Raw genomic sequence first — 55138 nt, 5'->3', positions numbered from 1 at the left:
CCTCGTGAGCCTGCTGGGCTACCGGCCCGTGCTCGACCGGTGTGCGGTGTGCGGACAGCGGGTGCAGGGAGCGGGGGGGTGGCACGTGGTGGACGGCGGGCTTCTGTGCGTGGCCTGTGCCCTCCGGGATCCCCGGGCGCACGGGATCCGCGGGGAAACCGTGGGAGCTCTGCGGTTTCTGAGCCGCGCCCGGCCCCCCCATCTCGCCCGGCTTCGGCTGAGTCCCTCTGCCCGGGCGGAGGCCTTGGATGCCTTGGTGACGTATGCGGAGGCCCGCATGGAGGGGCGCCTGCGCAGTCTGGGGGTCCTCCGGGACCTGCAGGCCTCCGCGCGGCCGCCCGGAGGGGATATACTCGAGGCGAGGAATCCCTGAGGTGCGACGGATGGAGATCGATCTGGATCGGGCGAAGCAGGTCCTGGTGAAGCTCTCCGAGGCCCTCCAGGAGGTGCGGGAGGTGGTGCGGGTGGATCAGAGCGGGATGGTCCGGCTGCGCACCGACGGCCGGACCATCGAGCTCCCTCTGGCCTGGGCAGCCGCGGGGCTCCTGGGGTTGCTCGTGGCCTCCGTGGTCTCGGGGATCCAGGGCCGGGAGCGGATCCGGGAGGAGGAACCCCTCGGCATCGGGTAAGGGCGCCGCAGGAGCGGCGTCGGGGAGACCTCCGTCCCGACGCGGGACGGAGGTCCTCCGCGTTTTGGAGGGAAGCGATGCGGTTTCAGGAGCTCATCCTCGCCCTAGATCGGTACTGGGCGGACTACGGGTGCGTGATCGCTCAGCCCTACGACGTGGAGGTCGGGGCCGGAACCATGCACCCCGCCACCTTCCTCCGGGCCCTGGGGCCGGAGCCGTGGAAGGTGGCGTACGTGCAGTTCTCCCGCCGGCCCGCGGATGCCCGCTACGGCGAGAATCCCAACCGCCTGGGCGCTTACTACCAGTACCAGGTCATCCTCAAACCCTCTCCCGAGGACGTGCAGGATGTGTACCTGCGCAGCCTGGAAGCCCTGGGCATCGACCTCCGTACCCACGACGTGCGGTTCGTGGAGGACGACTGGGAGTCCCCGACCCTGGGCGCTTGGGGCCTTGGGTGGGAGGTGTGGCTGGACGGCATGGAGATCACCCAGTTCACGTACTTCCAGCAGTGCGGGGGCATTGACTGCCGTCCCGTGTGCGCGGAGATCACGTATGGGCTGGAGCGGCTGTGCATGTACCTCCAGCGGAAGGGCAGCGTCTTCGAGCTGGAGTGGGCGTCTGGCATCACCTACGGGGAGCTGCGGCACCGGGAGGAGGTGGAGTGGAGCCGGTACGGGTTCGAGCAGGCGGACGTCCGGCGGCTGCGGGCATGGTTCGACGCTTACGAACAGGAGGCGAGTGCGGCCCTGGAGGCAGGCCTCGTCCTCCCGGCCTACGACTACGTGCTGAAGTGCTCTCATGTCTTCAACCTCCTGGATGCCCGAGGGGCCGTGGGCGCCCAAGAGCGGGCGTCCCTCATGGCCCGCTGCCGCCGCCTGGCCCGGCAGGTGGCGGAGCGCTACCTGGCCCAGCGGGAGGCCATGGGATGGCCCCTTCTGCGGGAGCCCGCGGAGGTGCGGGGTGCCTAGGCTTCTGCTGGAGATCGGCGTGGAGGAGATGTCCTGCCGGTTCGTCCTCCCGGCCCTCGAGCAGCTGGAGGTGGGACTTCGCACCCTGCTGGCAGAGGAGCGGGTATCCGCCCAGGAGGTCCGAGCCTTCGGAACCCCCCGGAGGCTCGTGGTCACCGCCTGGGGGGTGCCGGAACGGCAGGAGGACGTGGTGCGGGAGGTGCGGGGCCCCGCGGTGAAGGTGGCCTACGATGCCGAGGGGAGACCCACACAGGCGGCCCTGGGCTTCGCGCGATCTCAGGGCGTGACCGTGGACAGCTTGGAGCGGAGGCGCACGGAGGCGGGGGAGTACGTGTTCGCCCGGGTTCAGGTGCCGGGCCGCTCCACCCTGGAGGTCCTGCGGGAACGCCTGCCCCGCCTGATCACGGACCTCTCGTTCCCCAAGACCATGCGGTGGGGGGATCACGACCTCCGGTACGGCCGCCCCATCCGGTGGATGGTGGCCATGCTGGACGACCGGGTGATCGGGTTCGAGCTGGCAGGCGTCCGCAGCGGCCGCACCACCCGAGGGCACCGGATCCTCTGCCCCGGCCCACACCCCGTTCCACACGCCGCGGAGTACGAGCGGGTGCTGGAGGAGGCCCGGGTGGTGGTGGACCACCGGCAGCGGGCGGCGCAGATCCTGGAGGGCGTGCGTCGCCTCGCCGCGGAGGTGGACGGCGAGGCCCTCGTGCCCGCTTCCCTCCTCGAAGAGGTCACCTTTCTCGTGGAGTATCCCACGCCCTTCCGGGGGACCTTCGACCCGGAGTTCCTCGGTCTTCCCCGGGAGATCCTCATCACGGTGATGCAGCACCACCAGCGCTACTTCCCCGTGGAGCAAAGGGGGCGGTTGCTTCCTTATTTCATTGCGGTGCGGGACGGGGACGAGGTGGGGTTGGAGCAAGTTCGGGAGGGGAACGAGTGGGTCCTGCGGGCCCGATTGGAGGACGCCCGGTTCTTCTACGAGGAGGATCGGAAGGCTTCCCTCGCCACCCGCCTGGAGCGGCTTCGGGAGATGGTGTTCGTGGAGCGGCTGGGCACCATGTGGGACAAGGTGGAGCGGCTGCGGTCCCTCGCCGCGTGGCTCTCCGAACAGCTCCAGCTCCCGGAGGAGGATCGGGCTCACCTGGTGCGGGCCGCGGAACTGTGCAAGGCGGATCTCGCCACCCACGTGGTGGGAGAGTTCCCGGAACTCGCGGGCACCGTGGGCGGGCTGTATGCGCGGCTGGATGGCGAACCGGAGGCCGTCGCGGAGGCCATCGCAGAGCACCTCAAACCGCGGACCGCGGAGGATGCGCCTCCCGCAGGCCGCCTCGGGGCCCTCCTGGGGATCGCGGACCGGGCGGACACCCTGGCCGGGTGCCTTGGGATCGGGCTTGCGCCCACGGGCTCCGCGGATCCCTACGGCCTGCGCCGGGCTGCGGGAGCCCTGTTCGAGATCCTCCACGCCCACCGCATCCGAATCCCGCTGGATGCCCTGCTCCGCCGGGCCCTGGAGGGGTACCGGGAGCTGGAAGACCACGGGGAGGTCTTCGCCTTTCTCCTCGCGCGGCTGCGGGCCTGGCTGCTGGAGCGGGGGTATGCGCACGACACCGTGGAGGCCGTCTTGAGTGCCTCGTGGGCGGACGTGCCGGACGTGGTGGACCGGGCGGAGGCCCTCACCCGGTTCCGGACCACCCCGGCCTTCGGAGCCCTCTACGAGGCCTTCGATCGGGCACACCGCATCCTCGACCCTGCCCTCCTGCCCGAGGGGGAGCCGGTGGCGGAGAACGAGGCGGAACGAAGCCTCCTGGAGGCCATCGGGACGGTGCGTCCCAAGGTGGAAGCCCACCTCTGCTCCTCGCGTTACGAGGCAGCCCTCGCGGAGCTGTCCGGGCTTCGAGACCCCGTGGCGCGGTTCTTCGAAGCCGTCTTCGTCAACGATCCGGATCCGGAGGTCCGGCGCCGCCGCCATGCTCTGCTGGGGGAGGTGGTGCGGTTGGTGCGGAGGATCGCGGACCTCTCGCGGCTCGCGGTGACTCCGCAGGAGCGGAAGGCGGAGGGATGGAGTCCGTAGGCCGCATCCGGGAGCGGGTGGAAGCGGAGGAGGCGGAGCGGCTCTCGCCCTACGCCACCTTGAGCCGCAACTCCCGGGGAAGACGCGTCCCGGAGCCCGAGGATGACCTCCGCACCTGCTTTCAGCGGGACCGGGACCGGGTGATCCACAGCAAGGCGTTCCGCCGGCTCAAGCACAAGACCCAGGTGTTCCTCGCGCCTGAAGGGGATCACTACCGGACCCGGCTCACCCACACCCTGGAGGTGGCCCAGATCGCCCGCACCATCGCCCGGGCCTTGCGCCTCAACGAGGACCTCACGGAGGCCATCGTGCTCGCCCACGACCTGGGACACCCGCCCTTCGGACACGCGGGCGAAGCCGCCCTGGACGAGGTGATGCGGCCCTGGGGCGGGTTCCGTCACCCGGAGCAGAGCCTGCGGGTCGTGGATCTGCTGGAGCAGCGCCGCCGGTCCGACGGGACCGTGGAGTGGGGGCTCAACCTCACCTGGGAAGTGCGGGACGGGATCCTGGGGCACAGCAAGGGGACCGCGGACATGCAGTTCGAGCACGGGCTCCCCGCTACCCTGGAGGGGCAGGTGGCCCGGGTGGCGGATCGCATCGCCTACGTGCACCACGACATGGACGACGCGGTCCGGGCGGGCCTCCTGCGGGAAGAGGAGATCCCCAGGGAGGTGCGGGAAGTCCTGGGACCCACCCGGGGCCGGTGGGTGGACGTCCTGGTGCGGGACGTGGTCGCGAGCAGCGAGGACCGGCCCCGGATCGCCATGAGCGAGCCCGTGCGCCAAGCCCTGGATCTCCTCAAGGACTTCCTGTTCGAGCGGGTGTATCTGAACCCCGCGGCGAAGGCGGAGGAACCGCGGGCCCAGCGGCTGCTCCGGATGCTCTTCGAGCACTTCCTGGACCACCCGGAGCGGATCTCCCCGGAGTACCAGCGGCTCATCGCCCTCGGCGAGCCCGTCCCCAGGGTGGTGTGTGACTTCCTCGCGGGGATGACGGACCGGTACGCGATCCGGATCGCGGAGTCCCTCTTCCTGCCCCGGAGCTGGGTCGGCTAGGGAAATCTTCCGGCCCCGCAAGGAGGAGTTTTGGGATCGTTCGCGAAAAAACGGACATTAGAAGGGCAGGGGGGGACGCGAGCGGGACCCGGGGCGGGTGCTGCGGGTCCCGCCGTTTTTGTCCGCATGGGGTCGGATCCGAATCCCCGGGGCGCGAGGAGAGGGATGGGGGATCCTGAACGTTCCGGAGTGGCGAAGGAGGGGATGGAAAGCCGAGGATGGCGGCGGAGGAGATCCGGGAGCAGATCCGCTCTCGCATCGATCTCGTGGAGCTCGCCTCCGCGTACGTCTCCCTCAAGCGGAGCGGCCGGCGCTACGTAGGCCTGTGCCCGTTTCACGCGGAGAGGACCCCCTCCTTTACCGTGGATCGGGATCGGGGCCTGTTTTACTGCTTCGGGTGTGGGGCCGGGGGAGACGTCTTCGACTTCTTCATGCGGGTGGAAGGCCTCTCCTTCGGGGAGGCCCTGCGGGAGCTGGCCCGCAGGGCAGGGGTTCCCCTCCGGGAGCGTCCGGCTCCGCGGGAGGAGGTGGAGCCCCTGTACCGGGCCCTGGACGCCGCGGCGCGGTTCTACCAGGAAAACCTGCTCCACCCCGAGACAGGACGGACGGCTCGGGCATACCTGGCGCACCGGGAGGTGGATCCCCGGACCGCAGAACGCTTCCGGCTGGGCTATGCACCGGAGGACCGGGATGCTCTCCTGCGCCACCTCGTGGGCCGCGGGCACGGGGTGGAGGTGCTGGCGAAGGTGGGGCTCGTGCGCTCCACCCCGCAGGGCGGGCACTACGACGTCTTCCGGCACCGGCTGGTCTTCCCCATCCTGGACCTCCAGGACCGGCCCGTGGCCTTCGGCGGCCGGGCCCTCCGGGAGGAGGATCAGCCGAAGTATCTCAATTCTCCGGAGAGTCCGGTTTTTCACAAGGGACGGACCCTCTACGCCCTGAGCGTTGCGCGGGAGGCCATCCGCAGGACCGGCTACGCCATCCTGGTGGAGGGGTATCTGGACGCCATCCTCTGTCACCAGCACGGCATCCACCACGCGGTGGCATCCCTGGGCACGGCCCTCACCCCGGACCAGGTCCGGCTTCTGCGCCGGTTCACCACCGCCGCGGTGCTCGTCTACGACTCCGACGAGGCAGGACAGCGGGCCGCGGAGCGGGCCCTGCCCCTCTTCGAGGAAGCGGGCCTGAGCGTTCGGGCCGTCACCCTTCCGGAAGGGATGGATCCGGATCTGTTTTTGCGCCGTCACGGCCGGGACGCCTTCCTGCGGGCGGTGGAGGGAGCCCAGTCCATCTTCCACTTCCGGTTGGACTACCTCCTGCGCACGCATTCCCCTCAGACGGTGGAAGGAAAAATCCGGATCGTTGACGAATTGGCTCCCCTGATCGCCAGCTACCGGCACGAACTGGCCCGCGACGAGTACCTGACGCAGCTCGTCAAGCGACTCGGAGTTCCGGAGGAAGTGATCCGCCGCCGCGCCGGTGCGCTGCGGCCCGGGAGGGGAGGGCGCAGGGGGGGCGGTGCGTTCGATCCGGCCCGGGTGGCGGTAGAGCGGGCCAGCGAGCGGCCGGTGGTGGAGCGGTACCTGCTCATGTTGATGCTGGACGATGAGGCGGCTCGGGAGCGTCTCCTCCGGGAGCTCCGGGAGGAGGATTTCGCGGGTGAGACGCACCGGGAGATCTTCCGGGCCCTGGCCCATGCTCTCGGGGACGTCCACGCGGCCCGGCGGGCCCTGGGTGAGGAAGCCCGGGCGGTCCTCGACCGTCTGATCTTCAGCGAGCGGCCGCCCACCCCGGACCTGGAGGGGGGGCTTACGCGCCTCCGGGAGGCCCAACGGAAGGAACGGATCGCCGCGCTCGTTCGTGAGCTAGAGGAGGCGCAGCGGTCCGGGGACCGAGCAGGGGTACGCCGAATCCAGGAGGAACTCCAGCGTCTTCGACAAGACCAGCCTGGGAAGGGGACCTGAGGGACGATGCCTGCGAAGGCGAACAAGAAAAAGGGAAGCGTGCCGGACATCCGGCCGCTTTCGGACGAGCTCTTCCCCGAGCTCCGGGACCTCATCGAGCTCGGCCGGAAGAAGGGGCACCTCCTGTACGAGGAGATCGTACGGGCCATCCCCGCGGTGGAGACGGACGCGGAGGAGAGCGAGCGGGTCTTCAACCTCCTCCAGGAGATGGACATCGTCGTGAAGGACAGGGAGGACGAGGAGGAGGATCAGGAGAAGGCGGTGGACGTGGAGACCCTGGAAGGGGTCTCCGTGGACGACCCCGTCCGCATGTACCTGAAGGAGATCGGCCGGGTTCCGCTCCTGACGGCGCAGGAGGAGGTGGAGCTCGCCAAGCGCATGGAGAAGGGGGATGAGGAGGCGAAGCGCAAGCTCATCGAGGCAAACCTGCGCCTGGTGGTGGCCATCGCGAAGAAGTACGTGGGCCGGGGCATGCTGTTCTTGGACCTCATCCAGGAGGGGAATCTCGGCCTCATCCGGGCCGTAGAGAAGTTCGATTGGCGCAAGGGGTACAAGTTCAGCACCTACGCCACTTGGTGGATCCGGCAGGCCATCACCCGGGCCCTGGCAGACCAGGCCCGCACCATCCGCATCCCCGTGCACATGGTGGAGACCATCAATAAGCTGGTGCGCGTGAGCCGGCAGCTGCTGCAGCAGAAGGGGCGCGAGCCCACCCCGGAGGAGATCGCGGAGGAGATGGGCCTCACGCCGGAGCGGGTACGGGAGATCATGAAGATCGCCCAGGAACCCATCTCCCTGGAGACCCCCATCGGGGAGGAGGAGGACTCGCATCTCGGGGACTTCATCGAGGACCAGGAGGCCCTGGCCCCCGCGGAGGCCGCCAGCTATACCCTGCTCAAGGAGCAGCTCGAAAGCGTGCTGGAAACCCTGACGCCCCGGGAGCGGAAGGTCCTGAAGCTGCGGTTCGGATTGGACGACGGCCGACCCCGCACCCTGGAGGAGGTGGGCCGGGAGTTCGGGGTTACCCGGGAGCGCATCCGCCAGATCGAGGCCAAGGCGTTGCGCAAGTTGCGGCATCCCTCCCGCAGCAAGCGGCTGCGGGACTTCATCGAGTAGTGCGGTTCGAGATCCGGGACCCCACCCTCGCGTCCGTGGGACGCGACCGCATCGCGTGGGCGGAGCGGGAGATGCCCGTATTGCGGCAGATCCGCGAGCGGTTCGCCCGGGAAAGGCCCCTTTCGGGCTTCCGCATCGCCGCCTGCCTGCACGTCACCAGCGAGACCGCGGCCCTGGTGCGGACCCTGATGGCGGGAGGAGGGGAGGTGGCCCTCTGTGCCAGCAATCCCCTCTCCACCCAGGATGAGGTGGCCGCGGCCCTGGCGGAGGAGGGGGTGCAGGTCTTCGCGGTCCGCGGAGAGGACCGAAAGACCTACTACCGGCACATCCAGCAGGTCCTGGAGATCGAGCCGCACCTCACCCTGGACGACGGCGCGGACCTCGTCACCACCCTCCACCGCGAGCGCACGGACCTGCTGGAAGGAGTGGTGGGCGGGACGGAGGAGACCACCACGGGAGTCCTCCGGTTGCGCGCCATGGCCCGGGAGGGGGTGCTGCGCTACCCCATCGTGGCGGTGAACGACGCCAAGACCAAGCACTGGTTCGACAATCGCTACGGCACCGGGCAATCGGCTCTGGACGGCATCCTGCGAGCCACAAACCTCCTGCTGGCAGGCCGGAAGGTGGTGGTGTGCGGATACGGGGCCTGCGGCCGGGGCGTGGCGGCCCGGGCACGGGGACTCGGCGCCCACGTGATCGTCACGGAGGTGGACCCCCTCCCGGCCCTGGAGGCGGTGATGGACGGGTTTGCGGTGATGCCCTCCCTGGAAGCCGCCCGGGTGGGGGAGGTGTTCGTGACGGTGACCGGAAACCGCGGGGTCCTGCGGCGGGAGCACTTCGAGGAGATGCGGGACGGGGCGGTCCTCGCGAACGCGGGCCACTTCAACGTAGAGATCGATCTGGAGGCCCTACAGACCATGAGCGTGAGCGTGCGGCGGGTGCGGGAGCACGTGGACGAGTACACCCTTCCGGACGGGCGACGGCTGTACGTGCTGGCAGAGGGGCGTCTCGTGAACCTCGCGGCCGCGGAAGGGCATCCCGCCGCGGTCATGGACATGTCGTTTGCGAACCAGGCCCTGTGCGTGGAGTGGCTGGTGCGGGCCGGACGGGGCCTTTCCCCCCAGGTATACCCGGTGCCGGAGGCGATCGACCGGCAGGTGGCGGCCCTCAAGCTCCGCGCCATGGGCGTGCGGATTGACGAGCTTACCCCGGAGCAGCGGGCGTACCTGGAATCCTGGCGAGAGGGGACGTAACCCGGCATTCGCGGGAGGTGGAGCGTGCGCGTGGGCGTGGTGTTTCCCCAGACGGAGATCGGGAACGATCCGGGCGTCATCCGGGAATTCGCCCAGACGGTGGAGGCGCTGGGCTACCATTACCTCCTGGCCTACGAGCACGTGGTGGGGGCTCCTCCGGATCGGCTCCGGGCACTCGGGGTGCCCCAGCCTCCCTACACCCACGAATCCCCCTTCCACGAGCCGTTTGTGCTCTTCGGCTACCTGAGCGCGGTGACCTCGAAGCTGGAGCTCGCCACCGGGATCGTCATCCTGCCCCAGCGGCAGACGGTGCTGGTCGCGAAGCAGGCCGCGGAGGTGGATGTGCTGAGCCGGGGCCGCCTGCGCCTGGGCGTGGGATTGGGCTGGAATCCCGTGGAGTACGAGGCCCTGGGGGCGAACTTCCGCGACCGCGGGCGGCGGGTGGAAGAACAGATCACGTTGTTGCGCCTGCTGTGGACCCAGGAGCTCGTGGAGTTCGAGGGCCGCCACCACAGGATCCGTCGGGCGGGCCTCAACCCGCTTCCCGTGCAGCGGCCCATCCCCATCTGGATGGGCGGGAGCGCGGACCGGGCCTTACGGCGCATTGCCCGGATCGCGGACGGGTGGATCTCGCAGCTGGCGCCCACTTCCCAGGCCGCGGAGGTCCTGGATCGGGTGCGCGGGTATGTGCGGGAGGCGGGCCGCGACCCGGACCGATTCGGGATCGAGGGGCGCGTGCACCTGGGCACGACCCCGGAGGACCGGTGGCCCGAAGCGGTCCGCCTGTGGAGGGCGCTCGGCGGCACTCACCTCAGCGTGAACACCATGCGCAGCGGGTTCCGAACGCCGGAAGAGCACCTGGAGGCCCTCCGGCGGTTCCGGGAGGCCTTCTCCGAACTCCCCTAGATCCCTTCGCCGAAACGTCCCCTGGGCCCGTTGATCTCCGTGGGTGGGATCTGGGGGGAACCGCCGCTTCTCGGAGGTCCTCCGGCCCTGGCTTGGGGCCGTCCTGGACCTCCTGTTCCCTCCCCGCTGTCAGGTGTGCGGGGTGGGAGGAACCTTCCCCCTGTGCGCGGGGTGTCTTGGGCGGTTCTCCCGCATCGGGCCTCCCCGCTGCTCGGTGTGCGGCCGGCCGCTTTCGGGCCCCCCGGACCTCGCCTTCACGTGTGTCCCGTGCCGGGCCGGTAAGGACCCCCTGCGGGTTCGGGCCTTCGGGCTCTACGAGGGTCGGTTGCGGGACGCCCTGCACGCCCTCAAGTACCGCGGCCGGGTGGCCCTCGCGGATCCCCTGGGGCAGGCCCTGGCGGAGGTGGTTCGGGAGGATCCGATCCTCTCCGCCGCGGACGCCCTCGTGCCGGTTCCCCTGCACCCACGGCGGGAGGCGGAACGGGGCTTTAACCAGTCCGAGGAGCTGGCAAAGGTCGTCGCGCGGCAGACCGGGATCCCCCTCCTCCGGACCCTGGTGCGGGTGCGGCCCACGGCCCCTCAGGTGGGCCTTCCGGAGGTGGAGCGGCGGGGGAACGTCCGGGGCGCCTTCGCGGTGCGTGGGCCTGTACGGGCGCTCCGGGTGCTGCTGGTGGACGACGTCATCACCACGGGGAGCACCCTCGCGGAGTGCGCCCGTACCATCCGGGGGGCAGGAGGGGAGGTGGTGGGGGCGGTCACGGTGGCCATGGCGCTCCGGGATCCGTCGCTCCGGGTCCCTACCCCAGAAACGCGGAGAGCAGCCGATCCTCCAGGTCCTTGCTGACCTCCGAGAGGTCCTTCATGGTGTCCACCCCCTTCCAGTACGCCCGGGACCGAAATCCCCCCAGCCGTCCCTCCGCCGCGAGCCGGGGGAAGGTGGTGGTCTCATGGTCGCCCACCTCGGGCAGGAGCTCCTCGACCTCCCGGTTCAGCACGTAGATCCCCGCGTTGATCCAGTACGGCAGCTCCGGCTTCTCCCGGAAGGCCACGATGCGGTCGTCCTCCGCCACCTCCACGATGCCGTAGGGACTCACGAAGGGGGTGAGGACCACGGTGACGAGCCACCCGTTCGCCCGGTGCTGGGCCAGGACCTCCTGGATCCGCACGTTGGTGATGACGTCCCCGTTGGTGGCGATGCACACCTCCCCCTCCACGAATCCCATGGCCTGCCGGAGGGCCCCACCGCGGCCGAGGGGCTCCTCCTCCACGGAGTAGCGGATCCGTACCCCCCACTTGCGGCCGTCCCCGAAGTAGTCCCGGATCACCTCGTGCCGATACCCGCAGGCGATCACGATGTCCGTGATCCCCTGCACCCGGAGCCACTGGATCTGGTAGCCCAGAATGGGGATTCCGAGGACCTCCACCATGGGCTTGGGACGATCCTGGGTGTAGGGCCGCAGCCGTTCCCCTTTCCCTCCCGCGAGGATGATGGCCTGCATGTCCACCTCCCGCACCGTGCCGTGGCACTCCCGAAACGGGTGTCGCACCGCCATTTTGCCACGCGTGGCACGGGCCCCACCACTCTGGTACAATCTCGGCAAGGCGAGCGGGATCGGTGGCCGGAGGCCACGCAGCGTCGCTCCGTTCCTCACAAGCGGGCGGAGCGCTTTGATTTGGAGGGGTTCCCATGGCGAGGTACCAGGCACCCCGCGGGATGCGGGACGTGCTCCCCCCCGAGTCCGAGAGGTGGCAGCGCGTCCTCGCCCGGTGCCGGGAGTTCGCGCACCGGTACGGGTACCGGGAGATCCGGACCCCCGTGGTGGAGCACACGGAGGTGTTCCTGCGGGGCGTGGGGGAGGGGACGGACATCGTGGACAAGGAGATGTACACCTTCACGGACCGGGGAGGGCGCAGCCTCACCCTCCGGCCCGAGGGCACGGCCCCGGTGATGCGGGCGTACCTCGAGCACGGCCTTCACACCCGGCCGCAGCCCGTGAAGCTGTACTACATCGCGGAGATGTTCCGGTACGACCGCCCGCAGGCGGGGCGCTACCGGCAGCACACCCAGTTCGGGGCGGAGGTGCTGGGGAGCCCCTCCCCCGCCGCGGACGTGGAGGTGCTCGCGCTGCCCATCCGGATCCTGCAGAGCCTGGGGCTGCGGGAGGTCCGGGTCCACCTCAACAGCGTGGGAGACGCGGCCTGCCGACCACCCTACATCCAGCGGGTCCGGGAGTACTTCGAGCGGTTCGCGGACGAACTGGACGAGGACAGCCGCCGGCGGCTCCGCACGAACCCCCTCCGCATCTTCGACTCCAAGGTGGAGCGGACCCGGGAGATCGCCCGAGACGCGCCCAAGATGCTGGACTACCTCTGTGACGCGTGCCGGGCGCACTTCGAGGGGGTGGTGCGGCGGTTCGCGTGGCTTGGGATCCCCACGGAGGTGGACCCCTTCATCGTGCGGGGACTCGACTATTACACCCGGACGGCCGCGGAGGTCTTCAGCGGCAGGCTGGGCGCCCAGAACGCGGTCTTCGGCGGCGGACGGTACGACGGGCTCGCGGAGGCCCTGGGAGGCCCCCCCACGCCCGGTGTGGGCTTCGGCATGGGCATCGAGCGGGTGCTGCTGATCCTGGAGCAGGAGGGGGTGCTTCCGGAGGAGCCCTGGCCCGTGGAGGTGTACGTGGCCAGCAGCGGCCCCCGGGCGGAGGAGGAGGCTTTTGGACTCCTGGATCGGTTGCGGGAAGCTGGGTTCCGGGCCGAGGGAGACCTCATGGGAAGGGGTCTCGGCGCCCAGCTGCGGCATGCGGCGCGTCTTGGCGCACAGTATGCGGTGATCCTTCTGGACGCGGGCCTGGAGCGGGGAGAGGCGGTGCTCCGGAATCTCCAGGCGGGGGAGCAGCGGGTGGTCCCCCTGGACCGGGTGGTGGAGACCCTGCGCGAGGGGACGGGGTGAAACCCACCCGGTTCCGCACCCACGGTTGCGGGGAGCTGCGACCAGAGCACGCGGGCCAGGTCGTGCGCCTGTGCGGGTGGGTGCACCGTCGTCGGGATCTGGGGGGCCTCATCTTCCTGGACCTGCGAGATCGGTCCGGCATCGTGCAGGTGATCGCGAGCCCGGAGGCCCCGCAGGCCCATGCGGCCGCGGACCAGGCGCGCTCGGAGTACGTGGTGCAGGTGGAGGGGGAGGTGGTCCTCCGCCCCCCCCAGACGGTGAACCCGAAGCTGGCGACCGGGACGGTGGAGGTGCGGGCCCACCGCCTGGAGATCCTCAATCCCGCCCGCACGCCGCCGTTCGAAATCTCCAACGACGTGGATGTAGACGAGACCGTACGGCTCCGCTACCGCTACCTCGACCTGCGGCGGCCCAGCATGCAGCACAATCTCCTCCTCCGGCACCGGCTCGCGCAGGCCGCCCGCGAGTTCCTGAGCCGGGAGGGATTTGTGGAGATCGAGACCCCGCACCTCATCCGGGCCACGCCGGAGGGTGCCCGGGACTTCCTGGTGCCGAGCCGGCTGCACCCGGGCAAGTTCTACGTGCTCCCCCAGTCCCCGCAGCTCCTCAAGCAGATCCTCATGGTGGCGGGATTCGACCGGTACTTCCAGCTCGCCCGCTGCTTCCGGGATGAGGACCTCCGGGCCGACCGCCAGCCGGAGTTCACCCAGATCGACCTGGAGATGTCCTTCGTGGATCGGGAGGACGTGCTGGAGCTCAGCGAGCGCCTCCTGCACCACCTCCTCCGGGAGGTGATGGGCATCGAGGTCTCGCTCCCCTTCCCGCGGCTCCCGTACGCGGAGGCCTTGGCCCGGTACGGCACCGACAAGCCGGATCTGCGCTACGGACTGGAGATCGCGGATCTCACCGAGATCTTCGCCCACAGCGAGGTGCGGATCTTCCGGGAGGCCATCGCCGCGGGAGGCGCGGTGCGGGGCCTCTGTGTCCCCGGGCAGGCGGGTCTGAGCCGGAAATCCCTGGAGGAGCTGCGGGAGCGGGCGGTGGCGGAAGGGCTCCGGGGGTTGGTTTCCCTGGGTCTCACGCCCGAGGGTCCCCGGGGAGCCATCGCCAAGACCCTCACGGAGGGACAGCTGCACGCGTTACGGGAAGCTCTGGGTGCCGGCCCGGGGGATCTCGTGCTCCTGGCCGCGGACGAGCCGCATCGGGTCTCCGGAGCCCTGGGGAAGCTACGACAGGAGCTGGCCCGCCGCCTCGGCCTCGTCCCTCCCGGCACCTTCCGGTTCGCGTGGGTCGTGGAGTTCCCGCTGCTGGAGTACGACCCGGAGGCCGGCCGCTACGTGGCCGTGCACCACCCCTTCACCGCGCCCCTGGACGAGGACCTCCCCCTGCTGGAGCGGGATCCCCTCCGGGTGCGGGCGAAGGCTTACGATCTCGTGCTGAACGGGGTGGAGGTGGGCGGCGGCAGCATCCGGATTCACCGGCGGGAGCTGCAGGAGCGGATCTTCGCCCTGCTGGGCCTCGCGCCGGAGCAGGCCCAGGAGCGGTTCGGGTTTCTCCTGGAGGCCTTCCAGTACGGGGCCCCGCCGCACGGCGGCATCGCCTTCGGATTCGATCGGCTGGTGATGCTCCTGGCGGGGAGGGAGACCATCCGGGACGTGATCGCCTTCCCCAAGACCGCCAGCGCCACGGACCTGATGATGGGCGCGCCCAGCGAGGTGGACCCGGAGCAGCTCCGGGAGGTGCACATCGCCGTCGTCCCTCCGGAGTAGGCGACTTGCCCGTCCTCCCGGGAGGTGCCATCCTGAGCCTGGATGGCGCTGTTCGAACCGGATCCGACCTCCCTCCCCCTCGCGGCCCGGATGCGGCCGCGCACCCTGGAAGAGTTCGTGGGACAGCGGCACCTACTGGGCCCCGGCAGGTTCCTCCACCGGCTCCTGAGCTCTGGGCAGCTCGTCTCCCTCATCCTGTACGGTCCGCCGGGGACCGGCAAGACCTCCCTGGCCCAGGTCCTCGCCAATACCCTCCGCGCCCACTTCGTCTCCCTCAACGCGGTCACGAGCGGCGTGGCGGAGGTGCGGCGGGTGATCCAGGAGGCCCGGGACCGGCTCCGCTACCGGGGAGAGCGCACGGTGCTGTTCATCGACGAGATCCACCGGTTCAACCGATCCCAGCAGGATCTCCTGCTCCCTGCGGTGGAGGACGGGACCGTGGTCCTCGTCGGTGCCACCACCCAGAACCCCTTCTTCGACGTGAACCCCACCCTGCTCTCCCGGTGCCGGCTCCTGCGCCTGGAGCCCCTGCGGCCGGAGGAGATCGGCAAGATCGTGGAGCGGGCCCTGCAGGACCCGGAGCGGGGCCTGGGCAGGGAGCGGGTGGAGCTGAGCCCGGAAGCCCTGGCGCACCTGGTGGATGCCGCGAACGGAGATGCCCGGGTGGCCCTCAACGCCCTGGAGGTGGCGGTCCGGACCACGCCCCCGGACGCGGACGGCGTGCGGCGGGTGGGGCTCGCGGCGGTGGAGGAGGCCTTGCAGCGGCGGATGATCCGGTACGACAAATCCGGGGACGAGCACTACGACGTGGCGAGCGCCTTCATCAAGAGCCTCCGGGGGTCAGACCCGGACGCCGCGGTGTACTGGCTCGTGCGCATGCTCGAGGCCGGAGAGGATCCGCGGTTCATCGCCCGCCGGATGATCGTGCACGCGGCGGAGGACGTGGGGCTCGCAGATCCCACCGCCCTCCTCGTGGCGGTCGCGGCCGCGCACGCGGTGGAGTTCGTAGGCCTGCCGGAAGCCCAGATCCCGCTCGCGGAAGCGGCCATCTACATCGCGTGCGCGCCGAAGAGCAACGCGGTGGTGCGGGCCCTGGCCCGGGCCCGGGAGGATCTGGAGCACCTGCCCGCGTTGCCGGTTCCCCTGCACCTGCGGGATGTCTCCTACCCGGGAGCCGTGCAGCTCGGCCACGGCCAGGCGTACCGCTACCCGCATGACTTCCCCGGCGGGTTCGTGGAGCAGGACTACCTGCCCGAGAACCTCCGGGGACGCGTGTACTACGAGCCCACGGACCAGGGGCGTGAGGCGGAGATCCGGGAGCGCCTCATGCGGCTGTGGAGGGACCGCCGGTGCCCGCCTCAGGGTGCCCCCCGGGATTCCGCATCCGAGTAGCGCGGCGACGGTGGAACCGTGCCCGGGGTTGTGCCCCACGGAGAGGATCCGTCCTCCATGCGGGAGGTTCCGAAGATCCGGTGGTAGACGTCTGCCCCGTGGCTGGTGGGGAGCGGCTCCCCGGGGAGGATCCGATAGGTCCGGCGCCCGTCCGGAAGCCGCTCCGCCCGCAGGAACAGGACGTGACTCAGCCCCCGGTCGCGGAAGGAACGGACGAGGTCGTAGAAGTGGGTGACGAAGTAGGTTCGGACACCCAGCTCCGTGAGGGCCCGGAGGACCTGGCGGGCGATCTCTGATCCCTCCCGTTCATTGGTGGCGGAAAAGGACTCGTTGCAGAGCAAAACCGCGCCGGGGCGGATGTGATCCACGATGATACTCATGCGGGCGAGTTCCTCATCGAGCTTCCCCCGTTCCAGCGCGATGTCCTCCTCCCGCTTGAAGTGCGTGAAGAGCCCGATGCAGAGGCTTGCGGTGAAAGATCGTGCAGGCACGAAGATCCCGGCCTGCATCAGGAGCTGCGCGATGCCGAGGCTGCGGAGGAAGGTCGTCTTCCCCCCCGAGTTGGGCCCCGTGATGAATATTAGGCTTTTGCCATCCGCCTCCAGGTCGTTGGGGACCACCGGCCGGTCCTCCGTCAGGACGAGCACCGCATCATGCAGACCCCGGAAGGACAGCCGCCGCTCGGCAACGGAAGCGGGCTGCGGGAAGCAGGAGGGGACGTCCCGGTCGGTGAGCGCTTCGTGGAGGTTGAGGCAGCCTACGTAGAAGGCGAGCTCCGCCCGCAGCATACAGAAGAAGTCCCGCACGTGGTCCGCGGCCCGGCCCAGAGCGTCCGCGGCAGAGGCGATGCCCCGGTTGCGGAGCTCCTGCAGCGTCTGGGCCCCGGCCTCGTCCCGGGGGGAGACCTCGAACCGGTAGACGGGTGAGGCCTCCCCCCAAAGGCTCCTCCACCAATTCCGGACAGCCCGGTGTCCGCCGGGCACCCGGTGGAGGCGGTAGCCGGTGCTCTTGTTGGCCGTTCCGAGCTGTGCGCTCAGCAGCACTCCACGAGGGAATCGGAGCTCGTGCAGGTGGCCTTGGACCTCTTCCAGGTACGTCGCGCTCAGGTTCTCCCGAAGGGCGGTGAAGAACCGGGTCCATCCCTCCGAGCGGAGCTGGGGTCCATGCTGCTCCGCGATCTCCCGCAACTCCCGCAGTAGGGGGAGGAGCCGCTCCAGGGTCTCCACGGCCTCGCGCAGAACCCAGTCGGGGAAGCGGGAGAGCACGCCGAGGAAATGTCCCCGGGTCCGTTCCGCGGCTTCCACGGTGAGGGCGTAGAGGCGGCGGACCACCGCTGGATGCTCCAGGCAGTCCTGCAGGATGTCCTGGCGGTACCGGATGACCGAGGGATCTCCCTGTGTCCCTTCCAACAGGATCCTGCGGCTCACCTCGTGGACCCAGTCGTCTCCCCGCGCCATGGCAGAAAGGAGGGGAGCGAGGTGGAGGTCCCGCTCCAGGTCCTCCGCGTTCGGGGGGAGGCCGGTGCGGGGATCGGCCTCCGGGGCACGGCGCGAACGGTAGCCCGTGCGCCGCGCGGTCCGGTCTGCCACCGCCCGCTGCGCCCGCATCCAGTCAAAATCCACATCAGGATAGAGGAGCCGGGCTCTCATGTCGGAGGCGTTCCCGGATCTGGTCCTCGGTGAGGCGGTGCTTCCGCGCCAGAGCGACGGCGTATGCGAGGCCATCCGCGGGCCGCCGCTCGATGCGGAAGGTCCGCACCTCGGGGTTCTGAGGATCCACGGTGGCCACCATGCTCACCGTCTGCGCGTTGAGGGAGGCCAGCTCGTCCAGGAAGGTGACCCACACGCAGAGGGCACCCCGGTCCAGGACCGCGGTGGCGATCCGCTCGCTCAGGAAAAGGGCGTCGTGCAGGGAGGTGGAGGAGAAGGGCTCGTTGAGGATGAGGAGACTGTGGGGCGTGGCGTTCTCGAGGATCCTGCGGATTCGGAGGAGGTCGTCCTCCAGCTTGCCCGTCTGGTGCAGCGCGGGCTCCCCTCGTTCGAAGTGCGTGAAGATCCGGTCGGTGAGGAGCAATCGAGCCTGTGTACCGGGTACGGGGCACCCGAGGGCCGCGAGATGGTGCAGCTGTCCGATGCTCCGGGCGAAGGTGGTCTTCCCGCCCTGATTGGAACCGGTCACCACCAGCATGCGCTCGGGACCGGTGAGCTCGAAGTCGTTGCATACGGGAACGGTCCCCTCCCGGACGAGCTTCTGGGCCAGGGCCAGATCGTAACAATTTCGAGCGTAGATTCGACCCGGCTTCTCGGTGATCTCGGGGTAGCAGAAGGGGAGGCCCGCCTGCTGAAGGGGGGCAATGTACGCGAGATAGGAGAGATAGAACTGCACTTCGCGGTCGAAGGCGACGACCACCGGGTCGGGGAAGGAGCGGTGGGCCCGACGGAAAGCGGCAAGACGGGAGAAGACTTCAGGATGGAGACGGGCCACGCCGTCCAGGATCTGCGCCTCCACGTGATTCATCTCCGGAGAGTCCCGGAAGGTGAAGGCGGATCCCGGGACATCCGCCTGACGGAAACGTTCGAACGCGGCCACGATTTCCGCACTGTAGTCCGGTTCTCCGGCGTAGGGCCGGACCTCCACCCGCAGCCCCCGGATGAGGACGGTGTACCGGATCGCAGAGAGCTCCTGCAGGAGCCGCACGGCCTCCGCGTGGAGCTGCCAGAACGCCGCCGAGGCGACGGAGCGCTCCAGGTAGTCGCGGAAGGCCACCAGGCCCGCGGACCGGATCCGCGCCCGGGACAGATCCTCCGCGAGTTGCTGGATGGCCTCACAGTACCGGTAAGCGGCGTCCAGAAACCAGCGTTCCCGCTGCCGCACATAGAACGTCGTCTCCGCGTGCGCGAGGTGTTCCCGGACGGCCTGCATGGCGGCGGCGAAGCTGGCGATCCGGGCATACACGTGAGGGTCCTCCAGGTCCCGCATGACCTGCTGACGGTACATCACCGCGGAGGGGCTCCGGAGCGGGGTGTAAAAGAAAGGTTTGAGATCGTACGCTTCCCGACCCGCGAGGACGGCGTCCACCACCTGGTCCAGGAAGAGATCGGAAACGCAGGGCGGGGGATCCGTGGAAAGCGCAGGCCGTGGTTCGTCGGGTGGGAAGAGGATGCTGGGCGGGTGGACGGGGCCTTCCATCGGTGCGCCCCCTTCACGGGGCGGGGAGCAGGCGCACGATGAGGCCGTCCGCGGCCCCTCGGATCTCGGCGGAATCCCCCGGATGAGCCATACGGCGTCCACGGAGCACCTCCGCTCGGGGAGGGGCCGAATAGAAAAGGCCCCTACCCGATCTGGGTAGGAGCCATCAGCCTCTCATCGAGGCGGTTTGGGCGGGCTCCATCGCCCTCGACCTCATTCTACAGGAGGCGGGGGCGCTGTCAACCGGCCTGGAGGGGCGGGGAGGCGGTGGGCGGTTTCTTCCCGGTTCACGGTGTGTTGCGGTATCCGAACAGGGCCCGCAGTCGCCTGCGCAGCGCATCGGAGGCCGAGATCCGCGGGGAATCCGGCGCGTTCACCCCCGCCTCCCGGGCACGATCGCGCAGCACGCGGATCTCCCGCTCCAGCCGGTCTAGTGATCGCCGGGCCTGGCGAAGGGATGCCTCCAGACCCGTGAGGTTCATCCGCAGCCCGCGCACGGCCTCGTCCGCGAGGTACGCCCGGTGCCGGAGGGTAGCGAGCTCAGCCCGGGCGGTCCGCAGCGCCCGCAGGGGGTCTTCGGAGGGTCCGTCCAGGTGCACCGCGGCGCCGTATCCCAACAGGATCCGCAGCCCCTCCTCCTCCCGCCAGCCCTCTGCCCGGAGGACCGATTCCACCTCTGCCCAGAGATCCTCCTCCAGGAGCAGGTGCACGGTGGCCAGCACGTCCGTCACGGTCGAATTCCCCGTTCCCGCAAGGCCTCTACCAGGACCCGGCGCTCCTGCTGGAGGGCAAAGAGGCGGTCTCGGAGCGCGCGGTACTCCTCCTCCAGGGCGGCCACCTGGGACCTCAGCGTGTCCCGTTCCAGCTCGGTTTGGAGCACGCGGGCGCGCATGGAAAGCAGATGTGCGGCGGCTTCCCGCCGCTGGAGCTCCAACCGTTCTGCCTCGTCCGCGGTGGCTGGCTCCGCCTCCATGCGATGCCATCGGTGCTGGTCACGGGCGTAGTGTCGGGCTCCCTCGGCGAGGAGCCACACAAGGCCTGCTTCCAGGGGCCCGTCGCCCCGGCGGGCCAGGTCCGCGGCGAGGCGGGTGAGGTCTTCGCCCGCCAGGAGAAGGGTCAGGGTCCGGCCCATGTTGAAGAAAAAAGGCCCCCACTGCTTTACAAGTAGGAGCCATCAGCCTGGTCCGGGCCAGGCAGGTAGGGCGAGCTCCATCGCCCGATATTCGAGTCCGTCCTCCTCAGGGTAAGCCTTCGGGTCTTGCCCGTCAACCATCCGGGCGGTTGCCGCGGATCCGGCTCGGTGATCCCTCCCGGGTCCACCCCGCCAGGTCCTCCAGCCACGCCACGCAGGCCCGGGCGACCCGGGCGGGAACCCCGAGCTCGTCCAGCAGTTCGCAGGCGGCCCGCATCTCGTCCGCCCGCCGCGCCGCGTGCTGGCGTGTCCCCTCCACCAAGCGGTGGAGGAGGGCCGCGTCGGCCTCTTCCAGGGTCTTGGAGATGTCCTCCAAGACCTCCCTCTCGCAACCGAGGGCCCGGGCCGCGACCAGGGCCTCCAGGACGGAGGCCGCGAGCCCCTTCGTGAACACGCTGCGCACCAGTTTGCGGGCGGCCGCCAAGCCCACCTCCGGCCCCAGGACCCGCACCGGCATTCCCAGGGGCGCGAGCCGATCCGCCAACGCCTGCGCGCCGGGCCCGCTGGCCAGGGCCGGGGTCCGGACGCCCCGCCCGGGGACGGGCGCCATCAGCGCGACGTCCGCGAACAGGGCCCCGGAGGATTCCAGGAGGCGGGCCACCTGCCGCTTTACGGCCGGGGAGGTACTGTTGCAGTCCGCGTACACCTGGCCCGGCCGCAGCCGCTCGCCCACCGCCGAGGCCACCGCCAGGGAGGCGGAGGGCGTGGTGAGCACCAGGATCACCTCCGCGTCCTCCACCGCGGCGTGAGGGTCCTCCGCAAGGCGCACCCCTTCGGGAAGACGCTTCGGCTGGGGATCCCAGCCCACCACCCGGACCCCTGCCCGCGCGAGGTCCTCCGCCACCGCGCTCCCCGCCTCACCCAGGCCGAGGACGGCTACCGTGAGGGAGGCTAAAGACAGGCGCCGCAGCACGGCCGCATTGTATTCCCCCGGCCGGATAGTGTCAACTTTGTTGTAGACAGTTCAGACCTGCGCCCTGTGCCGGTGGGGTCGCGGAGGCTTCCCGCGCGGGCCCTCGGTTGACAGGGCCGAATGGATTGTCTATCCTCGGAGAGGCCCGCAGGTCCCTGAGGACAGGAGGCCACGGGCTTCCTGGAGGAGGCTGGGGCCGTGACGCTTGAGGCGCTGCGCCAGGCCGCGCACCGCGCGGTGGGAACGAACCAGACGGCCAAGGCCATCCAGCGGGGGCAGGCCCTGGTCGTGTTTGTGGCGAAGGACGCGGACCCGCGGGTCACGGAGTCGGTGGTGCGGGCGGCGCAGCAGAAGGGGCTCCCGCTGGTGCAGGAGCACACGAAGCGGGAGCTCGGACGTGCGTGTGGGATCGCGGTGGACGCGGCCGCGGCCGCGATCCTGAGGGGACCCGCTTCGGAGTCGTAACCCCGGGTCCGGCGGATCGCTACCGAGCCGCATCGTCGAGGCAGTGACCGCGCCGCAGGACGTCCGGCGCCATGATCTCCGAGGTCACCCCCTGGGGATCCGCTGGCGGGCGGGCCGGTTGTCCATCGGGCGCGGGATCGGATCCCCCGATCCGATGGGAGGGCAGAGGACCTGGCGGGATCATCCGGTGCCCGACCGGGGCCTGGGTGTGGCGTGATTCCGGGAATTTTGGGAGGGAGGTTGGATGCCGACCATCAACCAATTGGTGCGCTACGGGCGGGAGCCCCTGCGGCACAAGAGCAAGTCGCCGGCGCTGCAGGGGAACCCCTTCAAGCGGGGAGTGTGCATCCAGGTGAAGACCATGACCCCGAAGAAGCCGAACTCCGCCCTGCGGAAGATCGCCCGGGTCCGGCTCACGAACGGGATCGAGGTCACGGCCTACATCCCGGGCATCGGGCACAACCTCCAGGAGCACTCCGTGGTGCTGGTCCGGGGCGGGCGGGTGAAGGACCTGCCGGGCATCCGGTACCACATCGTCCGCGGCGCCCTGGACGCCGCGGGCGTGGCGGGTCGGCGGCAGGGGCGCAGCAAGTACGGGGCCAAGCGGCCCAAGCAGTAGGGGGGGAGGAGGATGCCGCGCAAGGGACCGGTTCCGCCCCGGGTGATTCCTCCGGACGTGGTGTACGGGAGCCCCATCGTCCAGCGGCTCATCAACAAGGTCATGAAGAAGGGCAAGAAGACCGTCGCGGAGTGGATCGTCTACAGCGCCCTTCGCAAGGTGGAAGAGAAGACGGGGCAGCATCCCGTCCAGGTCCTGGAGAAGGCCCTGGGGAACGTGATGCCCATCCTGGAGGTCCGTCCCCGCCGGGTGGGGGGAGCCACGTATCAGGTGCCCATCGAGGTGCGGCCCGAGCGACGGATGTCCCTGGGCATCCGGTGGCTGGTGGAGTACGCCCGCCAGCGGTCCGGCCGGAGCATGATCGAGAAGCTCGCCGCGGAGATCCTGGATGCGGCCCAGGGGCAGGGCGGAGCCGTGAAGCGGCGGGACGAGGTGCACCGCATGGCGGAGGCGAACAAGGCCTTCGCCCACTATCGGTGGTGATGGAGACGTGATGGCCAAGGTACCCATTGAACGCATCCGAAACATCGGGATCATTGCCCACATCGACGCGGGGAAGACCACGACCACGGAGCGCATCCTGTTCTACACGGGTCGGGTCCACCGCCTGGGCGAGGTGGATGAAGGCTCTGCCACCATGGACTGGATGGTCCAGGAGCGGGAGCGGGGGATCACCATCACCTCCGCGGCCACCACCTGCTTCTGGCGGGACCACCGCATCAACATCATCGATACCCCCGGACACGTGGACTTCACCGTGGAGGTGGAGCGCAGCCTCCGGGTGTTGGACGGAGCCATCGTCATCCTCAGCGCGGTGGAGGGGGTTCAACCGCAGTCGGAGACCGTCTGGCGGCAGGCGGATCGTTACCGGGTCCCCCGCATCGTGTACGTGAACAAGATGGACCGCACGGGCGCGGACTTCCTCCGGGTGGTGGAGATGGTCCGGGAGCGGCTCGGCGCGAACGCGGTCCCCGTGCAGCTGCCCATCGGCGCGGAGGATGGCTTCCGGGGCGTGGTGGACCTGGTGCGCATGCGATCCATCATCTACCTGGACGATCTCGGAACCCGGTCCGATGAGACCGCCATTCCGGAGGACCTCCTGGACCGGGCCCGGGAGTATCGGGAGAGGCTCCTGGAGGCCGCCTCAGAGGTCTCGGACGAGGTCATGATGGCCTATCTGGAGGCCCAGCCCGTTTCTGAGGCCCTGCTCAAGCAGGCCATCCGCCAGGGGACGATCTCCGGAAAGATCGTCCCCGTGCTGGCGGGTTCCTCCTTCCGGAACAAGGGGGTACAGCCCCTGCTGGACGCGGTGGTGGACTACCTCCCCTCCCCCCTCGACATCGGTCCCGTCCGGGGCTCCAATCCCCTGACCGGAGAGGCGGAGGAGCGGCCCCCGGACGAGCAGGCCCCGTTCGCGGCCCTCGCCTTCAAGATCATGACGGACCCCTATGTGGGGAAGCTCACGTACTTCCGGGTCTACTCCGGCACCCTCCGGGCCGGCTCCTACGTCTTCAACGCCACCAAGGGGACCCGGGAGCGGGTGAGCCGCATCCTCCAGATGCACGCCAACCACCGGGAGGACATCCCCGAGGCCACGGCGGGAAACGTGGTGGCCGCGGTGGGGCTTCGGGTCACCACCACGGGGGACACCCTGTGCGATGAGGCGGCCCCCATTCTGCTGGAGGCCATGCAGTTCCCGGAGCCCGTGATCTCCGTGGCCATCGAGCCGAAGACCAAGGCGGACGCGGACAAACTTGCCACCGCCCTCGCCAAGCTGGCGGAGGAGGACCCCACCTTCAAGGTGCGCTACGATCCGGAGACCGGTCAGACCATCGTCTCGGGCATGGGCGAGCTGCACCTGGAGATCATCACGGACCGCCTGGTGCGGGAGTTCCGGGTGGAGGCCCGGGTGGGCCGGCCGCAGGTGGCGTACAAGGAGACCATCCGGGTCCCGGCTCGGGGTGAGGGGAAGTTCATCCGGCAGACCGGTGGTCGGGGCCAGTACGGGCACGTGATCCTGGAGATCGAGCCCCTCGGGCGCGGTGGGGGGTTCGAGTTCGTGGACCGCACCACGGGCGGGGTGGTGCCCAAGGAGTTCCACAAGGCCATCGAGCAGGGAGTCCGGGAGGCCATGGAGACGGGCGTGCTGGCAGGGTACCCCGTGATCGACGTGCGGGCCACCCTCGTGGACGGGTCCTACCACGAGGTGGACTCCTCGGAGTTGGCCTTCAAGATCGCGGGGTCCCTGGCCTTCAAGGACGCCGCGATGAAGGCGGGGCTGGTGCTCCTGGAGCCCATCATGAAGGTGGAGGTGACAACCCCCGAGGCCTACCTGGGGGACGTCCTCTCCGACCTCAACGCCCGGCGGGGCCGCATCCAGTCCATGGAGGAGCAGGCGGGAATGCGGGTCGTCACGGCCCTCGTCCCCCTCGCGGAGATGTTCGGGTATGCCACGGACCTCCGGTCCATGACCCAGGGGAGGGGCTCGTACACCATGGAGTTCTCCCACTATGAGGAGGTGCCGCCCAACGTGGCGGAGGAGATCATCCGGGGGCGGCCCGTGGCCGCGAGAGCCTAGGGAGGAGTTCCATGGCACAGCGGATCCGCATCAAGCTGCGCGCCTTCGACCACCGGCTGCTGGACCAGTCCGCGGCCATGATCGTGGAGACCGTGCGGCGGACCGGGGCCCGGGTGAGCGGGCCCGTCCCCCTCCCCACGGATCGGAACGTGTACTGCGTGATCCGATCTCCCCACACGGACAAGGAATCCATGGAGCACTTCCAGATCCTCACGCACAAGCGGCTCATCGACATCCTGGAGCCCACCCAGAAGACCGTGGACGCCCTGATGACGCTGGACCTCCCCGCGGGCGTGGACATCGAGATCAAGCTGTAGGAGGTCGGAGGGGGTGGTTCCATGGTGGCGATCCTAGGACGGAAGATCGGGATGACGCAGGTCTTCGATGAGCGGACGGGTGCGGTGGTGCCCGTGACCGTGGTGGAGGCCACCCCGAACGTGGTGGTGGGGCTCCGTACCCCGGAGCGGGACGGGTATCGGGCGGTGCAGCTGGGGTTCGAGCCGGTGCCGGAGCACCGGGTGAACAAGCCCATGCGGGGCGTGTTCCGCAAAGCCGGGGTGCGGCCCCACCGGATCCTTCGGGAGTTCCGGATCGAGGACGGGGAGGGATACCGGGTGGGGCAGGAGATCACGGTCTCGGTGTTCTCCGAGGGGGATAAGGTGGACGTGACGGGCACGAGCAAGGGCAAGGGATTCGCGGGAGCCATCAAGCGGCACGGATTCGGAGGGCAGCGGGACTCCCACGGGGTCTCCCTCATGCACCGGGCCGTGGGGAGCATCGGCACGAGCGGCGTGGGAAAGGTCTGGAAGGGAAAGCGCATGCCCGGCCGCATGGGCGGCGAGCGGGTCACCATCCGGGGACTGTCGGTGGTGCGGGTAGACCCCGAACACCACCTCCTCCTCATCAAGGGCGCGGTGCCCGGGCCCAGGGGGGGACTGGTGATGATCCGGAAGGCAAAGACACAGGAGTGATGGGGATGCCGGTGGTCACCAGTTACGACGCGCAAGGCCGTGCGGTCGGCCAGGTGGAGCTCCCGGCGGCCATCTTCGGCATCAAGCCGCACAAGGCCGTGGTCCACCAGGCCCTGGTGGCCCAGTGGGCGGCTGCCCGGGCTGGTACCGCCTCCACCAAGACCCGGGGAGAGGTGGCGGGGAGCACCCGGAAGATCTGGCGCCAGAAGGGCACGGGCCGGGCCCGTCACGGGGACATCCGGGCCCCCATCTTCGTGGGGGGCGGGGTGGTCTTCGGCCCCAAACCCCGGGACTACACCCAGCGGCTCCCGAAGGCCATGCGGCGGCTGGCGGTGCGCTCCGTGCTCTCGGATGCCGTGGCCACGGGCCGGCTCCGGGTGGTGGAGGGGTTTGGGGTCGCGGAGGGCCGGACCCGGGAGGTGGTGGCGTTTCTGCAGCGGATGGGACTAGTGGGCCGCATCCTCCTCATCGCCCGGGATGAGGAGAAGCTGGTGCGCCGGGCCGCCCGCAACCTCCCCCGGGTCCTGGTCCTGGGTCCCGGAACCCTGAACGTGGCGGACCTCCTGTGGGCGGATCACATCCTGGTGGAGCGGGCGGCCATCCCGAGGATGGAGGAGGTGCTCGCATGAGGGATCCCCGGGAGATCCTCCGCCGTCCCATCCTCACGGAGAAGAGCATGCGGGGCGTGGAGTTGGGGAAGTACACTTTTGAGGTGGCCCGGGACGCGACCAAGCCCGAGATCCGGGAGGCCGTGGAGCGGATCTTCGGGGTGAAGGTGGCCAAGGTGAACACCCTCCGGATTCCCGGAAAGACCCGGCGGAGGGGACCGCATGTGTACCGGACGCCGGATCGCAAGAAGGCCATCGTCACCCTCCAGGCGGGCTACAAGATCGATCTGGAGCAGTTCGCGTAGGAGGAGAGATGGGCATCAAGAAGTACGGACCCACGACCCCGGGCCGGCGGATCGCCACGGGCTACACCTTCGAGGAGATCACCAAGGACTCCCCGGAGCGGTCCCTGGTGGTCTCCCTTCACCGGCACGCGGGTCGCAACAACCAGGGCCGCATCACGGTGCGGCATCGGGGCGGGGGGCACAAGCGTCTGTACCGCCTCGTTGACTTCCGCCGGGACAAGGACGGGGTGCCGGCCCGGGTAGCCGCCATCGAGTACGACCCGAACCGCTCCGCCCGGATCGCCCTCCTGCAGTACGCGGACGGCGAGAAGCGCTACATCCTGGCCCCCGTGGGACTTCAAGTTGGGGATGTGGTGATGAGCGGGGAGAACGTGGAGATCAAACCCGGGAACGCCCTCCCTCTGGCGAACATCCCCACGGGCACCCTCGTGCACAACGTGGAGCTGGTGCCCGGGCGAGGGGGGCAGCTGGTGCGGGCCGCGGGGGCCGCGGCCCAGGTCATGGCCAAGGAGGGGGAGTATGCCCTCCTGCGGCTGCCGAGCGGCGAGCTCCGGAAGATCCACATCCGGTGCCGGGCCACCGTGGGGCAGGTGGGCAACGTGGAGCACGAGGCCATCAAGTACGGGAAGGCGGGACGGCGGCGGTGGCTGGGGTGGCGGCCCGCGGTGCGGGGCGTGGCCATGGACCCCCGCAGCCACCCCCACGGCGGCGGGGAAGGTCGCTCCCCCGTCGGCATGCCGAGCCCCGTCTCCCCGTGGGGCAAGCCCACCCTGGGGAAGAAGACGCGCAAGCCCCGCAAGCCCAGCACCCGCTTCATCGTGAAGCGCCGGAAGTGAGGGAAGGGGAATGGGCCGATCCAAGAAGAAGGGACCGTTCGTGGACGCGCACCTCCTGGAGAAGATCCGCGCCCTCAACGAGCGGCGGGAGAAGCGGGTGATCCGCACCTGGTCGCGGCGCTCCACCATCACCCCGGAGTTCGTGGGGCATACCATCGCGGTGTACGACGGCCGCAAGCACGTGCCCATCTACATCACGGAGCAGATGGTGGGCCACAAGCTGGGAGAGTTCGCGCCCACCCGGACCTTCCGGGGCCACGGCGGGGGGGGGGAGCGCACCACCACCGTGCGGCGGAGGGAGGAGAAGTAGCCATGGAGGCCCGGGCCATCGCCAAGTACATCCGGATGTCCCCGAAGAAGGTCCGCCGGGTGGCGGATGTGGTCCGGGGGCGGCCCGTGCAGGAAGCCCTGGCCCTCCTCCGGGTCCTGCCCCATCGGGGGGCCCGGGTGATCGAGAAGGCCATCCGGTCCGCGGTGGCCAACGCGGAGCATAACCTGGAACTGGATCCGGACCACCTCGTGGTGGCCCGCATCTCCGTGGACCGGGGGCCTGGGGGCGGGATGTGGAAGCGGCTGTGGCCACGGGCGCGGGGAAGGGCGGACATCATCCGCCGCCACACCTGCCACGTCACCGTGGTGGTGGCGGAGCGGGAGTGAGGAGGGCTGACGGTGGGACAGAAGGTACACCCCGTGGGGCTGCGGATCGGGATCATCCGGGACTGGGAGTCCCGGTGGTTCGGGACCAACAAGAACTTCGCGGACCAGCTCCACGAGGACCTCCGGATCCGGAGGTACATCAAGGAGAAGATGTTCCGTGCGGGGATCTCCCGCATCGAGATCGAGCGCCAGGGGAACCGCATCCGGGTAACGGTCCACACCGCCCGACCCGGCATCCTCATCGGCCGGGGCGGGGTGGGGATCGATGCCCTCCGCCAGGAGCTCAGTGCGCTGACGGGCAAGGAGGTCCAGGTGAACGTCCAGGAGATCCGTCGGCCGGAGCTGGAGGCGCAACTGGTGGCGGAGACCGTGGCCCAGCAGCTGGAACGCCGGGTGGCCCACCGGCGGGCCATGAAGCAGGCGGTGCAGCGGGCCCTGCGGGCGGGCGCCAAGGGCATTAAAATCGAAGTCTCGGGCCGCATCGCGGGCGCGGAGATCGCCCGGTCCGAGTGGTACCGGGAGGGTCGGGTTCCGCTCCACACGCTCCGGGCGGACATCGACTTCGGGGTGGCGGAGGCCCTCACCAAGTACGGCCGGATCGGGGTCAAGGTGTGGGTGTACCGGGGGGACGTGTTCCCGGAGTCCCGCCGGGAGGCGGGCGCCCTGCGGGCTCGGGCGTAGAGGAGGGAGGCGCATCATGCTGATGCCCAAGCGGGTGAAGTTCCGCAAGCAGCACCGGGGACGGCGCACCGGCATGGCCTACAGCGGGAACACCGTGGTCTTCGGGGAGTACGGCCTGCAGTGCATGGAGCCGGGGTGGATCACCGCCCAGCAGCTGGAAGCCGCCCGCCGCACCATCACCCGCCACATCAAGCGGGGGGGGAAGCTGTGGATCCGGATCTTCCCCGACAAGCCGGTGACCCGGAAGCCCGCGGAGACCCGCATGGGCGGGGGCAAGGGCAACCCGGAGTACTGGGTGGCCGTGGTGCGGCCCGGCCGCATCCTCTTCGAGCTTGGGGGGGTTGGAGAGGAGGTGGCCCGGGAGGCGTTGGAACTCGCGGGGTACAAGCTCCCCGTGCGGGTACGGTTCGTCCGGCGGGAGGAGCGCGCGGGAGGGATGCTCCATTGAAGGCGCAACAGATGCGGGAGCTCAGTACGGAGGAGCTGCAGCGGCGGCTGGATGAGGCCGTTCAGGAGGCCTTCCGCCTGCAGATCCAGATCCGTGCGGGGAAGGCCCAGAACCCCTCGCGTCTGCGGGAGGTCCGCAAGGACATCGCCCGGCTGAAGACCGTGCTCGCGGAGCGCGGGGTTCGGGTGTAGGAGGAGGCCGTGGAGAAGGTGAGGGTTCGGGGGAAGCGCAAGGTCCTGGTAGGCGAGGTGGTGAGCGACAGGATGGACAAGACGGTGGTGGTCCGGGTGGAGACGGTGACCCGCCACCCCCTTTACCAGAAGCCCGTCCGCCGGCACCGGAAGTTCAAGGCGCACGACGAGCACAACGCCTGCCGGGTGGGGGACGTGGTGCGCATCATGGAGACCCGTCCCCTCTCGAAGGAGAAGCGGTGGCGGGTGGTGGAGATCCTCCAGCGGGCCCACCCGGCCGCGGTGGAGGCCGTGGAGGAGCCGGAAGGCCCACAGCCCGGGGAGGGATAGACCATGCTGCAGAACCTGTCCAGGGTGAAGGTGGCGGACAACACGGGTGTGCGGGAGATCGGCATCATCCGGGTCCTGGGCGGGAGCAACCGCCGGTACGCCCGGGTGGGGGACATCGTGGTGGCCTCCGTGAAGGAGGCGGTCCCCAACAGCCCCATCAAGAAGGGGGAGGTGGTGCGGGCGGTGATCGTGCGCACCCGCAAGGAGATCCGTCGGCCGGACGGATCGTACATCCGCTTCGACGACAACGCCGCGGTGCTGATCAACGAGCAGCTCAATCCCCGGGGCACCCGGATCTTCGGGCCCGTGGCCCGGGAGCTGCGGGACAGGCAGTTCATGAAGATCATCTCCCTGGCGCCGGAGGTGCTCTGAGATGCCCGTCGTGGGAGCCGACCGCGTCAGGATGCACGTCCGGAAGGGGGACCTGGTGGTGGTCATCTCGGGAAAGTACAAGGGAAAGCGGGGCAAGGTCCTGCGGGTGCTCCCCCGGGAGGGACGGGTGATCGTGGAGGGCGTGAACCTGGTGAAGCGCCACATGAAACCCTCCCCCAAGAACCCCCAGGGCGGCATCGTGGAAAAGGAGGCCCCCATCCCGGCCTCCAAGGTGATGCTGGTGGACCCCGAGACCAAGGGGCGCACCCGGGTCGGGGTGCGGGTCCTGCCGGACGGCCGACGGGTGCGGTACGCGAAGAAGTCCGGGGAGCTCATCGATAAGGCGTGAGGGGCGTATGGTGCCGAGGCTGAAGGAGAAGTACCTGCGGGAGGTGCGGCCCGCCCTGCAGCAGCGGTTCGGGTACCGCAACCCCATGGAGATCCCGCGCCTGGTGAAGGTGGTGCTGAACATGCGGGTGGGGGAAGGGGCGCAGGACCCCCGTCAGGCGGATCGGGCGGCGGAGCAGCTGGCCGTCATCGCGGGACAGAAGCCCGTGATCACCCGGGCCCGGAAGTCCATCGCGGCCTTCAAGCTGCGCAAGGGGGCTCCCATCGGGGTCATGGTCACCCTGCGGGGCAACCGCATGTGGGAGTTTTTGGAGAAGTTCATCCACGTGGCCCTGCCCCGGATCAAGGACTTCCGGGGCTTCAGCGAGCGGCAGCTGGACGGCCGGGGCAACCTCAACCTCGGCATCCGGGAGCAACTGATCTTCCCGGAGTTGGACTACGACAAGATCGACAAGATCCGCGGCATGGACATCGCCATCGTCACCACGGCCCGCACGGACGAGGAGGCCCGGGAACTGCTGCGCCTGCTGGGCCTGCCCTTCCGGGAGCGGGAGCCGGCGGCCGCGGCGTCCTAGGAGGAAGCATGGCACGGAAGGCCTTGATCGAGAAGTGGAAGCGGCCCCCGAAGTTCCGGGTCCGGGCCTACAGCCGCTGCGAGCGGTGCGGGCGCCCCCGGGCCGTGTTCCGGAAGTTCCGACTGTGCCGGATCTGCCTGCGGGAGCTCGCCTATCGGGGAGAGATCCCGGGCATGACCAAGGCCAGCTGGTAGGGGACCCGGATGAGCAAGGTCACGGATCCCATCGCGGACATGCTGACCCGGATCCGCAACGCGAACGCCGCGGGGCACGAGGAGGTGCAGGTCCCGGCGAGCCGGCTCAAGACGGAGATCGCCCGCATCCTGAAGGAGGAGGGGTACATCGCGGACTACCGGGTGGAACCGGACGGCAAGCAGGGGATTCTCTCCATCCGGCTTCGGTACGGCCCCAAGAAGCAGCGGGTCCTCCTGGGACTCCGGCGGGTCAGCAAGCCCGGCCGCCGAATCTACGTCCGGCGGGATCAGATCCCCCGGGTCCAGGGAGGGCTCGGCATCGCCATCCTCTCCACCTCGAAGGGGGTGATGACCGATCAACAGGCCCGGGCGGCCGGGGTGGGCGGCGAGGTGATCTGCTTTGTCTGGTGAGGGAAGGCCATGAGTCGCATCGGACGGATGCCGGTCCCCATCCCTGCGGGAGTGGAGGTTCAGGTGGACGGTGCCCGGGTGCGGGTGCGGGGGCCCCGGGGGGAGCTGGAGCGCACCGTGCACCCGGACATGCGCGTCGTGGTGGAGGACGGGAGCCTCGTGGTCCAGCGTCCCACGGATCTCCGGCACCACCGGGCCCTCCACGGCCTCACCCGGGCCCTGTTGGCGAACATGGTGCGGGGCGTGGTGGAGGGGTACACCAAGGAGCTGGAGCTGGTGGGTACCGGGTACCGGGCGGCCCTCCAGGGCGGCAAGCTGGTCCTCCAGCTGGGGTTCTCGCATCCCGTGGAGTTCACCCCCCCTCCGGGCATCACCCTGGAGGTCCCGGTTCCCACCCGCATCGTGGTGCGGGGAATCGACAAGGAGCTGGTGGGGCAGGTGGCCGCCCAGCTTCGGGCCCTCCGCCCGCCGGATCCCTACAAGGGGAAGGGGATTCGGTATGCGGGCGAAATCCTGAAACTCAAGCCCGGCAAGGCGGGCCGCGCGGGCGGGAGGAAGTAGGTGGGGGTCATGATCTTGAAGGAGGATCGGAACCAGCGGCGGAAGATCCGGCACGCCCGCATCCGGAAAAAGGTGTTCGGCACCGCCGAGCGTCCCCGCCTCAGCGTGTTCCGGAGCCTCAAGCACATCTATGCCCAGTTGATCGACGACGAGCGAGGACACACCCTGGCTGCGGCCAGCACCCTGGATCCCGAGATCCGGGATCAACTCAAGGGGCTTCCCAAGACGGAGCAAAGCCGCCTCGTGGGGCAGCTCCTGGCCCGGCGGGCCAAGGCCAAAGGGGTCACGCGGGTGGTCTTCGACCGGGGGGGCTACAAGTACCACGGTCGGGTGCGGGCCCTGGCGGAAGGTGCCCGCAGCGAGGGCCTGGAGTTCTAGGAGGCGAGGATGGCGGAACCCGTAAGCCCCAACGAGGTCACCCTGAGCTTCGAGAAGACCGTCTCCATCACCCGGGTGGCGAAGGTCACCCAGGGGGCCAAGCGGTTCAACTTCCGGGTGATGGTGGTGGTCGGGAATCAGGACGGCGTGGTGGGCGTGGGGATCGGAAAGGCCGCGGAGGTCCCCGATGCCATCCGCAAGGCCGTGGAGGACGCCAAGAAGAACCTGGTGCGGATCCCCCGGAGGGGAACCACCATCCCGCACGAGGTCATCGCGAAGTTCGGGGCGTCCGAGGTGCTCCTGAAACCCGCCCGCGAGGGGACCGGGGTCATCGCAGCCGGCGCGGTCCGGGCCGTGATGGACGCGGCGGGCATCCGGGACGTGCTCACCAAGGCCCTGGGCAGCACCAACCCCATCAACCTCACCCGGGCGGCCTTCAAGGGCCTGCGGATGCTGCGCACCCCCGAAGAGGTGGCCGCCGCCCGCGGCAAGCGGGTGGAGGAGATCCTGGGGCGGGCCGCGGTGGGAGGATAGGGATGGCGGGTCGGGTACGCCTCACCCTGCAGCGATCCCTCATCGGCACCACGGAGGACCAGCGGGCCGCGGTGCGGACCCTGGGCCTGCGCCGGAGGGGGCAGTCCGTGGTACGGATGTGGTCCCCGGAACTCGAGGGCGCCCTCCGGAAGGTCCGTCACCTGGTGGCGGTGGAGCCCGTGGAGGTGGAGGAGGGAGAGGATGCCGCTACGGCTGGATAACCTGGCACCCCCGCCCGGTGCTAAGCGCCGGCGCAAGCGGGTCGGGCGGGGAATCGGCAGCGGGCACGGGACGTACGCGGGCCGGGGGATCAAGGGGCAGAAGGCCCGGAGCGGTAAGGGGCCCCGCCCCGGATTCGAGGGAGGCCAGACCCCGCTGAGCAAGCGGATCCCGTTCCAGCGGGGCGTGCGGGCGTACGGAGCCTCCCACACGGGAGGACCCCCGCGGCCGCCGTACGTGGAGGTGACCCTCAAGCAGCTGGAGCGGTTCGACCCGGGCAGCGAGGTGACCCCGGAGCGGCTGCGGGAAGCCGGCGTGGTCTCCCGGAAGGGCCGCATCAAGGTTCTGGGGACGGGCCAGCTCACGCGTCCCCTCACCGTGCGGGCTCACGCCTTCACCGCCTCCGCCAAGGCGGCCATCGAAGCGGCAGGAGGGCGTGCGGAGGTCATCCCGTGATCGGTGGCCTTGCCAATCCCCTCCGGATCCCGGACCTGCGCCGCCGGTTGATGTTCACGGCCCTCATGCTGGCCCTGTTCCGTCTGGGTGCCCACATCCCGGTGCCGGGCGTGAACGTGGAGGCCGTCCGGCAGCAGTTCCAGCAGGCGGCCCAAGGGACAGCCTTCGGATTCCTGAACCTCCTGGTGGGCGGGGCGCTCGAGAACTTCAGCATCTTCGCCTTGGGCGTGATCCCCTACATCACCGCCTCCATCATCATGAGCCTGCTGCAGGTGGCCTTCCCCCGCCTCAAGGAGATGGCGCGGGAGGAGGGGGAGGCGGGCCGCCGCCGCATCGGTTGGTACACCCTCTACCTCACCATTCCCCTCGCAGCTCTCCAGGCATGGGGCCAGACGGGCCTCATCCAGGCCTTCAGCCAGGGCCGGGCCATCACGGATTACAGCCCCCTCAACTGGGCCCTCATCCTCTCCACCCTGGTGGCGGGCAGCATGGTCCTCACCTGGATGGGAGAGGTCATGACGGAGCACGGGGTCGGCAACGGGGTGTCGCTGTTGATCTTCGGTGGAATCGTGGCCCGCATCCCCCGGCAGATCGCGGCCACCCTGGCCACCATCCAGGTGGGGTCCGCCTCGTTCTTGCTGTTCCTCCTGGACGTGGTGCTGGTGCTTCTCAGCATCGTGGCCGTCATCTTCATCACTCAGGCCACCCGGCGCATCCCGGTCCAGTACGCACGGCGGGTGGTGGGCCGGCGGGTGCTGGGCGGGCAGACCACGCACCTCCCCCTCAAGATCGTGCAGGCGGGCGTGATCCCCATCATCTTCGCCATCTCCGTGCTGCAGTTCCCCAGCACCGTGGCGAGCTTCGTGCGCTGGCAGCCCCTGGTGGACTGGGGGCAGCGGTTGCAGCCCGGGCAGCACTGGTTGGGCACCCTGCTCTACGCGGTCCTCATCATCGTCTTCACGTACTTCTACACCGCGGTCCAGTTCGACCCGGACGACATCGCGGACAACATCAAGAAGTACGGAGGGTTCATCCCCGGGATCCGTCCGGGACGTCCCACCAGCGAGTTCCTCATGCGGGTCACGGAGCGCCTCACCTTCGTGGGGGCGCTCTTCCTGAGCGCCATCGCGGTCCTTCCGCTTCTCTTCCGGGCCGCCAGCAGCCTCACCCTCTACCTGGCGGGCACCTCCGTGCTGATCGTGGTGGGGGTCGCCCTGGAGACCATGCGACAGCTGGAGGCCTACGTCCTCATGCGGCACTACGAAGGCTTTCTGCGATGAACGTGGTGTTCCTGGGGCCTCCGGGCGCGGGCAAGGGAACCCAGGCGGCCCGGGTCTCTGCCTGCTACGGGATCCCCCACATCGCCACGGGCGACATGCTCCGGGAGGCCATCGCGCGGGGTACAGAGCTGGGACGGCTCGCGAGGTCCTACGTGGACCGAGGGGAGCTCGTGCCGGACGAGGTCATGCTGCGCCTCGTGGAGGAGCGGCTCCGGGAGCCCGATGCGCGGGGTGGGTTTCTGCTCGACGGCTTCCCCCGCACGCGCCCCCAGGCGGAGGGCCTCGATGCCCTCCTGGACCGGATGGGTCGGCGGCTGGACCTGGTGGTGTTCTTCCGGGTCCCCCAAGAAACCCTCCTGCGCCGCCTGGGCGGACGGTGGATCTGCCGGGCCGCGGGCCACGTGTACCACGAGGACCACCACCCGCCGCGCGTTCCGGGCCGGTGCGACCTGGACGGGAGCGAGCTCTACCAGCGCCCGGACGACCGACCGGAGGCCGTGGCCCGGCGCCTGGAGGTCTACGAACGGCAGACGGCCCCCCTCGTGGAATACTACCGGGCCCGGGGCGTGTTCCGGGAGGTGGACGGGGCCGCGGGACTGGAGGAGGTCACCCGCCGGCTCTGCACCATCCTGGACGAGGCAAGGACGGGACGAGCGTGAACGACGTACGGACCCGGGGCATCTACATCAAGACCCGGGAGGAAATCGACCGGATGCGCCGGGCGGGACAGGTTGCAGCCCGGGCCCTGCGGGTGGTGGCCGCGGCGGTGCGGCCCGGGGTGTCCACCGCGTACCTGGATCGGGTGGCGGAGGAGGCCATCCGGCGGGAAGGCGGAGTCCCCTCCTTCAAGGGCTACCGGGGCTTTCCCGCCAACATCTGCGTCTCCGTCAACGACCAGATCGTGCACGGGATCCCCGGCCGACGCGTCCTGCGGGAGGGGGATCTCGTGAAGATCGACCTGGGAGCCTATGTGGACGGTTTCCACGGGGATGTGGCCACCACGGTCCCCGTGGGCCGGATCCCCCCGCGGCTGGCCCGGCTCGTGCGGGTGACGGAGGAGGCCCTGTACCGGGCCATCGCCCTGGTTCGACCCGGGGCACACCTAGGGGACATCGGCCACGCCATCCAGTCCTTTGTGGAGGCCCACGGGTTCTCCGTGGTGCGGAACTTCGGGGGCCACGGGGTGGGGCGGGAACTCCACGAGGATCCGCAGGTCCCGAACTTCGGGAGGCCCGGGAAGGGGCTCGTGCTGCAGCCGGGGATGACCCTCGCCATCGAGCCCATGGTGAACCTCGGAACGTGGCGGACGGTGGTGGACGGGGACGGGTGGACGGTGCGCACCGCGGACGGCCAGCCCTCCGCCCACTTCGAGCACACGGTGGCGGTGACGGAGGAGGGGTGCGAGATCCTCACCCTCCTGGACGAGGAAGGACAAAAACGGTAACATTAACGTTTGCGCGGAAAGAGGGATGTCCGCAAAGAAGGACGTCATCGAGGTCGAGGGGACCGTGGTGGAGGTCCTCCCGAACGCCATGTTCCGGGTGGAGCTGGACACGGGCCACCGGGTCCTGGCCCACATCTCCGGGAAGATGCGGATCCACTTCATTCGCATCTCCCCCGGGGACCGGGTGAAGGTGGAGCTGAGTCCCTACGATCCGACCCGGGGCCGGATCACGTACCGGTATCGGTAAGCGTCTTTCCGCGGGGAGGTCCCCGGTAAGAGGGAGGGAAAGGGATGAAGGTTCGGAGCTCGGTGCGCCGGATGTGCGAGAAATGCAAGATCATCCGCCGCCACGGGCGGATCCGGGTGATCTGCGAGAACCCCAAGCACCGGCAAAAGCAGGGCTAGGGAGGGGGAGATGGCACGGATCGCGGGGGTGGACCTTCCGCGGGAGAAACCCGTGGAGATCGCCCTGACCCACATCTACGGCATCGGTCGGTCCCGGGCCTACGAGGTCCTGGTGCACACGGGGATCCGTCCGGGCGTACGGGTGCGGGACCTCACGGAGGAGGAGGTCTCCCGGATCCGGGAGTTCGTGGAACGGAACTACCGGGTGGAGGGGGACCTCCGCCGGGAGGTGGCCATGAACATCCGGCGCCTCATCGAGATCGGGTCCTACCGGGGCCTACGCCACAAACTGGGACTTCCCGTGCGGGGGCAACGCACCCGTACCAACGCCCGCACCCGCAAGGGCCCCCGCAAGACGGTGGGGACCGGTCGGCGGGCGAAGGCCAAGAAGTAAGGAGGGAGTATGGCGCGCAAGGGAACCCGGCGGCGTCGGGAGCGGAAGAACGTCCCGCTCGCGCACGCCCACATCCAGTCCACCTTCAACAACACCATCGTGACCATCACGGATCCCCACGGCAACGTGCTGGCCTGGGCGAGCGCGGGCACCCAGGGGTTCAAGGGGTCCCGGAAGGGGACCCCGTACGCCGCGGGGCTCGCCGCGGAGGCCGCGGCCCGGAAGGCCATGGAGCACGGGGTGCGGACCGTGGAGGTGTACGTGAAGGGACCGGGACCGGGCAGGGAGGCGGCCATCCGGTCCCTGCAGAGCGCGGGGCTGGACATCAGCCTCATCAAGGACGTGACCCCGGTCCCCCACAACGGGTGCCGGCCTCCCAAGCGCCGGCGGGTGTAGGAAAGGAGGATCGCACGGATGGGACGCTACACGGGCTCGGTGTGCCGGCTGTGCCGGCGGGAAGGCGTGAAGCTCTACCTCAAGGGCGAGAAGTGCTATACGGACAAGTGCCCCCTCGTCAAGCGGCCATACCCGCCCGGGATGCACGCGGGGAGCGTGCGGCGGAAGGCCTCGGAGTACGGGCTTCGGCTGCGTGAGAAGCAGAAGCTGCGCCGCATCTACGGGATCTACGAGCGGCAGTTCCGGCGGTACTTCGAGGAGGCCGCGAAGGCCAAGGGCGTGACCGGCACCCGGCTGCTGCAGCTGTTGGAGACGCGTCTCGATAACGTGGTCTACCGCCTGGGGCTGGCGAGCTCCCGCAAGGAGGCCCGGCAGATGGTCGTCCACGGCCACATCGCGGTGGACGGCCGCAAGGTCACCATCCCCTCCTACCAGCTCAGGCCCGGGCAGACCGTCGGGCTCACGGAGCGGGGCCGGCGCAACGAGCGCACGCGGGTGCTCCTGGAATCCCATTCCACCCGCCCTCCCTCCTGGCTGGAGTTCGATCCGGAGACGGCCACGGGTCGGGTCCTGGCGCTCCCCAGCCGGGAAGAGATCGACGTCCCGGTTCAGGAGCAGCTGGTGGTCGAGTTCTACTCGCGATAGGGGAGGTGGTGGTGTGAGCGTGTTCGGTCTTTGGGAACTCACCAAGCCGCGGGTGGAGTACGTGGAGCTCTCCGATACCTACGCCCGGCTGGTGGTGGAGCCTCTCGAGCGGGGGTTCGGCACCACCCTGGGGAACGCCCTCCGCCGGGTCCTCCTGAGCTCCATCCCGGGCGCCGCGGTGACGTCCGTCAAGATCGAGGGGGTCCTGCACGAGTTCAGCACCATTCCGGGAGTGGTGGAGGACGTCACCCAGATCGTCCTCAACCTCAAGGAGCTGGCCATCCGGCTGCACACGGACAAGCCGAAGCTGTTGCGTCTGGAGGCCCGCGGCAAGCGGGAGGTGACGGCCCGGGACTTCCAACCCGATGCGGAGGTGGAGATCCTGAACCCGGACCTCGTGATTGCCACCATTGACCGAAAGGACGCCCGGCTGGCCATGGAGGTGGTGGTGGAGCGGGGCAAGGGCTATGTGCCCGCGGAGAAACACCGTCGCAGCGAGCATGTGATCGGCGTCATCCCCGTGGACTCCGTCTTCTCTCCCGTGCAGAAGGCGAACTTCCTGGTGGAGGATGCCCGGGTCTCCCACGGCGCGGAGATGGAGCGGCTGGTGTTGGAGGTCTGGACCAACGGGGCCGTGCGCCCCGACGAGGCCATCACGGAGGCCACCCGCATCCTCATTGACCACTTCCGCCTCATCGGCGGCATGACGGAGCAGGGAGCGGTGCAGGAGGGCGCGGTGCGGGATCCCGAGCTCCAGAAGCTCCTCAACATGCCCATCGAGGAGCTGGACCTCTCCGTCCGGCCCTACAACTGCCTCAAGCGGGCCAACATCCACACCGTGGGGGACCTCATCCAGCGCACGGAAGAGGAGATCATGAGCGTGAAGAACTTCGGGAAGAAGTCCCTGGACGAGGTTGTGGAGAAACTGGCGAAGCTGGGCCTGTCCCTGCGCAAGAAGGGCGAGGAGGCCCGGGCGTAGGAGGCGGTCATGGGCACGGGCGTGAAGGGACGCAAGCTGGGTCGGGACACGGGGGAGCGGCTGGCCCTGTTTCGGGCCCTCGTGACCGCCCTCTTCCGGCACGGCCGCATCCACACCACGGAGGCGAAGGCGAAGGAGGCGAAGAAGATCGCCGATCGGCTCATCGCCCTCGCCCAGGAAGGGACCCTCCACAGCCGGCGGCAGGCGGCCCGCCTCGTCCAGGACAAGGAGGTCCTGCGCAAGCTCTTCCGGGAGATCGCTCCCCGCTACGAGCGGGGGCGAGGCGGATATACCCGCATCGTCAAGGATCTGCCCCGCAGGGGGGATGCGGCGCCCATGGCCTACCTGGAGCTGCTGGAGAAGTAGCTTGCGGTGGCGGACCCGGGGGACGTTCTCATCGAGCTGCGCGACGTCTCCTACGTCTACCGGAAGGGAACGCCCGAAGAGGTCCGGGCCCTCGACCATGTGCAGCTCACCATCCGGTCCGGGGAGTTCGTGGCCCTGGTGGGCGCGAACGGCTCCGGGAAGTCCACCCTGGCCCGGCTGCTGAACGCCCTCCTCCTGCCCACGGAGGGGGAGGTGTGGGTGGCGGGGATGGACACCCGGGATCCCCGTCACCTCTGGGAGATCCGGCGGCGGGTGGGCATGGTCTTCCAGAACCCCGACAACCAGATCGTGGCCACGGTGGTGGAGGAGGACGTGGCCTTCGGTCCCGAGAACCTCGGGCTTCCCCCCGAGGAGATCGCGCGGCGGGTGGAGTGGGCGCTGAGGGTGGTGGGCATGGAGGAATACCGCCACCGGGAGCCGCACCTCCTGTCCGGAGGCCAGAAGCAGCGGGTGGCCATCGCGGGGGTCCTGGCCATGCGGCCAGAGGTCCTGGTCCTGGACGAGGCCACCACCATGCTGGACCCCCAGGGCCGCCGGGAGGTGTTGGAGACCGTGCAACGCCTGCGGGAGGAACGCATCACCGTCCTCCTCATCACCCACGACATGGACGAGGCCGCCCTCGCGGAGCGGGTGGTGGTGCTCTCCCGGGGCCGGATCGCCATGGACGGGCCTCCGGGAGAGGTGTTCAGCAGACCCGAGCAGGTGCGGGACCTGGGCCTGGATCTCCCGGAGATCGTCTCCCTCGCCCACTGTCTGCGCCGGCACGGGGTTCGGTTTCCCTCCCTGCCCCTCACCTCCGAGGCCCTGAGTCGGGAGATCCTCCGGGTCCGGGAGGGAGTGCGGTGAACGGCGGTCCGCTCCTCGCGTGTCAGGATCTCACCCACGTCTACCTGGCGGGCACGCCGCTTGCCTCCGTGGCCTTGCGGGGCGTGACCCTCTCCATCTACCGGGGGGAATCCGTGGGCATCCTGGGGCCCACGGGCTCGGGTAAGTCCACCCTGGTGCAGATCTTCGCGGGCCTGTTGCGGCCCACGGGCGGCCGGGTCTGGGTGGGGGGCGTGGAACTCGGCGGCCGCGGGGTGGACCGAAAACGGATCCGGCAGCGCATCGGGCTCGTGTTCCAGTATCCCGAGCACCAGCTCTTCGAGGAGACCGTGTTCGAGGATGTGGCCTTCGGCCCCCGCAACCTGGGTCTGGGCCCCGAGGAGGTGGCGGAGCGGGTGGAGGAGGCCCTGAGCCTCGTGGGCCTTGCGCCGGAGAAGTTCAGGCATCGGTCGCCCTTCTCCCTCTCCGGAGGCGAGATGCGGCGGGTGGCCATCGCGGGGGTCCTGGCCATGCGGCCGGAGGTCCTCATCCTGGACGAGCCCACCGCGGGCCTGGATCCCCAGGGCCGCCGGGCCCTGTGGGAGCTCGTCCGGAGGCTCCGCGGGGAGCGCCCGGATCTCACCCTGGTCCTGATCTCCCACCGCATGGACGAGGTGGCCCGCATATGCGAACGGGTGGTGGTGCTTCACCATGGGCAGGTGTACCTGGACGCGCCCGTGCGGGAAGCCTTCCGCGAAGCCGCACGCCTGCGGGAAATCGGCCTGGACGTGCCCCGGGTCACGGACGTGCTCCTGCGCCTACGGGCGGCGGGCCTGCCCGTGCGCACGGACCGCCTCACCGTGGAGGAGGCCTGCGCGGAGATCGTGCGAGCCCTTCGGAGCTGATTTGTGGAGCTCCTGCGTTCCCTCTCCATCGGTCAGTACATCCCCCGGGACTCCCCCGTGCACCGGCTCGATCCCCGCACCAAGATCCTGGCCACCGCCGCCTTCATGGTGATCCTGTTCCTCGTGCGGGGGTTTGGGGGATTCGCGGTGTTCGCCGCGTTTCTCGGGATCACCTTCGCCCTCGCCCACATCCCCATCGGGTTCGCGCTCCGGAGCCTGCGCCCGGTTCTCTTCCTGCTCCTCCTCGCCCTCCTGCTGCAGCTCTTCTTCGGAACCCCGGAGGGAGGGACGGTGCTGGTCCGGATGGGCCCCCTCGTGGCCACCCGCGAGGGACTTCTCCAGGGACTGTTCGTTACCGCACGCCTGGTCCTCCTCATCGTGGGCACTTCCCTACTCACCTACACCACCTCCCCCGTGGCCATCGCGGACGCCCTGGAGCACCTGCTGAACCCCTTCCGGCGGATCGGAGTTCCCGCGCACGAGCTCGCCATGATGATGACCATCGCCCTCCGGTTCATCCCCACCCTCGTGGAGGAGACGGAGAAGATCATCAAGGCCCAGATGAGCCGGGGCGCGGACTTCGAGTCCGGAGGGCCCCTCCGGCGGGCCCGGGCCCTGCTGCCCGTGCTGGTTCCGCTTTTCGTGGGCGCCTTCCGCCGGGCGGAGGAGCTCGCCCTCGCCATGGAAGCCCGGGGCTACCGGGGCGGGGAAGGGCGCACCCGCATGCGGCAACTGCGCTACACCTCCCACGACGCCTTGGCCGCCGTCACGTTGGTCGCGGTGGGGGCCCTGGGCCTCCTGCTCGGCCGCCTTTAACCCGCCCACCGGCAGGAGACCTCCTCTCTCGGCCCGAACACCGGTGAGGTGGAACCCGCGGCCGCAAAAAAATCTTGCGATTCGAACACGGGTTCGGCATAATTCCGTGTACGGGGGCCGGATGTTCGGGGGACTGAGGATTCGCCTGGATCCGTGGGACGCGGACTACGGCCCGGAGCTCTCCGCGGAGGAGGAGCCGGAGGGGCAGAAACCCGACGTGCTCCCGGACGTGGAGCTGCCGGAGGAGGCATGGCGTCCCATATCCCCCACGGACCCCTTCCTTCCGGACCGCATCTATTTCGTGGATGGGGTCCGGCGCCTCGATGCCCGGGTGGTGGTGGAAGGGGAGCCGGTGGCGTACGGGGCTTTCGGGAGCTTCGCCGCGGGGAGCGTTTCCGTGCGGGACGGGGTTGCCCAGTTCGGCCCTTCGCTGGTGGATCGGATCCTCGTGGTGGGGGGCGGGAAGTCCTTGGACGAACCGGTTCCCGTGATGCCGGGGGCCGTCTACCGGCCGGTGAGCATCGGGAAGCGGGATTCGGAAGCGCCCCTTCAGAAACTGCAGGAGGAGATGCGGCTTGCGGAGGAGCGGCTCGCCCGTGAGCTCGCGGACGCGGACCGCACCCTGGTGGTGGTGGACGGCCCTCTCACCTTCGCGGATCCCGTGCGGGGGGCTGCGGTGGGCTTCATCAAGCACATCTCCCGCTTCTACCTCACCGCCCCGAAGAGCCTCCAGATCCTGCGCGATCTCCCCACGGGCGCCCGCACGCCCCTCTTCGGTCTCCACAGCGCCCGCCGGTTTGCCCGCTACTCGTGGTTCCTGCGGCTGACCCCCCCGGCCGCGGGCGATCCCCCGTTCTCCGGCATCGTGCGGCTCGAGGTCTCGGAGACGGTGGGGCTGGAGACCGCAAGGCGCCTGGCGGACGCCACCGCCTGGGCCCTCCCGCGGTTCGTGCGGTCCCGGGGCACGGATCCGCGGGCCCCCCAGAACCTGGCCCCCGTCGGCGCCCTCGAGGCGCAGCTTCGCCGGCGGCTCGGGGATCGCCTCCTGCTCCGGCGGCACATCCAAGCCCTCATCGTTCGGGAGGTGCGTTCCCGTGGAGACGAGGATTCGGCCGTCCGTCCAATCCCCTGAGGTGGGAACCCCGGGCGGCGGGGTCGTCCTGGGAACCCTGGACGCCACCCCCTTGGAGTTCTGGCTCGGCGTGCAGGAAGGCGGAGTGGTGCAGCTGGACGATCTCGTGGTGGCGGAGACCGCGCTTCCCGACGGGCAACGGGTGCGGTTCTACGGGGTGGTGGATCAGGTCCGCAAGCGCTACGAGGGCACCTATTACGACAACGACGCCTTCCGGGTCACGGACGGGACCCTGCCCGCGGACGTCTCGTACGCGGCCCACGTGCAGGTCACCCGCATCGACCCAGAGGTGTTCGTCCCGCCCTCTCCCGGGGACCGGGCCTGGGTGGTGCGGGGGGAGGAGTTCCAGCGGGCCCTGTACTTCGACACTTTCGCCCGCAGGATCCCCATCGGCCTCACCCGGACCGGGGAACCCGTCTACGCCAACCTGGAGTTCTTGGACGGGACCCGGGGAGCCCACGTCTCCATCAGCGGGGTCTCGGGGGTCGCCACGAAGACCAGCTACGCCACCTTCCTCCTCTACGCCCTCTTCCACTCCGGCGCCCTCGGCACGGACGCCACCAACGCGAAGGCCCTCGTCTTCAACGTGAAGGGGGAAGACCTCCTGTGGCTGGATCAGCCCAACGCCCGGCTGGATGAGGGAACCCGGGCGGAATACGCGCGTCTGGGCCTGCCCGCGGGCCCCTTCCGCAGCGTGGCCTTCTACGCCCCCGCCAAACGGCACTCCCGGGTTCCCGTCCCGGACGTGGGAAGCCGGAGCACCGGTGTCCGGCCGTACCTCTGGACCCTCCGGGAGTTCTGTCGGGAAGGGCTGCTGCGGTTCTGCTTTGCGGAGGCGGAGGATGCCCGGGCCCAGATCTCCTTCGTGGTGGCCCGGGTGGAGAACCAACTCCGCCGCATGGCGGAGCAGGGCGATCCCGAAGACCCCGGCCTCACCGTGGATGGCCGCCGCATCACCACCTTCTGGGAGTTCGTGGACCACCTGAATGCTTTGGTGGAGGGCTGGGTTCAGGCGGCTCCCGGCACCCTGGACGCCTTCCGCCGGCGCCTCCACGCCGCCGCGGATCGCATGGGTCACCTCGTGCGGGGGGACCTGGACGCGGTGGGATGGCGCATTGACTGGCAGGCACAGCAGGTCACCGTGGTGGACCTGCACACCCTCTCCGGCCAGGCCCAGATGTTCGTGGTGGGGGTGCTCCTCAAGCGCATGATGGAGGAAAAGGAGCGGCGGGGGACTTCCCGGCCGCTCGTGTTCGTGGTCCTGGACGAGCTCAACAAGTACGCGCCCCGGGAGGGCAGCAGCCCCATCCGGGACGTGCTTCTGGACATCGCGGAGCGGGGGCGATCCCTGGGGGTTTCCCTGTTCGGGTGTCAGCAGACCGCGAGCGAGGTGGAGCGTCGGATCCTCGCGAATGCTGCCCTCAAGGTGGTGGGCCGGCTGGATCCCGCGGAGGCGGAGCGGGGAGAGTACGGATGGCTCACGCGCACCGCCCGGCTGCGGGCGCAGCTCTTGCAGCCCGGCACCATGATCGTCTCCCAGCCCGACATCCCTACCCCCTTGCTCCTGCGCTTCCCCTTCCCTGCCTGGGCCACCCGGCGGAGCGAGGCCGCCCTGCCGGAGGACGAGGATCCCTTCGCCCGCCTCTAGCCATGCGCATCGTCCACACCAGCGACTGGCACGCGGGCCGGCTCTGGCGGCAGGTGAACCGGCTCCCGGAGCTCGCCACCGCCCTGGAGGACCTCGCGGACTTCCTCGAGCGGGAGCGGGTGGATGTGCTCCTCATGTCCGGGGACGTCTTCGATTCCCCCCTCCCGCCCGCGGAGGCGGAGCGGGTGGTGTTCGAGTTCTTCAAACGCATCGGGACCGCCGGGGTGCAGACCGTGGTGGTGGCGGGGAACCACGACAGTCCCGTGCGGCTGCAGGCGTGGGGAACCCTGGCGGAGCTCGTCAACGTCCGGGCCGTGGGCAGGCCTCTTCGGGCCGAGGAAGGGGGGGTGCTGGAGCTCGGAACCCGGTCCGGGGAGCGGGCGGTGGTGGCCGCCATCCCCTTTGCCCCGGTCGGCGCCTTCGTGCGGGCCCTGGACCTCGCGGGGACGGACACCGAGGCCCACCAGCGGTATGCCCACCACCTCCAGCGGATGGTGGATCACCTGGGGAGGCGATTCCGGGCGGACGCGGTGAACCTCCTCGTGGCTCATACCTTCGTGGAAGGCGCGGTGCTCTCGGGGTCCGAACGGGAGGTCCACGTGGGCGAGGCCTGGGCCGCGACCCCTCAGGCCCTCCCCCCTCAGGCCCACTACGTGGCCCTGGGCCACGTGCACCGCCCCCAGCGGGTCCCTGCTTCCCCCGCCCCCGCGGAGTACGCGGGCTCGGTGCTGCAGCTGGACTTCAACGAGGCGGGCGAGGAGAAGTCCTTCGTCTTCATCCCGGAGGCGGTTCCCGGCCGGCCCGTGCGAACGGAGAGAATCCCGTACCGGGGCGGGAAACCGCTCCTGGACGTGCGGTGCACCCTGGAGGAATTGGAGCGCCGGGCTTCGGATCTCCGGGGAAGGGGGTGGATCCGGGTCACCGTGCCGCTCGCCGCGCCGGACCCCGACATCGGGACCAAGGTGCGGCGGGTCCTGCCGGAGGCGGTGGCGGTGCGGGTGGAGCTCCCGGAGGCAAAGCCCGCGCCCTCGACCCCGGAGCGCCGGCACCTGAGCCCCCTGGAGCTCTACCGGTTGTTCCACCGCGCCCGGTACGGCGCGGAGCCCTCGGAGGCACTGGTGGCCGCCTTCGAGCGGTTCCGGGAACGGGCGGAGGAAGCCGCATGCGGCCGCTGAAACTGCTGCTGGAGGGCTTCACCTGCTTCAAGGAGGGACAGACCCTCGACTTCGCCTCCCTGGACCTCTTCGCCATCACGGGGCCCACCGGCGCGGGCAAGACGAGCCTGCTGGATGCCATGATCTTCGCCCTCTACGGCCGCATCCCGCGGGTGAGCCGCCGGTATGCGGAGCTCATCTCCCTGGGCCGGGACCGGATGTCCGTGGTCCTGGAGTTCCGGGTGCTGGACCGCCGCTTCCGGGTGGGGCGGGTGGGACGGCGGGGCGGCCCCGCTCAGGCGATCCTGGAAGAGATCCTGGACGGCGGCGCCCGGGTGCTGGCGAGCGGGGTCCGGGAGGTGGATCGGGCCGTCCAGGACCTCCTGGGCCTCCCATATGAGGCCTTCACCCAGGCCGTGGTGCTGCCCCAGGGGGAGTTCGCCACCTTCCTCAAGAGCCCTCCCGGGGAGCGCCGGGAGATCCTCCGCAACCTCCTGCGGTTGCAGGTCTACGAGCGGATGCGGCAGCTGGCCCAGGAGGAGCGCCAGGCCCTGGAGGGCAGTTGGCGGGGGCTACTGCGCCTGTGTGAGGAGTACGCGGACGCCACCCCGCAGGCCCTGCGGGCCGCGGAGGAGGAGGTGGGGAGACTCCGGAGAGCGCGGGACGACCTCGGCCTCCAACTCCGCGAGCTGGAGCGGCGGCTGGAGGTCCTGGTAGAGCTCCGCCGGAAGACCGCGGAGCTCGAGACCCTCCGGGAGCGGGAGCGGGCCCTGGACGCGCAGGAGAAGGAGGTCCGCCGAGCCGCGGAGCGCCTGAGGCGGGCGGAGCGGGCCAAGGAGGTTCTGCCGCAGCTTGCGGGCGCGGAGTGGGCCCTGGAGCAGGCCCTCCTCGCCACGAGGCGGGCGGAGGCGGTGCGGGAGGAACTGGAGCAGGCGCGCCGGGTGTGGGAACAGGCCCGGAGGGACCTGGCCCGGGCGGAGGAAGAGGCCCGGCGCATCCCGGCCCTGCGGGCACGGATCCGCGCCCTGGACGAGCTCCGGGGAATCGTGGAGGCCTGTGCCGCGGCCAGAAGCCGGCTCGAGGCGCACCGGAGCCACCTGGAGGGGCTCGAGGCGGAGGTGACCCGGACCCGGTCGGAGTTGGAGCGGCTGGAGGCAACGGTTCGGGGGATCCGGGCCGAGGTGGAGGCGGCGGAGGAGAGCTTGCGGATCCTCGGGTACGAGGAGTCCGTGGACCGGTTGCTGGAGGAGGTCTCGGAGCGGGCCGCGGAGTTGAGGCAGGCCCGGGCGGAGCTCGAGCGGATGGCCCGCGAGGCGGAAGCCCTGGAGACCGAGGCCCGGAGGGCCCACGAGAAGCAGGTGGAGGCGGAGCGGGCCACCGCGCAGGCCCAGGATGCCCTCCGCCGGGCCGCAGAGCGGGCGGAGGCATGGGATCGGCAGGTGCAGGAGGTCCGCATGCACCACGCCGCGCACGCCCTGCGGGCCCGGCTCCGACCGGGGGAACCGTGTCCGGTTTGCGCCCAACCCGTGGTCCGGTTGCCTCCGCAGCCCCCCCTTCCGGAGCTGGAGCGGTTGGAAGACGAGGCCCGCCGGGCCCGGCAGGATCTGGAACAGGCGAGGCAGGATCTGGAGCGGGCCGCGGCCGTGCACGCGGCGGCGAGGGCCGCGGCAGAGGAGAAGGCCCGTGGGGCCCAGCAGGCCCGGGAACGCTGCCTGGAGCTCCGCGAGCAGGTCCATGCGTGGGCGGAAGAACTGGAGGAGCGGGTAGGCCCGCACGTGGCCGGCGAGCCGGGCAAGACCATCGAGGAGCGGATCCGCGAGGCCCTGCGGCGCGTGCGGGACAAGCGGCGGCAGCACGCACGGGCGAAAGAGCACCTGGAGGCGAGACGGAGGGAACTGCTGGCCGCGCAGGAGCGCGCCCGCCATCTGGAAGATCGGCTGATCCGGCTGCAGGGGGAACGCGAGGAGGTCCGGCTCCGGCTCGCCGCGGAGGAGGAAGTGGTGCGGGGGTACGAGCGCCGCGTCCGGGAGGTGACGGACGCGGAGGATCCCTTGGCGGAGCGGGATGCCCTGGAGCGGGAAGCGGAGGGGCTCCTCGCGGCCCTCGCACAGGCCCGCGAGGCCGCCACCCGGGCCGAGGCGGAGGCCGACCAGCTGGCCGTCCGGCTCCAGGAGGCGGAGCAGACCGCGCGGCGTGCCCAGCAGGAGGCGGAGGAGCAGAAGGCTCAGGCGGAGGCCGCGGCCCGTAAGGCGGGCTTTCGGGATCTGGAGGCGGTGCGGGAGGCGGCGCTCGCGGAGGCGGAGGGGGAGCGGCTCCGGCAGCTCGTGGAGACCTACGAGGCGGAGCGCCGGAGCGTCCGGCAGCAGCTCCGACGGCTGGAGCGGGAGCTGGGGGAGGAGGCGGTGACGGAGGAAGCCCTGCAGCGGGCCCGCAAGGAGCGGGAGTCCCTGGAGGCCGCCTACCGGGAAGCGGTGGAGCGGGTGGCCGCCGCGGAGCAGAACCTCGTGCAGCTGCGGGAGCGGGTGGAGCGGGCGGAACGGCTGCGGAAGGAGCGGGCCCAGCTGGAGGCCGAGTACACCCTCATCCGGCAACTGGCGGACGACCTGCGCAGCGAGCACTTCCAGGAGTTCGTGCTGGAGGAAACCTTCCGGGAGCTGGTGGCCGGAGCCTCCGTGCGTCTCCTGCGGTTCAGCCACCGCTACACCCTCGAATACGGCGAGGACGGGTCGTTCGCGGTGGTGGACCACGACAACGCGGGGGAGCGCCGCAGTGCGGACACCCTGAGCGGCGGGGAGACCTTCCTGGCCTCCCTGAGCCTCGCCCTGGAGCTCAGCGAGCAGGTGCAACGGTCGAGCGGGGCCGTGGCCCTCCACAGCCTCTTCATCGACGAGGGCTTCGGGACCCTGGACCCCGAGACCCTGGATCACGTGGCCTGCGCCATCGAGGCCCTCCAGACGGGCGGCCGGATGGTGGGCATCGTCACCCACCTCCAGGAGCTCTCCGCGCGTCTGCCGACCCGGGTGGTGGTGGAGAAGCGACCCGAGGGCTCCCGGGTCCGGGTGGTCACGGACTAGGAGCGGGGGCTGCGGACGGTGTAATGGAACTGAAGGAGGGGGAGCGACATGCTGGCGACCCAGATCCGCCAGAAGGACGGGGTCTTCTACTTCGTGGCGTACCCCGCGGAGGATCTGCTGAGCCGGGTCCGGTTCATGAGCCGGTACTACGGGGAGGGGGAGCAGATCGCGCCGGAGCCCGTCCCGGAGGGGGACGAGATCGCCCAGTTCATCGCCCGCATCGAGCGCAGCGACCGCGCCTTCCAGCGGGCGCTGTCGCGTCGCAAGGTCCGGGACATCAAGAACTTCTACGAGACCGCGGGCGAGCAGCCCCCGATTCCCGGTACCATCCTCCTCTTCACCCCCGAGCACCTGCACTTCGAGCCCCTGGACCGGTACGAGACCGTCGGGGACCTGCAGGAACCGCTCGGAAAGTACCTCATCATCGACGGCCAGCACCGGCTCGCGGCCCTGGAGTTCTACCGGCGGGAGCGGCCGGAGGAGGCCAGGACCATCTACGTGCCCTGCGTCATCTTCGACGGTCGCAGCGAGGACTTCGCCGCGGAGATGTTCGTCATCATCAACGCCACCCCCACCCGCATCAACAAGAGCCACCTGGTGGAGCTCTACGAGCGGGTGACGTGGTGGCAGGCCACTCCGGAGAAGAAGTTCGCGGCCCGGGTCGTCCGGATGCTGTACGAGGAGCCCAGTAGCCCCCTCCGCTACCGGATCAACCGGCCGGGCGGCCGCAGCCGGCAGGAGAAGTGGATCCTGCAGGCGGAGCTCTTCAACGAGCTGCACCGGTGGGTGCGACTCACCTGGCCGCAGATCCAGGAGCGCGGCCTCCAGCCGCAGGATTACTACGGTGTCCTGCGGGACTTCCTCAAGGCCGCGGAGCGGGTATGGGGGGAAGCCTGGGGCAACCCCAATTACATGGTGACCCGGCCCGTGACCCTCAAGGCCATGATCCGGGCCTGCGCGGACCTGGCCGCGGAGGACGCGGAGCCGGAGGAAGGCCGGGTGGACCGGTGGGAGGAGCGGCTGCAACCGTGGGCGGAGCTGCGGCGGATGTTCCGGACGGACGGCTTCTACGAACGCTTCCCCGCCAAAGGGCAGGTGGAACGCACCGGCCGCATCCACCGGGAGCTCGCCCGGGCCGCGGGGATCCAAACCGCCCTCCGGGATCGGCGGGGTTGGCGGTAGATCGGTGCGTTTCCCGCCACCGCGCTCTTCCCGGACGAGGGTCGGACCCGTACAATTCCGGATCGGACATCTCAAGCCACGGGGAGGCGGACCATGACGGGATCTCGGAAACCACGGAACCTGCAGGAGCTGGTGGACTCGGTGCCGAACCTCGTGGATTACCTCTTCCGCAACCCCAAGGGAGCCCTTTACCGGTTCATCTCCTACGCCATGCCCTCCCCCTACGTCTCCCCGGAGTTCACGAACTGGCGGGACGAGCAGCGGTCGTGGTGGGAGTCCGTGGGGCTGTCGGACCAGTCCTTTCACATGACGAACCTCTGGGTTCGGGGACCGGACGCCTTCCGCTTCCTGGAGCGACTGGCGGTCAACAGTTTTCAGGGGTATGTGCCGGGGCGGGCCAAGCAGTTCATCGCGTGTTCTCCGGACGGATACTTCATCGGAGATGCCGTGCTGTACTACCTGGCGCCGGAGACCTTCGTGCTGGTGGGGGTGGACACCACCATGAACTGGGTCCAATACCACGCGCAGGCGGAAGGGTACCGGGTGACCGTCGAGCGGGACCCGCTGTTCTCGGACAACCCCACGGGACGGCGGACCCTGTACCGGTTCGAGCTGGAGGGGCCGAAGGCCACGCCGCTCATGGAGAAGCTGGTGGGCGGACCGCTGCCGGAGATCAAGTTCTTCCACTTCACCACGCTGCCCATCGCGGGGTGTCAGGTCTGGGTCCTGCGGCACAGCATGACGGGCTCCCCGGGGTTTGAGCTGAGTGGTCCGTGGGAGGACCGGGAGCGGGTGCTGCAGGCCATTCTGGAAGCGGGGAGGGAGTTCGGGCTGCGGCGCATCGGTTCCCTCGCATACTTCACCAACGCCCTGGAATCCGGGTGGATCGCGGGGCCCATGCCTGCCGTCTACACGGGGGAGGCGCTCCGGCCGTATCGGGAGTGGCTGCCGACCACCGCCCCGGAGGCCACGGGGGCCATCGGGGGGAGCTTCTACTCCCCCAACATCGAGGACTACTACCTCACGCCCTACGACCTGGGTTACGGGCGCATCGTGAAGTTCGACCACGACTTCGTCGGACGGGAGGCGCTGGAGCGGTTGGCACAGAAGCCGCACCGCCAGAAGGTGACCCTGGTGTGGAGGGCGGAGGACGTGCTGGAACTCATGCGGCGGAGTCTATTGGCGGACGGAACGCCGGCAAAGCACCTGGACCTCCCCGTGAGCATGTACGCGCGGTGGAAGTACGACCGGGTGGAGGACGGACGGGGGAACCTCGTCGGGATCTCCCAGTGGACGGGGTACGTGGCGAACGAGCGGGCGGTGCTCTCCTTGGGGATGGTGGACGCCGCGTACGCGGAGCCGGGGACCGAGGTGGTGGTGATCTGGGGGGAGGACGGAGGAGGGGCCCGGAGCGGACCGTGGATCGAACGGCACGAGCCCATGCCCGTGCGGGCCACGGTGGCGCCCGTGCCCATCAGCCGCGTGGCCCGGGAGTACTGGGCCGCGGTGAAGGCCAGGCGCTGATCGGGAGGAGGCCCGGCGAGCGGGTGGACCGATGCTCCGGAATCACGGCGCGAACCTCTGGCCATCTCTGGTCGGGCCCACGCGTTGACCTACCCAGCATTGGGTCTCGTAGCGCTGGTGCTGGACAATCCCGACCAAGCCACCGCGATGTTCGAGTGGGGAACGCGAGCCCGCGGATTCGACCCCGTCTCGGCGTTGGCTCGGCGGATGAGCAGCGAGCTACGGGCCTACCTGGGAGAATCAGAGGTGCTTGCGCGGCGCTCCGGAGATCCCGGACGCGTAATCCGGACTCGCGGTGAGATTCATCGGGTTGTCCCCCTGTACCGTGAGATGCTGGTTGGCCGGCCCTGTGACCTGCAGGCGTCCTGCTGGCTAGGCCTGATCCTGATGCTGGCAGAGCGGACCGGGGAGGCCAGAGATGCCTTCTCCTGCGTTGTCGAACGGGCTCCAAACAGCGCGGATGCACGGATGGTGCGGCGGCTGGAGCGATATCTGCCGCACCGATGAGATCCGGGAATACGGAAGGACCGATGGGGTCTGCTGTACGCAGTTCCGTCGTGGTTTTGGGCCGGTCTGGCGCTGCGGGCGTTGCTCCTCGGTGTCCACTACCCCTGGGACCTGCAGACCTTCTACAACATGTTCGCGGACCTGGCAAGGGGAGCGTCGCCCTACGGGACGTTCCGGTCGCTTTCCGGTGTCGCCGGAGCCCTCTCGGGGATCGAGGCGGACGTGCGGCTGGCAGCCTACGAGTCCTGCGCGTACCCGCCGCTTCCGGCGTTGCTTTACTGGCCCCTGGCGAAGCTGGTGGCGTTCAAGGTGCCCTTGTGGATCTCGGACGTCGCGATCGCGGCGCTGCTGTGGCGGGTGGCGGGGGAAGACGCGGCCCGAGCGTTTTCCCTGAACCCGCTGATCGTCCTTGTGACCGGTGCGTGGACCATCGACACGCTGATGGTCCTGCCCACCCTGGCAGCCTTCTATACCTCTTTGCGCGGCAGGTGCACATGCGCGGGCTTCCTGCTTGCGGTCGGCGTGCTCGTGAAGTGGCTGCCGGTCATTTTCTGGCCGACGGTGGGCATCTGGCTCTGGAACCGGCGCATCCCCGCTCGGGAGCAGCTGTCCTTTCACGGGGCCTTTCCGCTGCTGTTGGCGATCGGCCTCGTCCCATGGTGGCCAGAGATCGTGCCTGTCCTGCGCTTCCACGCGGAGAGACCCGGCGCGCACCTGACGGCGCACGCCCTGGTGCACTTGCTGCAGGCGTGGAAAGAGGAACCCGGGTGGAGCGGGACGGGAAGCCCTGCGTCGTGGTCCTCTCCAGGGTGGCGGACGGGTGAGCGCGGCGCGAGGTGGGGATGGAGCCCACCTCTCCCTTCGGACGCGTGTGTGCTCGCATTCAAACAATTAGGTAAGCCGTCGACGAGAGGTGCAGGGGGCTGGAATGGCGCAGGGGACGCTCGAGGAGCGGGTGGCGTACCTCGAAGGAAAGGTGGAGGAGCAGACCCGCGGGTCCGCCGAACTCCGATTTTCTATCTGCTCGGATCGATGCTCACATGCACCGCCTGCTCCCCTGGAACGTCGCCCGCAAGGACGTCGATCGCGTACCTGGCCTCTTCCAGGCCGAAGGTGTGCGTGTGGAGCTTCTCCAGAGGGAACCGACGCGACTCAATGATCTTGATGGCCTCGATGTAGGCGCGTGCGTCCACACTGTAGGCACCCACCACCGTCGCACCTTTGCCGATGATCGCGTCCGTGACGAGCGGGATGGGCCTCCGTCCCTTCAGGCCTGCGAGCACCACGCGCCCCCCGTGGCGCACGCACTCGATGGCATCGAGCACCGGTTGATGCGCCATGGGCGTCACATCGAGGACCACGTCGGCTCCCACACCGTCCGTGATTTCGCGCACACGCTGAACTGTGTCCTCTTCCTCGACATTGATCACGTAATCGGCGCCCAGTTCCTTCGCCAGTTCGAGTTTGTGGGCATCCCGTGCCAGGCCTGTCACGATCACCGTGCCGGCACCGCCCATCTTCGCGGCGATCACCGCCATCAACCCCCGTTGCCCCGGCCCCAGGATCAGCACCGTGTCTCCGGCCGTGACACCGCCCAGGTGGAGGACCCAGCGAACCCCGGCGCCCAGGGGGTTGAACATGACCGCCACGTCCGCCGGCAAGGTCTTGTCCACCTTGTGGAGGATCGCGTTCGGGTGTAAGTACAGATACTCGGCGTACCCGCCCCACAGGGGCGGGTCGCGGGTGATCGGCGTGTTCCCTCCGTATCCGCCCGGCCGATTTCTACAGAACATGTAGCGCCCGGTCAGGCACAGCTCACAGAAGCGGCACGGGACGATGATCTCCACCGCCACCCGATCACCGACCTGCACCCCCCAGCGCTGGGCCGCGCGCTCGCCCACCTCCTCGATGACGCCGAGGATCTCATGGCCCGGGATGCAGGGCGGCCGCGGGTGCTCACCCCGGATCATCTCGATGTCACTCCCGCAGATGCCGCAGCGCTCGATCCGTAAGAGCCCCTCATCCGGCCCGATTTTCGGGCGGGGGAACCTGTGGATTTCGAGTACCCCCGGACCGGTGAGTACCGCAGCGCGGACAAGCTCCGACATCTAGACCTCCGTCCCGATCCCTCTGATTCTGATTTCTCCTCCCGGCCCGCGGGATCCTTCTGGGGAGAGACCTACTTGAGCAGACTGGAAGCAACCCAGCTTCAGCGAGTCGCGGGGGGCGAGGCCGTACCGTCTAGCACCCGCCACACCGCGGAGACGGCCCGTTGCGTCCTGCGGTCCCTGCCCAATCCCTTGCCCGCCACCGCCGCCAGGGTGCGCCGCTGAAGCGCGCGTTCGACCACGG

At 69.7% G+C, this 55138-nt stretch carries 64 protein-coding genes and 2 riboswitches (1 of these 66 cut by a window edge); of the genes, 57 read left to right on the top strand and 7 right to left on the bottom strand.

Annotated elements, in window-relative coordinates:
• The 10 genes from recO to QN206_06755 all read left to right on the top strand — a co-directional run.
• Positions 1–373, top strand: the end of a protein-coding gene (recO, locus tag QN206_06800) for a DNA repair protein RecO (GenBank protein MDR7614520.1). Its footprint begins 413 nt before the window's first position; only the last 373 of its 786 coding nucleotides appear in the window; the start codon falls outside the window, past its left edge; it ends in the stop codon at positions 371–373.
• A 10-nt stretch (positions 374–383) separates the two neighbouring features.
• Positions 384–629, top strand: coding sequence for a hypothetical protein (locus QN206_06795; GenBank protein MDR7614519.1), 246 nt, complete (start codon positions 384–386; stop codon positions 627–629).
• Between the two features lie 77 nt (positions 630–706).
• Positions 707–1597 carry a glycine--tRNA ligase subunit alpha gene (gene glyQ, locus QN206_06790; GenBank protein ID MDR7614518.1) on the top strand — a complete coding sequence of 297 codons (891 nt, stop codon included), beginning with the start codon at positions 707–709 and terminating at the stop codon, positions 1595–1597.
• The gene (gene glyS / locus QN206_06785) at positions 1590–3671 is read left to right on the top strand and encodes a glycine--tRNA ligase subunit beta (GenBank protein MDR7614517.1); all 2082 of its coding nucleotides are present in this window, start codon (positions 1590–1592) and stop codon (positions 3669–3671) included. The genes glyQ and glyS overlap by 8 nt, the downstream gene beginning before the upstream one ends.
• A complete protein-coding gene (locus QN206_06780; protein ID MDR7614516.1) occupies positions 3659–4726 on the top strand; it encodes a deoxyguanosinetriphosphate triphosphohydrolase in 1068 nt (355 codons plus the stop codon). Before glyS ends, QN206_06780 begins: the two co-directional genes overlap by 13 nt.
• A 218-nt stretch (positions 4727–4944) precedes the next feature.
• Positions 4945–6690 (top strand): DNA primase, encoded by a 1746-nt coding sequence (gene dnaG / locus QN206_06775; protein MDR7614515.1) that lies wholly within the window; start codon positions 4945–4947, stop codon positions 6688–6690.
• Between the two features lie 6 nt (positions 6691–6696).
• A complete protein-coding gene (rpoD, locus tag QN206_06770; protein ID MDR7614514.1) occupies positions 6697–7806 on the top strand; it encodes an RNA polymerase sigma factor RpoD in 1110 nt (369 codons plus the stop codon).
• Positions 7806–9059: an adenosylhomocysteinase gene (locus tag QN206_06765; protein MDR7614513.1), complete on the top strand. Its 1254-nt coding sequence runs from the start codon at positions 7806–7808 to the stop codon at positions 9057–9059. Before rpoD ends, QN206_06765 begins: the two co-directional genes overlap by 1 nt.
• Before the next feature lie 24 nt (positions 9060–9083).
• On the top strand, positions 9084–9965 hold the full coding sequence (locus QN206_06760; GenBank protein MDR7614512.1) for an LLM class F420-dependent oxidoreductase: 882 nt from the start codon (positions 9084–9086) through the stop codon (positions 9963–9965).
• Between the two features lie 43 nt (positions 9966–10008).
• Complete coding sequence (locus tag QN206_06755) at positions 10009–10809, top strand: ComF family protein (protein MDR7614511.1); 801 nt, start codon at positions 10009–10011, stop codon at positions 10807–10809.
• Here the strand turns inward: QN206_06755 and QN206_06750 are convergent.
• Positions 10763–11518 carry a nucleotidyltransferase family protein gene (locus QN206_06750; GenBank protein MDR7614510.1) on the bottom strand — a complete coding sequence of 252 codons (756 nt, stop codon included), beginning with the start codon at positions 11516–11518 and terminating at the stop codon, positions 10763–10765. The two genes, QN206_06755 and QN206_06750, sit on opposite strands and share 47 nt — an antisense overlap.
• A gap of 134 nt (positions 11519–11652) precedes the next feature.
• On the opposite strand from QN206_06750, the gene hisS reads away from it, so the two are divergent.
• The 3 genes from hisS to QN206_06735 are packed head-to-tail and all read left to right on the top strand — an operon-like array spanning position 11653 to position 16079.
• On the top strand, positions 11653–12918 hold the full coding sequence (hisS, locus tag QN206_06745) for a histidine--tRNA ligase (GenBank protein ID MDR7614509.1): 1266 nt from the start codon (positions 11653–11655) through the stop codon (positions 12916–12918).
• Positions 12915–14687, top strand: a complete 1773-nt coding sequence (gene aspS / locus QN206_06740; GenBank protein MDR7614508.1) for an aspartate--tRNA ligase — start codon at positions 12915–12917, stop codon at positions 14685–14687. Before hisS ends, aspS begins: the two co-directional genes overlap by 4 nt.
• A gap of 42 nt (positions 14688–14729) precedes the next feature.
• Positions 14730–16079: a replication-associated recombination protein A gene (locus QN206_06735; GenBank protein ID MDR7614507.1), complete on the top strand. Its 1350-nt coding sequence runs from the start codon at positions 14730–14732 to the stop codon at positions 16077–16079.
• On the opposite strand, the gene QN206_06730 is transcribed toward QN206_06735, so the two are convergent.
• The 5 genes from QN206_06730 to QN206_06710 all read right to left on the bottom strand — a co-directional run bounded on the left by QN206_06730 (position 16046) and on the right by QN206_06710 (position 21400).
• Positions 16046–17728 (bottom strand): DNA mismatch repair protein MutS, encoded by a 1683-nt coding sequence (locus QN206_06730; protein ID MDR7614506.1) that lies wholly within the window; start codon positions 17726–17728, stop codon positions 16046–16048. The genes QN206_06735 and QN206_06730 overlap by 34 nt on opposite strands.
• Positions 17703–19268: a DNA mismatch repair protein MutS gene (locus tag QN206_06725; GenBank protein MDR7614505.1), complete on the bottom strand. Its 1566-nt coding sequence runs from the start codon at positions 19266–19268 to the stop codon at positions 17703–17705. Before QN206_06725 ends, QN206_06730 begins: the two co-directional genes overlap by 26 nt.
• Before the next feature lie 150 nt (positions 19269–19418).
• Positions 19419–19483: riboswitch (Fluoride riboswitch) on the bottom strand.
• Between the two features lie 72 nt (positions 19484–19555).
• On the bottom strand, positions 19556–19999 hold the full coding sequence (locus QN206_06720) for a hypothetical protein (protein MDR7614504.1): 444 nt from the start codon (positions 19997–19999) through the stop codon (positions 19556–19558).
• The gene (locus tag QN206_06715; protein ID MDR7614503.1) at positions 19996–20400 is read right to left on the bottom strand and encodes a hypothetical protein; all 405 of its coding nucleotides are present in this window, start codon (positions 20398–20400) and stop codon (positions 19996–19998) included. Before QN206_06715 ends, QN206_06720 begins: the two co-directional genes overlap by 4 nt.
• Positions 20401–20426: 26 nt before the next feature.
• A riboswitch (Fluoride riboswitch) is annotated at positions 20427–20494 on the bottom strand.
• A gap of 39 nt (positions 20495–20533) precedes the next feature.
• Entirely contained in the window at positions 20534–21400 is an 867-nt protein-coding gene (locus QN206_06710; GenBank protein ID MDR7614502.1) for a DUF1932 domain-containing protein, read from the bottom strand.
• A 171-nt stretch (positions 21401–21571) separates the two neighbouring features.
• On the opposite strand from QN206_06710, the gene QN206_06705 reads away from it, so the two are divergent.
• The 44 genes from QN206_06705 to QN206_06490 all read left to right on the top strand — a co-directional run bounded on the left by QN206_06705 (position 21572) and on the right by QN206_06490 (position 52279).
• Positions 21572–21838, top strand: coding sequence for a ribosomal L7Ae/L30e/S12e/Gadd45 family protein (locus tag QN206_06705; protein ID MDR7614501.1), 267 nt, complete (start codon positions 21572–21574; stop codon positions 21836–21838).
• A gap of 244 nt (positions 21839–22082) precedes the next feature.
• A complete protein-coding gene (gene rpsL / locus QN206_06700; protein ID MDR7614500.1) occupies positions 22083–22457 on the top strand; it encodes a 30S ribosomal protein S12 in 375 nt (124 codons plus the stop codon).
• A 12-nt stretch (positions 22458–22469) separates the two neighbouring features.
• On the top strand, positions 22470–22940 hold the full coding sequence (rpsG, locus tag QN206_06695) for a 30S ribosomal protein S7 (GenBank protein MDR7614499.1): 471 nt from the start codon (positions 22470–22472) through the stop codon (positions 22938–22940).
• A 7-nt stretch (positions 22941–22947) separates the two neighbouring features.
• Positions 22948–25035: an elongation factor G gene (fusA, locus tag QN206_06690; protein MDR7614498.1), complete on the top strand. Its 2088-nt coding sequence runs from the start codon at positions 22948–22950 to the stop codon at positions 25033–25035.
• 11 nt (positions 25036–25046) lie between these two features.
• Entirely contained in the window at positions 25047–25352 is a 306-nt protein-coding gene (rpsJ, locus tag QN206_06685) for a 30S ribosomal protein S10 (protein ID MDR7614497.1), read from the top strand.
• 21 nt (positions 25353–25373) lie between these two features.
• Positions 25374–26006 carry a 50S ribosomal protein L3 gene (gene rplC / locus QN206_06680; GenBank protein MDR7614496.1) on the top strand — a complete coding sequence of 211 codons (633 nt, stop codon included), beginning with the start codon at positions 25374–25376 and terminating at the stop codon, positions 26004–26006.
• Between the two features lie 5 nt (positions 26007–26011).
• Complete coding sequence (gene rplD / locus QN206_06675) at positions 26012–26635, top strand: 50S ribosomal protein L4 (GenBank protein ID MDR7614495.1); 624 nt, start codon at positions 26012–26014, stop codon at positions 26633–26635.
• Positions 26632–26919 carry a 50S ribosomal protein L23 gene (rplW, locus tag QN206_06670; protein ID MDR7614494.1) on the top strand — a complete coding sequence of 96 codons (288 nt, stop codon included), beginning with the start codon at positions 26632–26634 and terminating at the stop codon, positions 26917–26919. The genes rplD and rplW overlap by 4 nt, the downstream gene beginning before the upstream one ends.
• Before the next feature lie 8 nt (positions 26920–26927).
• Positions 26928–27755 (top strand): 50S ribosomal protein L2, encoded by an 828-nt coding sequence (gene rplB / locus QN206_06665; GenBank protein MDR7614493.1) that lies wholly within the window; start codon positions 26928–26930, stop codon positions 27753–27755.
• A gap of 10 nt (positions 27756–27765) precedes the next feature.
• Positions 27766–28065, top strand: coding sequence for a 30S ribosomal protein S19 (gene rpsS / locus QN206_06660; GenBank protein ID MDR7614492.1), 300 nt, complete (start codon positions 27766–27768; stop codon positions 28063–28065).
• Between the two features lie 2 nt (positions 28066–28067).
• The gene (gene rplV / locus QN206_06655; GenBank protein ID MDR7614491.1) at positions 28068–28412 is read left to right on the top strand and encodes a 50S ribosomal protein L22; all 345 of its coding nucleotides are present in this window, start codon (positions 28068–28070) and stop codon (positions 28410–28412) included.
• Positions 28413–28424: 12 nt separating this feature from the next.
• Positions 28425–29093: a 30S ribosomal protein S3 gene (gene rpsC, locus QN206_06650; GenBank protein MDR7614490.1), complete on the top strand. Its 669-nt coding sequence runs from the start codon at positions 28425–28427 to the stop codon at positions 29091–29093.
• 16 nt (positions 29094–29109) lie between these two features.
• On the top strand, positions 29110–29541 hold the full coding sequence (rplP, locus tag QN206_06645) for a 50S ribosomal protein L16 (GenBank protein ID MDR7614489.1): 432 nt from the start codon (positions 29110–29112) through the stop codon (positions 29539–29541).
• An 11-nt stretch (positions 29542–29552) separates the two neighbouring features.
• Complete coding sequence (rpmC, locus tag QN206_06640) at positions 29553–29732, top strand: 50S ribosomal protein L29 (protein ID MDR7614488.1); 180 nt, start codon at positions 29553–29555, stop codon at positions 29730–29732.
• An 18-nt stretch (positions 29733–29750) separates the two neighbouring features.
• Positions 29751–30062, top strand: coding sequence for a 30S ribosomal protein S17 (gene rpsQ / locus QN206_06635; GenBank protein ID MDR7614487.1), 312 nt, complete (start codon positions 29751–29753; stop codon positions 30060–30062).
• A 3-nt stretch (positions 30063–30065) separates the two neighbouring features.
• Entirely contained in the window at positions 30066–30434 is a 369-nt protein-coding gene (rplN, locus tag QN206_06630; protein MDR7614486.1) for a 50S ribosomal protein L14, read from the top strand.
• A 31-nt stretch (positions 30435–30465) separates the two neighbouring features.
• Positions 30466–30783, top strand: coding sequence for a 50S ribosomal protein L24 (rplX, locus tag QN206_06625; protein MDR7614485.1), 318 nt, complete (start codon positions 30466–30468; stop codon positions 30781–30783).
• A gap of 10 nt (positions 30784–30793) precedes the next feature.
• Positions 30794–31357 (top strand): 50S ribosomal protein L5, encoded by a 564-nt coding sequence (rplE, locus tag QN206_06620; GenBank protein ID MDR7614484.1) that lies wholly within the window; start codon positions 30794–30796, stop codon positions 31355–31357.
• Between the two features lie 8 nt (positions 31358–31365).
• Complete coding sequence (locus QN206_06615) at positions 31366–31551, top strand: type Z 30S ribosomal protein S14 (protein ID MDR7614483.1); 186 nt, start codon at positions 31366–31368, stop codon at positions 31549–31551.
• A gap of 9 nt (positions 31552–31560) precedes the next feature.
• Positions 31561–31962, top strand: coding sequence for a 30S ribosomal protein S8 (rpsH, locus tag QN206_06610; GenBank protein ID MDR7614482.1), 402 nt, complete (start codon positions 31561–31563; stop codon positions 31960–31962).
• A gap of 9 nt (positions 31963–31971) precedes the next feature.
• On the top strand, positions 31972–32523 hold the full coding sequence (gene rplF, locus QN206_06605) for a 50S ribosomal protein L6 (GenBank protein MDR7614481.1): 552 nt from the start codon (positions 31972–31974) through the stop codon (positions 32521–32523).
• A gap of 9 nt (positions 32524–32532) precedes the next feature.
• Positions 32533–32901 (top strand): 50S ribosomal protein L18, encoded by a 369-nt coding sequence (gene rplR / locus QN206_06600; GenBank protein ID MDR7614480.1) that lies wholly within the window; start codon positions 32533–32535, stop codon positions 32899–32901.
• A gap of 9 nt (positions 32902–32910) precedes the next feature.
• Positions 32911–33435: a 30S ribosomal protein S5 gene (rpsE, locus tag QN206_06595; protein MDR7614479.1), complete on the top strand. Its 525-nt coding sequence runs from the start codon at positions 32911–32913 to the stop codon at positions 33433–33435.
• A 2-nt stretch (positions 33436–33437) separates the two neighbouring features.
• The gene (gene rpmD, locus QN206_06590; GenBank protein ID MDR7614478.1) at positions 33438–33656 is read left to right on the top strand and encodes a 50S ribosomal protein L30; all 219 of its coding nucleotides are present in this window, start codon (positions 33438–33440) and stop codon (positions 33654–33656) included.
• Entirely contained in the window at positions 33637–34110 is a 474-nt protein-coding gene (gene rplO / locus QN206_06585) for a 50S ribosomal protein L15 (GenBank protein ID MDR7614477.1), read from the top strand. Before rpmD ends, rplO begins: the two co-directional genes overlap by 20 nt.
• Positions 34107–35390, top strand: a complete 1284-nt coding sequence (gene secY / locus QN206_06580) for a preprotein translocase subunit SecY (GenBank protein ID MDR7614476.1) — start codon at positions 34107–34109, stop codon at positions 35388–35390. Before rplO ends, secY begins: the two co-directional genes overlap by 4 nt.
• Positions 35387–36049, top strand: coding sequence for an adenylate kinase (locus tag QN206_06575; protein ID MDR7614475.1), 663 nt, complete (start codon positions 35387–35389; stop codon positions 36047–36049). The genes secY and QN206_06575 overlap by 4 nt, the downstream gene beginning before the upstream one ends.
• Positions 36046–36834, top strand: a complete 789-nt coding sequence (gene map, locus QN206_06570; protein ID MDR7614474.1) for a type I methionyl aminopeptidase — start codon at positions 36046–36048, stop codon at positions 36832–36834. The genes QN206_06575 and map overlap by 4 nt, the downstream gene beginning before the upstream one ends.
• Before the next feature lie 25 nt (positions 36835–36859).
• Positions 36860–37081 (top strand): translation initiation factor IF-1, encoded by a 222-nt coding sequence (infA, locus tag QN206_06565; GenBank protein MDR7614473.1) that lies wholly within the window; start codon positions 36860–36862, stop codon positions 37079–37081.
• 44 nt (positions 37082–37125) lie between these two features.
• Positions 37126–37239, top strand: a complete 114-nt coding sequence (rpmJ, locus tag QN206_06560; protein ID MDR7614472.1) for a 50S ribosomal protein L36 — start codon at positions 37126–37128, stop codon at positions 37237–37239.
• 10 nt (positions 37240–37249) lie between these two features.
• A complete protein-coding gene (rpsM, locus tag QN206_06555; protein ID MDR7614471.1) occupies positions 37250–37633 on the top strand; it encodes a 30S ribosomal protein S13 in 384 nt (127 codons plus the stop codon).
• Between the two features lie 9 nt (positions 37634–37642).
• Complete coding sequence (rpsK, locus tag QN206_06550) at positions 37643–38029, top strand: 30S ribosomal protein S11 (protein ID MDR7614470.1); 387 nt, start codon at positions 37643–37645, stop codon at positions 38027–38029.
• Between the two features lie 18 nt (positions 38030–38047).
• Positions 38048–38674, top strand: coding sequence for a 30S ribosomal protein S4 (gene rpsD, locus QN206_06545; protein ID MDR7614469.1), 627 nt, complete (start codon positions 38048–38050; stop codon positions 38672–38674).
• A 13-nt stretch (positions 38675–38687) separates the two neighbouring features.
• Positions 38688–39653, top strand: coding sequence for a DNA-directed RNA polymerase subunit alpha (locus tag QN206_06540; GenBank protein MDR7614468.1), 966 nt, complete (start codon positions 38688–38690; stop codon positions 39651–39653).
• A gap of 21 nt (positions 39654–39674) precedes the next feature.
• Positions 39675–40019, top strand: coding sequence for a 50S ribosomal protein L17 (gene rplQ / locus QN206_06535; protein ID MDR7614467.1), 345 nt, complete (start codon positions 39675–39677; stop codon positions 40017–40019).
• Positions 40020–40049: 30 nt separating this feature from the next.
• A complete protein-coding gene (locus QN206_06530; GenBank protein MDR7614466.1) occupies positions 40050–40886 on the top strand; it encodes an energy-coupling factor transporter ATPase in 837 nt (278 codons plus the stop codon).
• Positions 40883–41749 carry an energy-coupling factor transporter ATPase gene (locus QN206_06525; protein MDR7614465.1) on the top strand — a complete coding sequence of 289 codons (867 nt, stop codon included), beginning with the start codon at positions 40883–40885 and terminating at the stop codon, positions 41747–41749. Before QN206_06530 ends, QN206_06525 begins: the two co-directional genes overlap by 4 nt.
• Positions 41750–41752: 3 nt before the next feature.
• Positions 41753–42565 (top strand): energy-coupling factor transporter transmembrane component T, encoded by an 813-nt coding sequence (locus QN206_06520; protein MDR7614464.1) that lies wholly within the window; start codon positions 41753–41755, stop codon positions 42563–42565.
• 121 nt (positions 42566–42686) lie between these two features.
• Positions 42687–43697: a hypothetical protein gene (locus QN206_06515; protein ID MDR7614463.1), complete on the top strand. Its 1011-nt coding sequence runs from the start codon at positions 42687–42689 to the stop codon at positions 43695–43697.
• Complete coding sequence (locus tag QN206_06510) at positions 43660–45345, top strand: ATP-binding protein (GenBank protein ID MDR7614462.1); 1686 nt, start codon at positions 43660–43662, stop codon at positions 45343–45345. The genes QN206_06515 and QN206_06510 overlap by 38 nt, the downstream gene beginning before the upstream one ends.
• Positions 45346–45347: 2 nt before the next feature.
• On the top strand, positions 45348–46520 hold the full coding sequence (locus QN206_06505; protein ID MDR7614461.1) for an exonuclease SbcCD subunit D: 1173 nt from the start codon (positions 45348–45350) through the stop codon (positions 46518–46520).
• On the top strand, positions 46508–49573 hold the full coding sequence (locus tag QN206_06500; protein MDR7614460.1) for an SMC family ATPase: 3066 nt from the start codon (positions 46508–46510) through the stop codon (positions 49571–49573). The genes QN206_06505 and QN206_06500 overlap by 13 nt, the downstream gene beginning before the upstream one ends.
• A gap of 48 nt (positions 49574–49621) precedes the next feature.
• The gene (locus QN206_06495; protein ID MDR7614459.1) at positions 49622–50755 is read left to right on the top strand and encodes a DGQHR domain-containing protein; all 1134 of its coding nucleotides are present in this window, start codon (positions 49622–49624) and stop codon (positions 50753–50755) included.
• A 93-nt stretch (positions 50756–50848) separates the two neighbouring features.
• The gene (locus QN206_06490) at positions 50849–52279 is read left to right on the top strand and encodes an aminomethyl transferase family protein (GenBank protein ID MDR7614458.1); all 1431 of its coding nucleotides are present in this window, start codon (positions 50849–50851) and stop codon (positions 52277–52279) included.
• A 1523-nt stretch (positions 52280–53802) separates the two neighbouring features.
• Here QN206_06490 and QN206_06485 read toward each other — a convergent pair.
• Positions 53803–54894 carry an alcohol dehydrogenase catalytic domain-containing protein gene (locus QN206_06485; protein MDR7614457.1) on the bottom strand — a complete coding sequence of 364 codons (1092 nt, stop codon included), beginning with the start codon at positions 54892–54894 and terminating at the stop codon, positions 53803–53805.
• Between the last annotated feature and the right edge of the window lie 244 nt (positions 54895–55138).

The organism is Armatimonadota bacterium (assembly GCA_031460175.1).
Taxonomy (GTDB): Bacteria; Sysuimicrobiota; Sysuimicrobiia; order Sysuimicrobiales; family Sysuimicrobiaceae; genus Sysuimicrobium; species Sysuimicrobium tengchongense.
The sequence above is the reverse complement of the archived record's forward strand: the minus strand, read 5'-3'. Positions and strand labels throughout refer to the sequence as shown.

Excerpts from the sequence above, each read along its gene's own strand:
- QN206_06795 (MDR7614519.1), top strand. The coding sequence starts at position 384 with ATGGAGATCGATCTGGATCGGGCGAAGCAGGTCCTGGTGAAGCTCTCC.
- glyQ (MDR7614518.1), top strand. The coding sequence starts at position 707 with ATGCGGTTTCAGGAGCTCATCCTCGCCCTAGATCGGTACTGGGCGGAC.
- QN206_06780 (MDR7614516.1), top strand. The coding sequence starts at position 3,659 with ATGGAGTCCGTAGGCCGCATCCGGGAGCGGGTGGAAGCGGAGGAGGCG.
- dnaG (MDR7614515.1), top strand. The coding sequence starts at position 4,945 with ATGGCGGCGGAGGAGATCCGGGAGCAGATCCGCTCTCGCATCGATCTC.
- rpoD (MDR7614514.1), top strand. The coding sequence starts at position 6,697 with ATGCCTGCGAAGGCGAACAAGAAAAAGGGAAGCGTGCCGGACATCCGG.
- QN206_06750 (MDR7614510.1), bottom strand. The coding sequence starts at position 11,518 with ATGGCGGTGCGACACCCGTTTCGGGAGTGCCACGGCACGGTGCGGGAG.
- hisS (MDR7614509.1), top strand. The coding sequence starts at position 11,653 with ATGGCGAGGTACCAGGCACCCCGCGGGATGCGGGACGTGCTCCCCCCC.
- QN206_06735 (MDR7614507.1), top strand. The coding sequence starts at position 14,730 with ATGGCGCTGTTCGAACCGGATCCGACCTCCCTCCCCCTCGCGGCCCGG.
- QN206_06730 (MDR7614506.1), bottom strand. The coding sequence starts at position 17,728 with ATGAGAGCCCGGCTCCTCTATCCTGATGTGGATTTTGACTGGATGCGG.
- QN206_06725 (MDR7614505.1), bottom strand. The coding sequence starts at position 19,268 with ATGGAAGGCCCCGTCCACCCGCCCAGCATCCTCTTCCCACCCGACGAA.
- QN206_06715 (MDR7614503.1), bottom strand. The coding sequence starts at position 20,400 with ATGGGCCGGACCCTGACCCTTCTCCTGGCGGGCGAAGACCTCACCCGC.
- rpsL (MDR7614500.1), top strand. The coding sequence starts at position 22,083 with ATGCCGACCATCAACCAATTGGTGCGCTACGGGCGGGAGCCCCTGCGG.
- rpsG (MDR7614499.1), top strand. The coding sequence starts at position 22,470 with ATGCCGCGCAAGGGACCGGTTCCGCCCCGGGTGATTCCTCCGGACGTG.
- rpsJ (MDR7614497.1), top strand. The coding sequence starts at position 25,047 with ATGGCACAGCGGATCCGCATCAAGCTGCGCGCCTTCGACCACCGGCTG.
- rplC (MDR7614496.1), top strand. The coding sequence starts at position 25,374 with ATGGTGGCGATCCTAGGACGGAAGATCGGGATGACGCAGGTCTTCGAT.
- rplD (MDR7614495.1), top strand. The coding sequence starts at position 26,012 with ATGCCGGTGGTCACCAGTTACGACGCGCAAGGCCGTGCGGTCGGCCAG.
- rplW (MDR7614494.1), top strand. The coding sequence starts at position 26,632 with ATGAGGGATCCCCGGGAGATCCTCCGCCGTCCCATCCTCACGGAGAAG.
- rplB (MDR7614493.1), top strand. The coding sequence starts at position 26,928 with ATGGGCATCAAGAAGTACGGACCCACGACCCCGGGCCGGCGGATCGCC.
- rpsS (MDR7614492.1), top strand. The coding sequence starts at position 27,766 with ATGGGCCGATCCAAGAAGAAGGGACCGTTCGTGGACGCGCACCTCCTG.
- rplV (MDR7614491.1), top strand. The coding sequence starts at position 28,068 with ATGGAGGCCCGGGCCATCGCCAAGTACATCCGGATGTCCCCGAAGAAG.
- rplP (MDR7614489.1), top strand. The coding sequence starts at position 29,110 with ATGCTGATGCCCAAGCGGGTGAAGTTCCGCAAGCAGCACCGGGGACGG.
- rpmC (MDR7614488.1), top strand. The coding sequence starts at position 29,553 with ATGCGGGAGCTCAGTACGGAGGAGCTGCAGCGGCGGCTGGATGAGGCC.
- rplN (MDR7614486.1), top strand. The coding sequence starts at position 30,066 with ATGCTGCAGAACCTGTCCAGGGTGAAGGTGGCGGACAACACGGGTGTG.
- rplX (MDR7614485.1), top strand. The coding sequence starts at position 30,466 with ATGCACGTCCGGAAGGGGGACCTGGTGGTGGTCATCTCGGGAAAGTAC.
- QN206_06615 (MDR7614483.1), top strand. The coding sequence starts at position 31,366 with ATGGCACGGAAGGCCTTGATCGAGAAGTGGAAGCGGCCCCCGAAGTTC.
- rpsH (MDR7614482.1), top strand. The coding sequence starts at position 31,561 with ATGAGCAAGGTCACGGATCCCATCGCGGACATGCTGACCCGGATCCGC.
- rplF (MDR7614481.1), top strand. The coding sequence starts at position 31,972 with ATGAGTCGCATCGGACGGATGCCGGTCCCCATCCCTGCGGGAGTGGAG.
- rplR (MDR7614480.1), top strand. The coding sequence starts at position 32,533 with ATGATCTTGAAGGAGGATCGGAACCAGCGGCGGAAGATCCGGCACGCC.
- rpsE (MDR7614479.1), top strand. The coding sequence starts at position 32,911 with ATGGCGGAACCCGTAAGCCCCAACGAGGTCACCCTGAGCTTCGAGAAG.
- rpmD (MDR7614478.1), top strand. The coding sequence starts at position 33,438 with ATGGCGGGTCGGGTACGCCTCACCCTGCAGCGATCCCTCATCGGCACC.
- rplO (MDR7614477.1), top strand. The coding sequence starts at position 33,637 with ATGCCGCTACGGCTGGATAACCTGGCACCCCCGCCCGGTGCTAAGCGC.
- QN206_06575 (MDR7614475.1), top strand. The coding sequence starts at position 35,387 with ATGAACGTGGTGTTCCTGGGGCCTCCGGGCGCGGGCAAGGGAACCCAG.
- infA (MDR7614473.1), top strand. The coding sequence starts at position 36,860 with ATGTCCGCAAAGAAGGACGTCATCGAGGTCGAGGGGACCGTGGTGGAG.
- rpmJ (MDR7614472.1), top strand. The coding sequence starts at position 37,126 with ATGAAGGTTCGGAGCTCGGTGCGCCGGATGTGCGAGAAATGCAAGATC.
- rpsM (MDR7614471.1), top strand. The coding sequence starts at position 37,250 with ATGGCACGGATCGCGGGGGTGGACCTTCCGCGGGAGAAACCCGTGGAG.
- rpsK (MDR7614470.1), top strand. The coding sequence starts at position 37,643 with ATGGCGCGCAAGGGAACCCGGCGGCGTCGGGAGCGGAAGAACGTCCCG.
- rpsD (MDR7614469.1), top strand. The coding sequence starts at position 38,048 with ATGGGACGCTACACGGGCTCGGTGTGCCGGCTGTGCCGGCGGGAAGGC.
- QN206_06515 (MDR7614463.1), top strand. The coding sequence starts at position 42,687 with ATGTTCGGGGGACTGAGGATTCGCCTGGATCCGTGGGACGCGGACTAC.
- QN206_06505 (MDR7614461.1), top strand. The coding sequence starts at position 45,348 with ATGCGCATCGTCCACACCAGCGACTGGCACGCGGGCCGGCTCTGGCGG.
- QN206_06500 (MDR7614460.1), top strand. The coding sequence starts at position 46,508 with ATGCGGCCGCTGAAACTGCTGCTGGAGGGCTTCACCTGCTTCAAGGAG.
- QN206_06495 (MDR7614459.1), top strand. The coding sequence starts at position 49,622 with ATGCTGGCGACCCAGATCCGCCAGAAGGACGGGGTCTTCTACTTCGTG.
- QN206_06490 (MDR7614458.1), top strand. The coding sequence starts at position 50,849 with ATGACGGGATCTCGGAAACCACGGAACCTGCAGGAGCTGGTGGACTCG.
- QN206_06485 (MDR7614457.1), bottom strand. The coding sequence starts at position 54,894 with ATGTCGGAGCTTGTCCGCGCTGCGGTACTCACCGGTCCGGGGGTACTC.